Origin of the sequence: Arthrobacter crystallopoietes, from assembly GCF_017603825.1 — a bacterium.
Lineage (GTDB): Bacteria > Actinomycetota > Actinomycetes > Actinomycetales > Micrococcaceae > Crystallibacter > Crystallibacter crystallopoietes_B.
In genome coordinates this window covers 2051559-2107633 of the sequence record NZ_CP072014.1, presented here as the reverse complement: position 1 = coordinate 2107633, position 56075 = coordinate 2051559, and the positions used below count along the sequence as shown (strand labels likewise).

Genomic DNA, 56075 nt, shown 5'->3' with positions numbered 1-56075 from the left:
GGCCGTTGCCCCCAGGAAAAGGCGGTTGTTCCGGGCCAGCCGGCTGGAGCCGATCATCATCAGCTCGCCCTCGTCCCAGTCCAGTCCTTCGATGGCATCCTCGATCGTCTTGCCGGGGGCAACGGTCCGGGTTACCTTGCCCGGGAGCTGTGCTGCAGCCGCGGCAAAGCGCTCGGCCATGTTCGCTTCCGCTGCCCGGACGGCTTCCGGGTTATCCGGGTCCAAGGCCACCAGGGACACCAGCCGCAACGGCAGGGACCGCCAGGACGCCGCCCCTAACGCTGCCTGCAGAACGTCGTCGGCGCCGGGCCTGGTGCCGATCCCGCAGGTCAGGCGCGTGATGGACTCCTGCCGCTGCCGCTGGTAACCCTTGGGCGCCAACGCCACGGGCACGTCGGCGGCGTGCAGCGCCCACCACGATCACCGCGGCGGAGAACTCGCGCGCGGCTTCGATCAGGCCCTCGGCGGTTGACTCCGCCTGAAGTATATGGGCCTTCGCTGTCACGTCATGGGGCACCAGCGCCAGGCCCTCGGCCAGCCACTGATCGAGCTGCTCCGCAAGTATCCGTTCGTAGCCCCGGTCCGAGGGAGGGTAGGTTCCGGCATAGGGCGAGTCCGGCGAATGGACCACGACCAGGTCCAGCGAGGCCTGCTGGCTCCGGGCCAGGGCCACGGCCAGATTGACCGCGCCCCGGCCGTTCTCGGTGGCCGTGTACCCGACGACGTACCTGCGCATGCTGCTCACGCCCCGTGGCGCGCGGTCCCGGCAGGCTCCCCGGCACCGGTGCTGGCAGATGCCGAGGCCGTGACAGTGCCTGCGGTTTCAGCAGCACCGAGAATCCGGGCGGCGGTTTGCTGTCCCATCCGGACGGCCCCGTCCACATGCTGGTAGCCCTCGGCCGCCAAATCCGAGCAGGACCAGTAGATCGGACCGACCGGCGTGAGCTGGTCCTTGCCGTAGCGGTGCAGCCCGCCCAAGTCGTAGCTGGCCGCATAGGCGCCGCGGGTCCATTCCTCCGAACCCCAGTCGGATTCGTAGTAGACCACGGGCTCCAGCGCCTTCGGACCAAGGTACTCCGCCACTGCCTCCAGGACAGCGGCCTTGCGGTCCTCCGCGCTGAGCTCGAACATGGCATCGGCCTTTTCATCGGAGATGAAGCCGACCAACGTACCGCGCGGATCCTGGTAGTTCGTGTTGTCGTAAACCTCCTGCACCACGGAGGTCGGGCTGAAACAGGTGCCGGAAAGGCCGTCTTCACGCCAGAATGGAGTCTCGTAGACGGCGTGGACCTTGATCACCAGGCCCAGCGACTGGTGCTGGTGCATCTGGTGCTGGCGGCGCGGCAGCGGCGGCTCAAAGGAGACCCGCGAATACAGGTTCGGCGGCACGGCCATAATTGCGAAGCGGGCACGCACGGTGACGGAATCCGAAATGGCGGTCACGCCGTCGTGCGTTGAACCCGCGGCAGCGGTAGCGGCATCCGGTGCCTGACCCACCCACCGCAGCGTGCGCACCGGGCTGTTGAGTACGACGTCGTCCCCCAGCTTTGCGGCGAGGCGTTCAGACACCTGCTGCATTCCGCCGATGACGCGCTTGTCCAGGATGAAGTTGTCATCGACCAGGTTGCTGAAGGATCCGGCGGAGGCGGCCATCAGCACGGCCTGCAGCGCGGAGAAGGAGTGCGCGGGCTTGGTCAGCATGCCGCCGGCAATGAAGAGGCCGATGTTGTTGCAGGCGTCCTCGTCGCTGGACTGCTTGCGGAGCCAGTGGTGGAAGGAAATGGTGTCCAGTTCACGCGCCATCGGATGGGTCCACGGTGCCTCGGGACCGGCCTCCGCGGCCAGCGCGTCCAGGATGCCGATCAGGCGGTTCATCTCGTCCTGCGTCCGCTCGGTGACGGGGAACAGCTCGCCGGTGTAGCGCTTCCGCTTAGCGTCCGGACCGATGTAGATGGATTCACCGTGGCGGTAGCGCGGGAACGTGTCCAAGCCGAGTTCGTCCAGCAGCCCCAGCAGCGCAGTCTGGTCCGGCGAGACCCACTGGCCGCCGATTTCCAACATGGCGCCGTCGACGGTGTCCGTCCAGGTGCGGCCACCGACGCGGTCGCGGGCTTCCAGCACGGCAACGCTCAGGCCGGCCTTCTCCAGCTCCCAGGCAGCCGTCAGCCCGGAGGGTCCTGCGCCGATAATGACGACGTCGCGTTCCATGGTATTCACTCTTTCACTCCCGTATGTGTTCGACGTAAATGAATAACGTTCATTTACTCAAACTGTAGCCGTTGGCCGGACGAATGGGAAGCGGAACGTAGGATATTTTTAGCGGCCCGCCACGGGGCCGCTGAGGAAACGAGCCACAAGGAGGCCCGCCATCGCGGTTTCAGCATCGGGGACGCACCGCTCTGCCGGACGCCCGGCACAGAAGGTCCTGTCCAAGGAGCTCATCACGTCGGCGGCCCTGAAGCTGATCGAGGCCAGCGGCTATGACGCACTGACCATGTCAGCCCTGGCCAGGCGCCTGGGCGTTGCGCCGTCCGCGCTGTACAACCATGTGAAGTCCAAGCACGATGTCCTCCTGCTCTTGCAGGACCATCTGATGAACCGGGTGGACGTCAGCGGTTTCGGCACACTCCCCTGGCCCGAGGCAGTGCGGAATTGGGCCTGGTCCTACCGCGACGTGTTCACCCAGCACTCCCCGCTGATTCCAGTCATCGCCGTGCTGCCCGTGACCGGCGCGCCTCGCACCCTGCAGATGTACGAGGAACTCACCCGCGGTTTTCTCGACGCCGGCTGGCCCGAGCCATTGGTGGTCCCTGCAATCGTTGCACTGGAGTCCTTCATCTTCGGCTCCGCCTTTGACGTGGCCGCCCCGGAGGACATTTTCGAAACCGGAGAACTGGCCGATTCCAGCCCGCACTTCACCTCGGCTGTGCGGGCGCGCCAACTGCCGGCGGACGGGGCCCCCGCCGACGCGGCCTTCCGGCTGGGGCTCGACGGGCTCATCTCCGGGCTGGACGCCCAGCGGCGGGAATGGGCTGACGCCGCCAGCACTGCCGGGTAACTCAGCGCGCGGCCAGCATCTTCGCCCTTCGGTTGGACAGGATCTGCCCGCCGATCACAATCAGCAGCGCGATGATGAACATGGCCGAACCGATCACATTGGCCTGCGCCGGAATGCCACGGGTTGCGGCGACGTAGATGAACTTCGGGAACGTGTCCACGTTGCCTGAGTTGAAGTTGGTAATGATGAAGTCGTCGAAACTCATGGCGAAAGCCAGCAGCGCGGCCGCCACGATGCCAGGCAGCAGCAGCGGGAAGGTGACCCGCCAGAAGGCTTGGATCGGCGATGCGTACAGGTCCGCTGCGGCCTCTTCCAGCTTGGGGTCAAGACTGGCCACGCGGGCTTTCACTGCAACCACCACAAAGGAAATACAGAACATGCTGTGGGCGATGATGATCGTCCCCACCCCCAGGTCCACACCGACGTTCAGGAACTGGGCCAGCAGTGACGCGCCGAGCACCACCTCCGGCGTCGCCAGCGGCAGGAAGATCAGCATATTGGCCGTGGCGTTGAACCTGAACCGGTAACGCACCAGGCCAATGGCGATGGCCGTGCCCAGGATGGTCGCAATGACGGTGACGATCGAGCTGATCTGCAGGCTGTTGGCCAGCGCCTCGCACACCGCCGGTGCGCCGCAGGGGTTGCGCCAGTTATCCAGCGTGAAGCCGCGCCAGGTGAGATTGGTCCGGCCGGCGTCATTGAACGAAAAGGCGAACACGTAGGCAATGGGGACCAGCAGGAACAGGAAGGCCAATCCGCCGAAAACCGGTACCAGCCATGGGCCGATTCTTCTTCTCATGAGGCCTCCTTAGAGCAGCTCTTTGGTACCGAAACGGCGGACGTACAGGATCACCAGGAACAGGATGGCCAGCATCAGCACGAAGGACAGGGCCGAGGCGCCCGGGTAGTCCACCACGCGGAAGAACCTCGAATCGATGACCTGCCCAATCATGGTGGTGTTCTGGTTATTGCCCAGCAGCGCCGCGTTGATGTAGTCGCCCGAGGCCGGGATGAAGGTCAGCAGCGTGCCGGCGATGACACCCGGCATGGACAGCGGAAGCGTGACCGTGCGGAACGTGGTGAAGGAGTTGGCATACAGATCACCGCCCGCTTCGATCAACCGGGTATCCAGCCGCTCCAGGTTGGCGTAGATCGGCAGCGTCATGAACGGCAGGAAGTTGTAGGTCAGGCCGCAGACGACGGCGAAGGCCGTGGCGGTCAGCCGCCCGTCCTCGGGCAGCAGGGCCACTGCCCGCAGCACCCCGACCACTGGACCTTCGTCGGCCAGGATCTGCTTCCACGCCTGCGTTCGCAGGATGAAGCTGGTAAAGAACGGCGCGATTATGAGAACGAGCAGGATGCCTTGGAGCAGTTTCCTGCCGCGGAGCCGCACTGCCACCAGGTACGCCATAGGGTACCCGATCGCCAGCGCTGCCACCGTGGCGATCAGCGCAAACGCGAAGGACCGGACCAGTTCGGGCCAGTAGCTGCTTAGCACTGTGGTGTAGTTGCTGAACTGCAGCGCCGGCATAAACTGCCCGATATCCGCGCCGGGCGGCTTGGTGTAGAGCGAGGTGGCCAGCAGGGAGAAAACCGGCAGCACAAAGAAGAGCAGCATGAAGACGAAGCCGGGCAGGATCAGCAGATAGCCCACTCGTCCGCGGCGTTTGTCCGCGCGGATCTCCGATGAACTGCGCGTCTCCTCCGGCTTCACCTTGCTGCTGCGCGGGGCCGTCAGCAGGCTCATGTCGCCGCCGCTTCCGTTTCCCTGGCCCCGGCCTGCGTGTCTTCATCGCCGTCCAGGCCGAAGGCATGCGCCGTATCCCAAGTCAGCACAACCTCATCGCCGGGAGCCGCCAATTGCTGGCCGTGATTCTGGCTGAACACTCCTACCGCCCCGATCCCGGCCACCTCCACCAGGTACTCGGTGCTGACCCCGGTGAAGGAAGAGTCGAGCACGCGGCCCCACAGGATGTTCGACCCATCGTCGGGAGCATCGGCGGGCCACATCATCCGCAGCTTCTCCGGCCGGATCCCGATCAGCGCCTTGCCGTGGTGCGTGGTAGAGCGGTCCTTGCGCACAGCCAACCGGTTTCCGCCCGCATTAATAACGACGGCGTCGCCGCGGTCCTCGACAATTTCACCCGCTACCAGGTTGGACTTGCCGAGGAAGTTGGCGACAAAAGCGGTCCGCGGCAGTTCGTACAGCTCGCGCGGCGCGCCCAGCTGCTCTACCTGGCCCTGGTTCATGACGGCCACGGTGTCCGCCATGGTCATGGCCTCTTCCTGGTCATGGGTGACATGCACAAAGGTCAGGCCGACATCGGTCTGGATCCGCTTCAGCTCCACCTGCATCTGCCGGCGCAGTTTCATGTCCAGCGCCCCCAGCGGTTCATCCAGCAGGAGCAGCGCGGGCTCGTTCACGATCGCTCGGGCCAGAGCCACCCGTTGCTGCTGCCCGCCCGACAGCTGCGCAGGCCGCCGCGCCGAAAGATGGGCCAGTTCGACCAGTTCCAATGCCTGCTTGGCCCTGGCCTGGTGATCCCTGATTTTCCGCCGCTTGAGCCCGAAGGCCACGTTGTCCAGCACACTCATGTGCGGAAAGAGCGCATAATTCTGGAACACGGTGTTGACCGGCCGCTCGTGGGCACTGGTTCCGGTGATGTCTTTGCCGCCGATGCTGAGGCTTCCCGACGTCGGCTGCTCCAGGCCCGCGATCATCCGCAGAGTGGTGGTCTTTCCGCAGCCGGAGGGACCCAGCAGCGCGAAGAACGATCCGGCCGGGATTTTCAGATCCAGGTTGTCGACGGCCAGGAAGCCGCCGAACCGCTTGGTGATGGCAGCGAGCCGCAGGTCGGCGCCCCGGTTCTCGGCGCCGGCGTCGTGCTTTTGCGGATTGGTCTGAACCATCGTCATTAGTTGCCGATCGCTTTCTGGAACCGGTTGGTGAAGTCGGTTTCCTCGTCTGCGCTGAGCGAGCGGAAGACATGGGCCTTCGCCAGATAGTCCTCGCTAGGGAAGATCAGGGGATTCTCCACCAGTTCCGGATCGATCTTCTCCATCGCTTCCCTGGCGCCTTGGACCGGGCAGATGTAGTTCACGTAGGCTGCCACCGTCGCCGCGTTCTTCGGATCGTAATAGAAGTCCATCAGGGCTTCCGCATTCGCTTTGTGCGGCGCCCCGATAGGTACCATCAGGTTGTCCGACCACAGCGTCCCGCCAGCATCGGGGAGGGCGAACTCCCACTTGTCGCCGTTCTCAAAATTCAGCTGTGTGATGTCGCCGGACCAGCAGATCACGGCAAGGGCGTCGCCGGAGATCAGATCCTCCTTGTAGGAGTTGCCCTTCACCTGGCGGATCTGGCCGTCCGAGATCTGCTTCGTCAGGTCATCCAGCGCGTTCGAGAATTCATCCGCACTCCAATCACCTGAAATGTCGGTGCCGTTTTCCAGCATCATCAGGCCCATCGTGTCGCGCATCTCATCCAGCACCTCCACGCGGCCTTTGAGCTCCGGCTTCCACAGGTCGGAGACAGTCTTGAGGCCACCGGGTACGGCTTCCTTGTTCCAGGCGATGCCAGCGAATCCGGACTGCCAGGTCAGCGAGTTCTTCCGGCCGGGGTCGAAGTCGACGTTCTTCAAGGTCTGGAGCAAGTTAGCAGCGTTCGGAATTTTGGCGTGATCCAGTTCCTGCGTGTAGCCGAGGCGGATCAACCGCGCCGCCATCCAGTCCGTCAGCGTAATGATGTCCTGCCCGATATCCTGGCCGGCTGCCAACTGCGCCTGGACCTTCCCGAAGTAAGTGTCATTTCCGTCAATGTCTTCGGAGTAGTTCGCCGCGATGCCCGTCGCGGCGGTAAAGGCTTCCAGCGACGGATAGCTCTGGGACTTGTCGTCGTAGTCGAGGTAGAGGGTCCAGTTGGCCCAATTGACCTCCTTTTCCGACGCCGAGAGATCTTCCGCCGCCGCCGCTTCTCCGGCTTGGCCATTCGACGTTGTACCGGTACCCCCGGTGCCGCACGCGGCCAGCAGTCCGGCGAGGCTTAAACCACCCGCGCCCATTAGGATGTTCCGGCGGGACAGCTGTGCCCCTATCAAGCGGCGGAGTCGGGGATCGTCGGGCAGGCGATTTGGCATGTGAGGCTCCCTGAGGCGATAGACACTGTGACGAAGATCATGCCAGACCGCGCGCCGCTCGACAAGGGATTCAGTTGTAAATTTTTCGTTACCCGACGGATCCCTGCCTCAAATCCGAGTTTCACAACTTATTTCGTAGCGAAGGGGCTTGCGCGCCGACAGACCAGCGGCTTCAATGGCATAAACATTCACGCGGCCGGTCCCCACCCGGCGCATCCCCCCGCCTGGAGGTGGTGATATTTTGACGGCCCAGCCCGAGAGCACTGCGAACAACAACGGATTGACCCACACGGGCAGCGGGCACGCCCACGGCCCGGTGGACACGGTGTCCAAGGCCATCATCGAACAACTGCAGGAAGACGGCCGACGCTCCTACGCTGCCATCGGCAAAGCTGTTGGACTCTCGGAAGCTGCGGTCCGCCAGCGGGTACAAAAACTGATGGACAGCGGCATCGTCCAGATTGTCGCTGTCACGGACCCCATGCAGATGGGGTTTTCCCGCCAAGCCATGCTGGGCATCAAGGCCAATAATGACGTGCTGAAGGTGTCCGACCAGGTGGCCGCCCTGGACAAAGTGGACTATTGCGTGGCTACCGCCGGCACCTTCGACATCCTCGCCGAAATCATCTGCGAAAACGACAACGATCTGCTGCTGCTGGTCAACCAGATCCGCAGCATTCCCGGTGTCCTGAGCACCGAAACACTGATGTATCTGTCCCTGCGGAAGCAGGCCTACAACTGGGGAACACGATGACTCAAACATCCACCACCCGCTCCTATACAACGCCCCGCGGCACCGACCGCCAGCAAGCCGCGCGCGACCACCTCTGGATGCACATGGCCCGCCACTCCAACCTGGCCGGCGGCGGCTCGGTCCCGGTGATCAGCCGGGGCGAGGGGCACCTGATTTTCGACGACCAGGGCAACGAATACATCGACGGCTTGTCCGGCCTCTTCGTGGTCCAGGTCGGCCACGGCCGTGAAGAACTGGCGCAGGCCGCGGCCCGGCAAGCGAAGGAACTGGCCTTCATGCCGCTGTGGTCCTACGCCCACCCGGCGGCCATCGATCTCTCGGAACGCCTGGCGCACTACGCTCCGGGCGACCTGAACCGGGTCTTCTTCACCACCGGCGGCGGCGAGGCTGTTGAAACGGCGTGGAAGCTGGCCAAGCAGTACTTCAAACTCAAGGGCAAGCCGAACAAAACCAAGGTCATCTCCCGCGCCGTCGCCTACCACGGCACCCCGCAGGGCGCGCTGTCCATCACCGGCATCCCCGATATGAAGGCCCCCTTCGAACCATTGGTGCCCGGCGCCTTCCGGGTGCCGAACACCAATCAGTACCGCGCGCCGTCGGGCTTGGAAGATCCGGAGGCCTTCGGCCGCTGGGCCGCGGACCGGATCGGCGAGGCCATCGAATTCGAAGGCCCGGACACAGTGGCCGCGGTCTTCCTGGAGCCGGTGCAGAATTCCGGCGGTTGCTTCCCGCCCCCGCCGGGCTACTTCCAGCGGGTGCGCGAAATCTGCGACGAGTACGATGTCCTGCTGGTCTCGGACGAGGTCATCTGCGCGTTCGGCCGGATCGGTTCGATGTTCGCCTGCGATGACTTCGGCTACGTTCCGGACATGATCACCTGCGCCAAGGGCCTAACCAGCGGGTACTCCCCCATCGGCGCGATGATCGCCTCGGACAAGCTGTTCGAACCGTTCAAGCACGGCGACACCACGTTCTACCACGGCTACACCTTCGGCGGGCACCCGGTCTCCGCCGCCGTGGCCATAGCCAACCTGGACATCTTCGAACGCGAGGGACTCAACGCACATGTGAAGCAGAACGCACGGGCCTTCCGCGCCACGCTTGAGAAGCTGCTGGACCTGCCGATTGTCGGCGACGTCCGCGGCGAGGGCTACTTCTACGGCATCGAGCTGGTCAAGGACAAGGCCACCAAGGAGACGTTCAACGCCGAGGAATCCGAACATCTGCTGCGCGGCTTCCTGTCCAATGCGCTGCTCGATGCCGGCCTCTACTGCCGCGCCGATGACCGCGGCGACCCCGTGGTCCAGCTCGCCCCGCCGCTGACCATCGGGCAGGCCGAGTTCGACCAGATCGAGCAGATCCTGCGCTCCGTCCTGGTCGAAGGGCTGAACCACCTCTAGCCCAAGGACCCGAACATCGACGGCGGCGCGCGGCAACCTTTGCCGCCCGCCGGCGTCGTTGGCCAGGTCAATCGGAGGTGCTAGGTCAGTCGGAGGTGGTCGCCTCCGGACGGTCCAGGCCCTCGAACGGTGAAAGCGCCGCCAGGAACTGCTCCCGGTCTGTCTTCCGGACGGTGGTAGCGCCGTAGGGAATGGTGATGGAACGCGGATTCCAGCCATACTCGATGCTGCCCTTCATCTCCTACCCATGCGGCCATCGTAGCCGTGGCCGGACTGGCCTAACGCCCGGTCACTTTATCTGCCGTCTTGGCGATTAACGACGTCGGCCCTTGCCTGCGGTTCTCCGCCTTGTCGGCGGCGTGGTACGCCTTGTACATGGCTTGGACGGCGATCCAGCGCAACGGTTCGATTTCCCAGCGCCGGACCTTGCGGTTGACCCAGGGCATGGTGGTCAGCTCGCTTCCCGGTTCCAGGATCAGGTCGCGCAGGGTGCGGGCGGCGAGGTTGGTGGCCGCGACGCCGGTGCCCACGTAGCCGCCGGCCCACCCGAGTCCGGTCGCCGGGTCCAGTCCCACGGTGGCTTTCCAGTCCCGCGGCACGCCCAGCACACCGGCCCAGGCATGGTCGACGGCGGCATCGCGGGCGGCCGGAAACATATCATGCAGGATCGCGGTCAGCAGTTCGGTGGTCCGTTGCTGGGTGGCGCCGTCGGTGTCCGTCCGGGAACCGAAGCGGTACGGCACTCCCCTGCCGCCGAGCGCGATCCGGCCGTCCGCAGTGCGCTGGGCATACATGTAGGCGTGGGCCATGTCGCCCACGGTGTCCCGGTGCTCCCAGCCGATTTCTGCCCAGACCGCCGCGGGCAGGGGCTCGGAGGCGATCATGGATGAGTTCATCGGCAGCCAGTCCCGGTGCGAGCCCTTCAGGTTTGCGGTGAAGCCTTCGGTAGCGCGAAGCACGTATCTGGCCGTGACGTCGCCGTGCATGCTCCGGGCCAGACCCGGCGCTATTTCCGTCACGGTGGTGCCTTCGTAGAGCCTGACGCCCAAACGCTCGACGGCGGCCGCCAGTCCGCGCACGAGCTTCGCCGGGTGGATCCGGGCGCAGTGCGGCTGCCACAGCCCGCCGAGGGCACCGGTAATGTGCACCCGCTCCGCGGTCCCGCCGGCAGAGAGCAGCTGCGTCCCGGCCTCCGGCCAGAGCGCTTCCTCCTTGGCCCAGGCCCGCAGGCGTTCAAGCTGGGCGTGGTTGCGAGCCACGGTGAGTTCGCCGCCCTTGTGGAAGTCCGCATCAATCCCCTCGGCTCCGGCCACGGCTATGACCTCTTCCACGGTCTCGTTGAGCAGTTGCTGGAAGCGCCCGACGACGGCGCGGCCATGGGTCTTGACGTACTGGTCCCGGCCGCCGGTGATGCTGTTGGTCAGCCAGCCGCCGTTCCGTCCGGACGCGCCGAAGCCGGCGAAGCGGCTCTCCAGTACCACCACGTCCAGCTCCGGGCGCGCTTGCTTCAGATAGTAGGCGGTCCATAACCCGGTGTAGCCGGCACCCACGATGGCGACGTCCGCCGTCGTGCTTTGAGCCAAGGCGGGGCGCGGCGAGGGAATGCCGTCCGCGGCGTACCAGAACGAGATGCTCCCGTTGACGGTCATGGTTGCGGTTCCTTTCGATGAGCAGGCGGAGCAACCGGCCGGGCAGCGGCGCAAGCGTGGAGCCGGGCCTCGATGCCGTCGAGCAGCAGTTCGAGCGCGAAGTCGAAGTTGTCCTCGTCGCTGATGCCGGCCATCGCCGCCGCCGATGCCGTTGCGTTCGGAAAGCGCTCCGGCGAAGCCTGCGCATAGGCTTCTGCCCAAGCCCGGTTGTCCGCCTCGGACTTCTCGCCGAGAGACCTCAGTGCGGCGTCGAATCCGGTCCAGGCGAGCATGAAGTCGGCGCACGCCCGGTAGGTCCGCACGGCATCCACCGCGCCGAAGCCGGCCCGCCGGAATGTGGCGAGCATGGTCTCGACGAACTGCATCTCGGACTCCTGCCGGGTCACACGTACGGCCGCGAGCGCCGCCACCTGCGGGTGGGCCAGGTACGCCCGCCGCCCGCGCACCACGAGCTCCTTGATGGTGGCCCGCCAGGACGGCTCCGGTTCGAAGTCCTTCAGCGCCTCGCCGATCAGCCGGTCCGCGAGGGCCAGCAGCAGCTCGTCCTTGTCCTTGAAATGCCGGTAAAGCGCCGTCGGATCCGCGCCGAGCAGCCGCCCGATGCGGCGGAAGGTCAATGCCGAGCTGCCATGCTCGTCGGCCAGCCGGAGGCAGGCGTCGACGATGACCTCGCGCGAGAGCCCCTTGGCACGCTCCCGCTGGATCCCGATTTCTGCCGGTGCCATCCCTTCACCTTTCGCCGGCCGGTTTTGACTCCACTCTAATTGTGAAGTCAACACCGTTGACAATTCGGCCCGCATTCAGTTCGATAAGAGACACCCCTCAACAGCAGCAACAGGAAAGCAGGCATTGTGAGTGCAGACTGGATCTTCCATTCCGGTCGGATCTTTGACGGGCAGCAGGTCCACCCGACGGCGACGGCAGTAGCTGTCACCGATGGCCGGATCACCGCCGTCGGCACCGACGCCCAGGTGCGTGAAGCTGCAGGAACCTCAGCGGAAACGGTGAACCTGGCCGGCCGGCTCCTCACGCCCGGCTTCACGGACGCCCATGTCCACGCCGTCTATGGCGGCGTCGAGCGGCGCGGCTGCGACCTCTCCGACAGCTCCGGGCTGGACGCCGTTTTGACGTGCATCGACGCCTATGCGGCATTGAAGCCAGAGTCCTGGATCACCGGCGGCGGCTGGCACAAGGCGGACTTCCCCGGCGGCTACCCCACGCGCGAGCTGCTCGACAAAATTGTGCCGGACCGTCCGGTGTACCTCATCAACGCGGACCATCACAGTGCCTGGGTCAATACCCGCGCGCTGGAACTCGCCGGGGTGGATGCGGCAACGCCGGACCCAGCGGACGGGTGGATTGAACGCGGCACGGACGGCTTCCCCACCGGCACGCTGCACGAGGGCGCGATGGACCTGGTCAACAAGTTCCTGCCGCCGCTGACGGACGAGGATCTCTGCGGCGGACTGCTCGAGGCCCAGCGCTACCTGCATTCGGTGGGCGTGACCGGCTGGCAGGAAGCGATCCTCGGCAGCTACGCGGGCTATCCGGACGCCAGCGGCGCCTACCGCACTTTGGCCGGTCGCGGCCTGCTTACCGGCAGGGCCACCGGCGCGCTCTGGGTGCCGCGCAGCACCACCTCGGACAACATCGCCGAACTGGTCACCGATTTCGAAGAACGACGACGGGCCAACAGCGCCGGTGGATTCGTCACCACGAGTGCCAAGATTATGGTGGACGGCGTGCCCGAGAACCGTACCGCGGCGATGCTGGATCCCTACCTGCGCCCCTGCCGCTGCGGAAACCCGGACGGCAGGGACGGCAGAGCCGACAGCGCCGGACACGCCGTCGCGGACCAGGACGCGGACGGGAACGACCGGGGGCTGCTGTACCTGCCCAAGGAGGTGCTGACCCAGACAGCGGTTGCCCTGGATGCTGCCGGATTCGACCTGCACCTGCACGTGATCGGCGACCGCGCCGTCCGGGACGGACTGGACGCCGTCGAGCACGCACGCCGCAGCAACCCCCGCACCCGCGGACGCCATCACATGGCGCACCTGCAGATCATCCACCCGCAGGACATCGCCCGCTTCGCGGCCCTCGACGTGACGGTAAACGCACAGGCGCTCTGGGCCTGCAACGACGACCAGATGCTGCAGCTGACCGTGCCGCTCATCGGTCAGGAACGCGCGGCCTGGCAGTATCCCTTCGGCTCCCTGCTGGCTGCCGGGGCCACCATGGCCATGGGCTCGGACTGGCCGGTGTCCACGCCCGATCCCTGGCAGGCCACCCACGTGGCAGTCAACCGCACCTACCCCGCCTACCCGGAGGCTCCGCCCCTGCTGCCGGAACAGGCCATTTCACTGCAAACCGCCCTCTCGTCCTACACAGCCGGCTCGGCGTGGCTGAACCGCAACGACGACGGCGGTGCCGTCTCGGTGGGCAAAGCCGCCGATCTCGTGGTGCTGAATGCCGATCCCTTCCGGCTGGACCCGGGTGAACTGCACACCGTCGGCACGGACTTCACCATGGTCGCGGGCGTCCCGGTCTATACCGGACAGCCGCAGGAGGCGAAGGCGTGAGCCGGACCACTACGTACGACGACGCCGACCGCCGCATCCCGCAGTCCCGAGTCCACGCTGCGCTGGCCGATGCGTCCACCACGCCGTACTGGCTCGACGATCCGGCCCGGCCGGACTCGCTCGCGCCGCTGGACTGGGATACCACTACGGATCTGGCCGTGGTCGGCGGCGGATACACGGGGTTGTGGACGGCACTGATGGCCAAGGAACGCGATCCGGACCGGCGCGTGGTGCTGCTGGAAGGCAAACGGATCGGCTGGGCGGCCTCCGGGCGCAACGGCGGTTTCTGCGAGGCCAGCCTGACCCACGGCGAGGCCAACGGCAAGAAGCACCTGCCACAGGAAGCCGCGCGCCTGCAGGAGCTGGGCCATGAGAACCTGGAGCAGATCGCTGACACCGTGGAGAAGTACGGGATCGACTGCGGCTTCGAATGGACGGGCACGCTCAGCGTCGCCACCGAGGACCATCAGGTGGAGTGGCTGCGCGAGGACGAGGGCAAGGATCCGAACGTGGTGTTCCTGGACCGGGACGCCGTCCGCAAGGAGCTGAACTCCCCGGTCTACCGGGCCGGCCTCTGGGACAAGAAGAGCACGGCCATGCTCCACCCGGCCCGCCTCGCGTGGGGACTGCAGCGCGCCTGCCTGGCCTCCGGCGTCGAAATTTACGAGCACACGCCGGTCCGCGGGATCAGAGCCACGAAAGGTGGCAGCGGTCCGGTCCGGATAACTACCGACGGCGGCACGGTCACCGCGGCGAAGGTCGCGCTGGCCACCAATGTGTTCCCCTCCCTGCTCAAGCGCACGCGGCTGCACACCGTGCCGGTCTACGACTACGTCCTGATGACCGAACCGCTGACGCCCGAACAGCTGCGGGCCATCGGCTGGCACAACCGGCAGGGACTGAGCGATCTGAACAACCGCTTCCACTACTACCGGCTGGCCACCGATCCGCAGGGGCACCAGCGCATCCTCTTCGGCGGCTACGACGCGGTCTACCACTACGGCCGGCGGGTGAAGGCCGAATACGACCAGCGCGAGGAGACCTTCGCCCGCTTGGCCGCCCACTTCTACGCCACGTTCCCGCAGCTGGAGTCGGTGAAATTCACCCACAAGTGGGGCGGCGCCATCGACACGTGCAGCCGTTTCTTCTCCTTCTTTACGACGGCGTACGGCGGCCGCGTTGCCTACGCCGCCGGTTACACGGGGTTGGGTGTGGGCGCCACCCGTTTCGGCGCCAACGTCCTGCTGGACCTGCTCGCCGGCACGCCGACAGAACGCACCCGACTGCAGTTGGTAACGAAGAAGCCGCTCCCGTTTCCGCCCGAGCCGCTGGCCTGGCTCGGCGTCAAAATCACCGCGGCCGCGATGATCCGCGCGGACCGCCGCCAGGGCAGGCGCGGACCCTGGCTCAAACTAATGGATGCCATCGGAATGGGCTTCGACTCCTGACCGGCGCCACCGCAACGCCCCACGCTCACCCGCTCCACCGCTTAGCCCCTACCCCACCAGCTTCCCCGCACTAGGAGGACCATTGCACCAGTTTATTGACGGCCGGTACCGCGAAGGCCGCGGCGACGAGGCCAAACGGACCAATCCCGTCACCGGCGAGCCCGCCGAGATCATCCGCTATGCCAGTACGGACGACGTCGACGACGCGGTCGCCGCGGCCAAGCGGGCCTTCGGCACGTGGTCGCGGCACACCCCGGCCGAGCGCTCCGATGCCCTGCTCGCCCTCGCCGCGGAACTGGGCCGCCGCGCGCAGGAGATAGCGGCCGTCGAAACCGCCCAGACCGGCAAGGCCATCCGCCTGGCCACGGAATTCGATGTCCCTGGAACCGTCGACAACGTCTCCTTCTTCGCCGGCGCCGCCCGGCAGCTGCAGGGCCTGGCCGCCGGCGAATACGGCGCCGGCGGTACGTCGATGATCCGCCGCGAACCCATCGGCGTGGTCGGCTCCATCGCCCCCTGGAACTACCCGTTCCAAATGGCCGGCTGGAAAATCCTGCCCGCCATCGCCGCCGGCAACACCATTGTGCTCAAACCCTCCGAACTCACCCCCGGCACCTCCCTCATCTTTGCCGAAGCCGCCACCGCCGCCGGCATCCCGGACGGCGTAATCAACATCGTCACCGGCACCGGCACCGTCGCCGGCGAACACCTCGTCAGGCACCCCGACGTGGCCATGACCTCCTTCACCGGCTCCACCGCCGTCGGACGCAAAATCATGGCCCTCGCCAGCGAAACCGCCAAACGCGCGCATCTGGAACTCGGCGGCAAAGCACCCTTCGTGGTCTTCGACGACGCCGACGTCGAAGCCGCCGCCCACGGCGCAGTCGCCGGGTCCATCATCAACGCCGGCCAGGATTGCACCGCCGCCACCCGCGCCTACATCCAGCGCCCGCTCTTCGACGCCTTCACCGCCCGCGTCGCCGAACTCATGGACCAGGTCATCGTCGGCGACCCCACCGAGGAGGCCACGGACCTCGGCTCGCTGATCAGCCATAATCACCGCGACAAGGTCGCCGGTTTCGTCGACCGCGCCCGTGCCAACGGCGCCGCCATCCTCGCCGGCGGCCACGCACCCGGCGGCGACCTCGCCGCCGGCGCCTACTACCGCCCCACCCTCGTGGCCGGCGCCGCGCAGGACTCCGAGATCGTGCAGGAGGAAGTCTTCGGGCCCGTACTCACCGCGCTGCCCTTCGACACCGACGACGAAGCCCTCACCCTGGCCAACGACACCCCCTACGGGCTAGCCGCCTCCGCCTGGACCAACGACCTCAACCGCTCCCTGCGCGCCAGCGCCGAAATCCAGGCCGGCTGCGTCTGGATCAACGACCACATCCCGATCGTCTCCGAAATGCCCCACGGCGGCTACAAAGCCTCCGGCTTCGGCAAAGACATGTCCGCCTACTCGCTCGAGGACTACACCAACACCAAACACGTCATGCTCAGCCGCGACAAAACACCTCACAAGGACTGGCAAAACACCATCTTCCGTGCCAGGGGCTGAGCTGCGCTGTTTGTCCGGACCAAGCGAATAAAGAACGGGATTCATTTTGCTCTTGTGTTGGGCGGCTCACACCTGCATAATAAATGAATCAAATTCATTTGATGTGACCCGCATCCCACGGAAGTGTTTTCTCCCAATGATTGAACTGACTCAACTGGATCCGCCTGTGTCGTTTGCCCGTACCGAGCGCAGCGACCGCGCACCGCTGCGCGTCGGCTTGGTCCAGCACCGCTGGTACGCCGATGCAGCGGAAACCAAAGCCGAACTCGCCGAAGGGATCGCACGTGCGGCAGCCCTCGGCGCCGCCGTCGTCTTCCTGCCGGAACTCACGCTGTCCAAGTACCCTGCGGACAAGCTGCCCGAAGGCCGTGCCGAGGAACTGGCCGAAGACCTCCTGACCGGCCCCACCTTCACCTTCGCCGCCGAGGCCGCGCGCGCCAACAATGTGTGCGTGCACGCCTCGCTGTACCAGCGCACTGATGACCCGGCCGACGAACTCGGCCTGAACACCGCCATTCTGGTGTCGCCGCAGGGCGACCTGCTGGCCACCACCCACAAACTCCACATTCCGGTCACCGCCGGCTACTACGAAGACAAGTACTTCCGCCAGGGCCCCGCCGGCGAGGACGCCTACCAGGTGCACGCGCCGGCAGAACTGGGCGGTCTCCGGCTGGGTATGCCGACCTGCTGGGACGAGTGGTTCCCCGAACTCGCGCGGATGTATTCCCTCGGCGGTGCGGAACTCTTGGTCTACCCCACGGCCATTGGCTCCGAGCCGGACCACCCGGACTTCGACACGCAGCCCCTCTGGCAGCAAGTCATCGTGGGCAACGGCATCGCCAACGGCCTGTTCATGGTGGCCCCGAACCGCTGGGGCAACGAGGGCACCAACACCTTCTACGGCTCCTCCTTCATCTCCGATCCGTACGGCCGCATCCTGGTGCAGGCTCCGCGGGACGAGTCGGCGGTACTGGTTGCGGACCTCGACCTGGACCAGCGCAAGGACTGGCTGACGCTCTTCCCCTTCCTGACCACCCGCCGCCCGGACACCTACGCCCGGCTGACCGAACCGGTCCGTGCGGACCAGCCCTTCGGCTCGACTGGATCGGTGCAGCCGGCAGTCTCGGGCACAGTTGCCTCGGCAGCGAAGGTGGTAACAGCCGCCGCAGGAACGGTGGCCTGACCATGGCGTGGAAGATGCCCGCCGAAACGGCCGAACAGTCCCGTATCTGGATGGCTTTCCCGCCCGGCGGCTACACGCTCGGCGACACCGAGGAGCAGGCCCATGCCGCCCGCTCCACCTGGGCGTCCGTTGCCAACGCCGTCGCCGAATTCGAACCCGTCACCATGGTGGTGGATCCGGCCGACACCGCCACCGCGCGCGACTACCTCTCCCCCGCCGTCGAAACGGTCACCGCACCGCTGAACGATGCATGGATGCGCGACATCGGCCCCACCTTCGTCACGAACGACGACGGCGGGCTGGCTGCGGTCGACTGGGTGTTCAATGGCTGGGGCCAGCAGGACTGGGCGAGCTGGGACAAGGACGAAAAGATCGCCACCCGCGTGGCCGAGCTGGCCGGCGTCGAACGCATTGCCTCCGCGCTGGTCAACGAGGGCGGCGGGATCCAGGTGGACGGCGAGGGTACTGTCCTGGTCACCGAGACCGTTCAGCTGGACCCGGGCCGGAATCCCGGGGCCACCAAGGCGCAGATCGAGGCCGAGCTGGCCCGTACCATCGGCGCCACCAAGATCATCTGGCTGCCGCGCGGGTTGACCCGCGACTCCCAGCGCTACGGCACGCGGGGGCATGTGGACATTGTGGCTGCAATCCCTTCCCCGGGGACCCTGCTGGTGCACGCGCAGAACAACCCGGAGCATCCGGACTACGAGGTCAGCCGCGAGCTCATTGCGTTCCTCCACGGCACTACCGATGCCGCCGGCCGGAGCTGGAACATCGTTGAGGTACCGGCGCCGGAAACGCTGCGGGACGACGAGGGCTTCGTGGACTACAGCTACATCAACCATCTGGTGGTCAACGGCGGCGTCATCGCCTGCACCTTCGCTGACCCGGCGGATGAAAAGGCGCTCGCCATTCTCGCCGACGTCTATCCCGGCCGCCGCGTTGCCGGCCTGGATGCCCGCGAACTCTTTGCCCGCGGCGGCGGCATCCACTGCATCACGCAGCAGCAGCCCCGCACTTCCCGAAAGGCCATGACATGAGCCAGACAACACGCACCGCCCCGGCGGCGGCCCGGACCGGCAAGGGGCTCGCCAGCGGACAGCTCGGCCTGCTCGCCGTCGTCGTTATTGGTATTTCCACCATCGCACCGGCCTACGTGCTGACCTCCACGCTGGGTCCCACCGTGCAGGCCATCGGCACCTACCTGCCGGCGATCTTCATAGTTGGCTTCGTGCCGATGTTCCTGGTGGCGCTGGGTTACCGCGAGCTGAATGCGGACTCGCCGGACAGCGGCACCACGTTCACGTGGGTGACCAAGGCGTTCGGGCCGTTTGTGGGCTGGATGGGCGGTTGGGGGCTGCTCGCCGCGAACATTATTGTGCTCTCCAACCTGGCCGGCGTGGCGGTGGACTTCTTCTACCTCTTCCTCTCCCAGCTCACCGGCTCGCAGGCCATTGCCGACCTGGCCGCGAACAAGGTAGTCAACGTGCTGACCTGCCTGGTGTTTGTGGCGCTGGCGGTCTGGGTTTCCTGCCGCGGCGTGAAGACCACCAAGACCGTGCAGTACGTGCTGGTGATCTTCCAGCTGGGCGTGCTGGCCTGGTTTGTGCTCGGCGCGCTGGCCAAGATCGGTACCGTGCCGGACGCGCAGCCGCTGGCGTTCGACTGGGAGTGGTTCAACCCCTTCGGCATCGAGAGCTTCTCCGCCTTCGCCGCCGGTTTGTCGCTATCCATCTTCGCCTTCTGGGGCTGGGATGTCTGCCTGACCATGAACGAAGAAACCACCAACGGCAAGCGGACCTCCGGCATCGCCGCCGCGGTTACCGCCGTCGCTGTTCTGGTCATCTACCTGCTGGGCTCCGTTGCGACCATCATGTTCGCCGGCGTCGGCGACACGGGATTGGGGCTGAATAATCCGGACATTTCCGAGAACGTCTTCACGGCCATCGCCGGCCCGGTCATGGGCCCCTTTGCCATCCTGCTCTCGCTGGCCGTGCTGTCCAGCTGCGCGTCCTCGCTGCAGTCCACCATGATCTCGCCTGCCCGCAGCCTGCTGGCCATGGGCTACTACAAGGCGCTGCCGGAGCGCTTCGCGAGGATCAACCCGCGGTTCCAGTCGCCGGTGTACGCCACGGTGGTGGCCGGTGCCGTATCGGCCGGCTTCTACACGCTGATGCGCTTTGTCAGCGACAACGTCCTCAACGACACGATCATGGCGCTGGGCCTGATGATCTGCTTCTACTACGGACTGACCGCGCTGGCCTGCGTCTGGTATTTCCGCCGGACCGCGTTCGTGAACGCGCGCAGCTTCCTGTTCCGGTTCCTGTTCCCGCTGCTCGGCGGTCTGGCCCTGGTGGTCGTCTTCCTCCAGACGGCGGTAGACAGCTGGGATCCGGCATTCGGCAGCGGCTCGGAGGTCTTCGGGATCGGGCTGGTGTTCATCATCGGCGTGGGCATCATCGCGCTGGGCCTGGTGGCAATGCTGCTGTTCTACCGGCGCAACCCGGAGTTCTTCCGCGGGCAAACGCTTGAGCAGGATTCGCCGGCTCTGGTGGTGCCGGAATAGTCCCTGCACAGCCACCTCGACAAAAGGGTGCTGCCGCAATCTGCGGCAGCACCCTTTGCTGTACCTGGCTAGGCCCAGGGCCTACGTACCGGGCTTAGGGGTAGAGGCCGCGGGTGAGGTGGGCTTCCGCCACGCGCTCGACAGCCGTCACGGTTGCTGCCTCGCGCAGGCTCAGGCCACGCCGGGCAGCAACGGCCAGCACGTTCTCCCACGCTGCGAGCATGCGTTGTTCCAGCCGCTCCTCGACCTCGGCGGCGGTCCACCAGTAGGCCTGGTTGCCCTGCACCCACTCGAAGTAGGACACGATCACGCCACCGGCGTTGGCGAGGATATCGGGCACCACCAGCACGCCGTTCTCACGGAAAACAGCATCAGCGGCAGCCGTGGTGGGTCCGTTGGCGCCTTCCACGATGACCTTTGCCCGGACCCGCCCGGCATTCCCGCCATGCAGGACACCTTCGACGGCGGCCGGCACCAGCAGGTCGACCTCCAGTTCGAGCAGCTCCTCGGAGCCGATGGCGTCGGAGCCCTTGAATCCGACCACGCTGCCCGTTTCGCGGACATGCTCGGTCAGTGCCTTGATCTCCAGTCCGGCTGCGTTGTATATCGCGCCGTACTGGTCCCCCACAGCGACGACGGCGACGCCGGCCTCGGCGAGGAATTCCGCGGCACCGGCGCCAACCTTGCCGAAACCCTGCACGGCGGCGGTGCTCCCGGCCGGGGCGATGCCAGCCTGCCGGAGAGCGGCCAAGGCCACGTGGACGACACCGCGGGAGGTCGCGCTGGCCCGGCCGAGGGAGCCGCCCACGCTGACGGGCTTGCCGGTCACCACGCCGGGCACCGTGTAGCCGACATTGACGGAGTAGGTATCCATCATCCACGCCATGGTCTGTTCGTCGGTGCCGATGTCCGGAGCCGGGATGTCCTTTTCGGGGCCGATCACCGGCAGGATTTCGCTGGTGTACCGGCGCGTTACGCGCTCAAGTTCCTGCTGCGAGTAGTTGCGCGGATCGATTGTGATCCCGCCCTTGGCCCCGCCGTAGGGCACATCGAGAAGGGCACATTTCCAGGTCATCCACATCGCCAGCGCCCGCACTTCGTCGAGCGAAACCTCCGGGCTGTAGCGCAGTCCGCCCTTGGCCGGCCCGCGCGAGAAGTTGTGCTGGACGCGGTAGCCGGTGAGGATTTCCACTGTGCCATCGTCCCTGCGCAGCGGAATGCTCACGGAGAGCTCGCGGCGTGGCCGGGCCAGCATCTGGTGCAGCCCGGAGCTGTAGCCGAGGGTGCGGACGGCCGAGGCCAGCTGGCTTTGTGCACTCTCCCACGGGCCCGCGTCGGTGCCGGCGGCGGCCGGGTCCTGGCCGGATTTGCCTGAGGGGTGCGGTGATAAAACAGTTGTCGTCATTGACGTTCGTTCCTTATTTAGCTGTATGCCGGATAGCTGCCTTCCTGAGGCTATAAGGACGAGCGGGGAACGTCAGTGGGCGAGTGCACAGCAGCCCGTTGGGTTGTTGTGGCCAACTACAGCGGATCTGAATAGGCCCCTTGCAGCCACCGGTAGGGCTTCATAGGGTGGAAAAGACCCCACGCGAAGAACACTCCGCTAACCTCGACGACATCATCGACCCGTAGGAAGACATGCTGCCCAGTCGATTCGGACCGGCCATGGCAAAATGCCCGAAACCGTGGACGAGGCCGACCGCGCCCAGCGCGGCCTGAGGGACATTCCCGGCACTGACGTATACATAAGCCCTAGCGTGGCGGCGGTCTTTACCGCCGTCGGGCGCTGGCGCATTGCACGCAGAACCGCGCTTCCGGCCGGACTTCGAGCCGCTCTCGCGGTATCTCGCGCCCGCAGTTCTCGCATGTGCCGTAGGTGCCCTTCTCGAGGCGGTCCTCGGCTTCCAGCAGTTCGGCAAGCGACTTTTCGGTGCCGTCGAGCAGCGCGACCTCGCGGGCGCGTTCGAGCGTGAGTGTGGAACCCTCCGGGTCGTGCTCGTCGTCGGCGGGAATATCGTGCGCGGCCAGTGTCGCCTCGTGAATGTCCGCCGTCAGCCGTTCGATCTGCAGGCGGGCCTCGGCGATCTTCTCCTCCAGCAACTGCCGGTACATTCCTTTATCCGCCGTGGCTGCCGTGGACCCTACATCCAGCGCATCGCTCATGACGCCACCATCCTCTCGGAGTTATGAGAGCATCATAGTCCCCTCCGACGTCGTTATATCCGTCTTGCGACACCTCTGTTATGCGATCGTTCCGCAAACGTCACCGGCCTCTCCCCTTGACCGCTTCCGGCTCAGTAACGCACGCTGAGGTGAGGACCCGGCGGCGCCGCTGACCGGGCAAAAATCGCTAGATTACGGGGTGCGGACTGACATGGCGGAGCGGGAGATCCAGACCGATGTCCTGGTGGTCGGCGCGGGACCGACCGGACTGATGCTGGCCAATTGGCTGACCAAGCTCGGCGTGCCCATGCTGGTGGCCGACGGCAAATCGGAGCCGACGCGGGAGTCCCGGGCCCTGGGCCTGCAGGCCAGAAGCATGGAGATCTACGATCAGCTTGGCGTGATCGACAAGGTTCTCGCTGAGAGCACCGTGGCGCAGAAGCTGGTCTTCGGCTACGAAGCGCGCGAGCTGGGACGGGTTCCCATCGGGCGGCTGGGCCGCGGCGTGACACCGTATCCGGGCATCACTTTCCTGGAGCAAAGCCGGAACGAGCAACTCCTGGTGGACAACCTCAAGGCACTCGGCTCCGATGTGTTCTGGCAGCACCGGCTGACCGCCTTGGACGTGGATCTGCCCGATCCTCAGCCGGTGACGGCAACGCTGGCGACCGACGACGGCGGAGTGCGGGTCCGCGCACGGTACTGCGTGGGTGCCGACGGCGGTTCCTCGACGGTGCGTTCGGCGCGCGGCATTGCGTTCGAAGGAATTACCAACGCACACACTTTCTACGTCTCGGATGCGACAGAGGTCCGGGGGCTGGCCCTTGACGCCGTCAACGTCCGGCCTGGCACCGAGGATTTCCTGCTCGGTTTTCCGATGGGCGGTGACTCAGACGTGCGGCTGATCGGCACGGTGCGGAACTCCGATATCGGCGGTGACGAGCTTTCCGAGGACACCGTGCGCCGGCGCCTGCAACGGATTTACTCCATCTCCTACGGGCCGTCGCGCTGGTATTCCACCTACAAGGTGCACCACCGCACTGCGGCGGTCTTCCGCGACGGGCCGGTGTTCCTGGCCGGCGATGCCGCGCACGTACACTCCCCCGTTGGCGCCCAGGGCATGAACACCGGGTTGCAGGATGCGCACAACCTTGCCTTCAAACTCGCGGACGTATTGCAGGGCCGGGCCTCGGAACGCTACCTCGACCGCTACGAGGCCGAACGGCGTCCCGTTGCACGCCGGCTGATCTCGACCACGGACCGGTTGTTCGGCATCATCACCTCGGCCCGTCCGGTGCCCCGGACCCTCCGGAGGCTGATTCTTCCCGTGCTCGCACCGGTGGCGACGAATATTTTGCCCCGGCTCAGGGGTGCTCCGCGCCTGTTCGAGTACGTGTCCCAGGTGCGGATCCACTACTGGATGAGTGATGAAGCAAAGCAAGCTGCCAGAGGCCGCCGCAGCAAGGTGGTCGGACGCAGACTGCCGTACACCGGTTCAAACTTCGAGACGCTCCGCTCGCTCACCTGGCAGGTCCACGCCTACGGCGGGATCGACGACGTCGCCGTCCACCACGTCCGCTCCGCGCTGGGTCTGGACGTCCAGGTCCTGCCCCTGAACGGCAACACGAAACTGCAGCCGGGGTACTTCTATCTGATCCGGCCCGACGGATTTGTCGCGGCCGAATCCCTGCCGGTCGGCGCCGTCTCAACGTTCACTGCCGCGATGGCGCGATAAGCCCGGTTGCTGCGGCGCCCCTTACTGCCCTCGGTTCAGGAGCTGGCAGGTCGGACGGGATGCTCGCTGATGATGGAGAGCCGGTTGAAGGCATTCATGGTCAGCGTGATCCAGCTGATGGCGGAGAGCTGGTCTTCCGTGAGGCATTTGCGGGCAAAGGCGTAGGCCTGGTCCTGCCTCTCGTGGTCCGGCAGTTCGGTCAGGGATTCGGCGAGGGCCAGGGCGCCCTGTTCCTGGGCGGTGAACAGCTGGGTATCCCGCCAAGCCGGCAGGACTGCGATCCGCTGCACTGTTTCCCCAAGGGCCAACGCATCCGTGACATGCATGTTCAGACAGTACGCACACCCGTTAATCTGGGACACCCGGATGTTGATCAGCTCGGTGAGCATGCGGTCGATCCCGGCGGCATCCGCGGCTTCGCGGGCCTTGAGCCCCAGACCGTTCAGCGCCCGATAGGCCGCCGGGTGCTGCTTGTCGATGAAAATCCGCTCCCGCGTCACTTGCTCCACCGGGCCTCCTCGGTCTCGGCCTCGCCCTGCGCGGGGACGTCCATGACGTCGTCGTACTCATGGTGCTTACGAACGAACGCGGCGATGTAGGGGCAGAGCGGGAGGATCCGGCGGCCGCTGGCTTTCACATCGTCGAGGGCGAAGCGTGCCAGCTTCGAGGCCAGCCCCTGTCCAGCATAGGCATCGTCGACTTCGGTGTGGACGAACACCACCTGGTCCTGTCCGGGCTGCAGCCGCCGGTAGATGGTAAAGCCGATGGTGGCGCCGCCGTCGCGCAGTTCATAGCGGTGGCGCTCCGGCGCATGGACCACGGTGATCTCCCGGGCCTCGGCGGCAGTTTCGTTGGACATGGTATTCCTCTCCTCGATGGATGTGACGCCAATCCTGGCCCGGAGGGCGGGCTGGCGTTGCTGCTAGCGGCGCGGGCGGATACGTGCATTGGGCAGTGTCGGGGCGGGCAGTGGCTCCAGAGTGTTGCCCACCACGGTGCCGAACTGGTTGGTCGCCGTGGTGGCGGCCTGATGCGGTTCGGCGCCGATCTCGGCCTGCCAGTTGGCGCGGAATTCAACAACCTCGTCGTGGTCGCGTCCGACGAAGTTCCACCACATGACGATCGCTTCGCCCATCGGCTCGCCGCCAATCAGCAGCAGCCGGACGGGCTCGTCCGTCTCCGAGGTCAGCTCGATTTCCCGGTGCCCGGTGGGCAGGTAGGCCAGCTGGTCTGCGGTGGCCGTGGCACCGTTGAAGCGGACGGTACCGCTGTCCACCAGGACGCCGTATTCGAAGGATTCCTCGACGTCGAAGACGGCGCTCTGCCCCGGTTTCAGCAGAAGTTCCGCTCCGAGCAGCGGCGAATGCAGCGCAACCGGGGATACGCTGCCAGCGAGCGAACCCATAAAGACGCGCAGTTCGTAGGCATCGGTGACAACCGGCTCCGGCGTGTAGTGGTCGAAGCCTGGATCGTTGAAACGGGCATGATCCGGCAGCGCGACCCACAGCTGGGCACCGTGCAGGACCGTTGATTCGGCGGTGGAAACCTCGGAGTGGCAGATGCCGCGGCCCGCCGTCATCAGGTTCAGCTCGCCGGGCCGGACAAAAGCGTGGAATCCTGCGCTGTCGCGGTGTTCGATCTCGCCGGTGAACAGCCAGCTCACCGTCTGCAGGCCGGTGTGCGGGTGCGGCGGAACGCGCATGCCGCCGGTTTCGGACACCTCATCCGGACCGTAGTGGTCCACAAAGCACCAGGCGCCGATCAGGGAGCGTTGCCGCTGCGGCAAAGTGCGCCGGACGTTCATGGCCCGCGGGCCGCCGAGCGGCACGTCGCGCGGCTCCAGCAGTTCCACCCGTGACGGGGCTACGCCCACTTCCGCTTCATTCCCGCAGAGCATTTCCTGCGGATGCGGCTCCAGGTTACTCATTGCCCAACGCCCTCTCCCTCCACGCAATTCATGCAAACACATGTATAGCGTACACGCTACGGCCGCCGCGGCACGCCTAATGCTGCTACGACTGCTGCCTCGACCTGGGCACAACCATCATGGGCGAAGCACCGTGCTGAAGGACGGCCTGGCTGACGGACCCCAGCAGAAGCCCGGGAAAGCCGCCGTGTCCGCGGGTTCCGAGCACCAGCAGATCCGCGGTCTGTGTGGCTTGGACCAGGATCTCGGCAGGCTTGGCGATGTAGAACTGCCAGCTGGCCTTGACCTCGGGATACCGGGAGCGGACATCGGCCAGAATGGTGTCCAGGTCGTGGGCGACTTCCTGCCGGAACCGGCTGGCGCCTTCGGCATGGTCCAGCCAGACCGAGTCCCGGTAGTACGGAGCTCGGGTGGAAACCAGGGTCAGCGCCTTGGCATGGAACTGCGCCGCTTCCGCTGCTGCCCAGAGGGCCGGATTCTTCGATCCGAGGGCATCCATGGCCATGACAATCTGGCCAGCATAGCTCCAGGACTGGCTCTCGTCGTCGGGGTGCACGCCCTCGGCGCTCATGCCATCCGGGGCCGAAACCAGCCAAGGAACCGGTGCTGTGTCCGTCCTGCGGGCAGGCACTTCGCTGCGCCCCGCTTCCGTGCCGCCGGCATTCCGGCCCGGAGCGGTCACTTCGGGAATCACCACGGTCGGGCACTTCGAGTGCGCCGCCAGTCCCGCGGAGACACTGCCCATCAGACGGCCGGCGAATCCGCCGCGGCCCCGCTTGCCGACCACGGCCAGCGCGGCCGACTTCGAGAGGTCCACGAGCACGCCGCCAGGATTGCCCGCCACCACGCGGGACTCCACCGTCACGCCGTGGTTCTTGGCACGCTCGAGGGCTTCCTGCAGCATGGACTCGCCCCGGCGCGTCTCCAGCTCGACGTATTTGCCCTCCACCATAGGGTCGGCAATGTTCTGGGCCGGCGAGAACGCGGTCACGAGCCGCAGCGGCCAGCCGCGGAGCCGGGCCTCGTCAATGGCCCAGTCCAAGGCGCGGCTGCTGGCCGGCGATCCGTCATAACCCACAAGTACAACGTCTTCCATGACTCAACCCTAGGCGTCCTCACGCTGGCTGAGTAGACCAGGCGGCAGGAGAAGCCTTAGTGGCCGGCGATCTCCATGCCTTTCCAGCCGGTCCCCACGGTGACCCGACCGGCCCACCCGGAATCATTCGCCTGGTAGTAATACAGGACGCCGGCATCGGAGCGGGCCAGCAGCCCCTGGGTTCCTGCCCCGCTATAGCCGCGGATCGAAGTCAGAGCGTTCATCGAGTTCCACCCGCTGTTGCCGATGATCCTGCGGCTCTCCGAAACAAACTTCCCGTTGCCGTTGGTGCGGTAGAGCTTCAGCTGTCCGGCCGAGGTGCGGGCGACAATGTCGGTGTTCCCGTCCTTGTCCCAGTCGAGCTGGTTGATGGTCAAGGATTTCCAGCCGGTGTCCACTTGGGTCCGCGCCGAGAGCTTACCGCCGGAGAGGTTCGGGTACTGGTACAAGATGCCCGAGCCGCTCTTGGCAACCACAGAGGGGTAGCGGTCCGTTTTCTTCCACTTCCCGACCGTGACTTCGTAGCCGGCCCAGCCGCTCGCGCCGATGGTGATGGCGCTGGAGAAACCGCCGCCGGGCTTGCCCGGGTAGACGCTGAGCTTGCCGCTCTCCCACTGTGCCACGATGTCCATCGTCTCATCCGCGTTCCAATCCGCGACGTGGACTTCCTTCGCGTTGCCGAAGCCGGAACCGACCTTCCATGCGGATGAATTCGCGTTGCTCTTGCCGGTGCCGTAGTTCCACAGCGCGCCGGCCTGGTCCACTGCCAGGATGTCTCCGGCGGACTGGATGGACGGTCCCGCAGGAGCAGAAACAACGGCAGGAGCCGGGGCGGGCGCCGGCGAGGGAGCCGTGGAGCCGAAGAACGCCGATGCCGTGTTGTACTGCCCGGTCGGAGGCGTACGGAACTTGAAGAAGTTCACCGTGCCGTACATCTTCACGCGCCCGTTCGCGTCCTTCTTGATGGAAATGCCGACGCCGATCGTGTCGTACGCCGGATCGCTCATGATCCGGTTATGGCCGGGCGAGCCGATCCACTGGTCCACCAGCCCTTGTCCGCGGGTATCCGTCCGGTAGGCGATGATTTCGCCGGCATTGGACCAGCGGTCGACAACGCGGGGATCTTGGGTGTAGCCGGGGTTGTGCTTGAAGTCGCCAGTACTGGCCATCTTGTCCGACCAGTCCTCGGACAGCTCGGAGACGGTGGCGTTGAACTTGACCGGATTGAGGCCCTTGCTCGCCCGGAACTTGTTGATCCCGTTGAACACGTCGATGATCTGCTGCTTATTCGCGGTGTTGAGCCTGTCGCCCGCGGCCTGCGGAACAACGACGGCGGCACCCTGGTTCGGCTGCACAGCGGCCAGGGCGGCCGGTGCGGGTCCCACAACGGCTGCGGCCGCCACGGAGGCGCCGAGAGCGAGGGACATTAATGCTTTAAGTTTTGACACTGTCTTTTTCCTGTTTTCATCTGGGAGGGTCACAACGACGGCTGCCAGCGCCCGTCATCTGATAGCTGCCGAACCGGCGGGATACTGCCTGCGGACCTATTTGAAGATGTCGGCCCGGACACCCATCACAACCCGGTCGCCCTTATCGGCCGTTTTCAGATACCGAGTCACGTTGGGCAGATCCAGCGCGATGCAGCCGTAAGTGGGGACCGCATTCGCGTGCAGGAAGATGGCGAAGCCGGCCCCTTGCGTGATCTTCTGCCCCGGGCCCCGGTTGTAGTCGATCACCGCACCTTGGCGGTAGTCCCCGGTGGGAGCGCGCATAATCTGCCACATCTGCTCGTCCGGCCAGCGGTTGAAGGACGACTCAAAGTACTTGTTGTACCCGCTGCCTGGCGTGCCGGACCACTGCGACCGAGGGTTCAGCTTCTGGTAGTTGAGCCCGGTGCCCGGGTTGCCTTCGCCGAAGGCATCGGTGACGGTGAAGCTGCCCTGCGGCGACCAGCGGTACATCGTGTGGCCCGAAGCGACGCCGGGTTCCTTGAAGCCCTTGAGCCCCACGGTTGCCCTGGAGGTTTTCCATTCCTGCTTGTAGACGGAACCGATCCGCACGCAGTTGATGAAGCTGGCCTTGTACGTGCCGTACTTCTCCGAGATGGTGAAGGAGACGCGGTCGGCCCAGCCGTGGTAGTAGCGGGTCTTGTGCGCGCCGATGGCCCAGCACTCGTTCTTTGGCAGGTAGCTCGCGCCGACATTCGCGGCGATCAGCGAGCCGCCCTGGAAGACCTGCGTGGTTTTGCCGCTGCGCGTCACCGCGTCCTGCAGTGGGTAGCCCAGCGTCCCGTTCTGGCTGCTGCGTGCCTTCCAGCTGTAGTTGATCTGGGCGGTCAACGACCGGGCGCCGGTCGCCGGCGAGTAGGCGATCTGCCCCTTCTGGAACACCTGCACGCAGCCCTTGGATTTCAACCCGCATTTCATGTCCCCCGTGGGGTAACCGAGAACGCCGCGCTCGTATCTGGCCGCCGTGAACTTCTTACCGACGGCGTGGGTCAGTTCCACGGTGCGGGCACCGGTCTTGGCCGTCCAGTAGATGGCCATGCGCCGCTTGCTCGAGAGCGAGGGCTTGTAGGTGCGCACGCAACCGTTGTCGGCCAGGCGGCAGTTGTAGTCGTTGACCGCGGTGTACCTCAGTTCTTTGGCCCGGGCATCCAGGGCCTTCCAGCCGGCGGTCACATGCGGCGGCGTGTGGACAATCTTGCCCTCCTGGAAACTCTGCGTTGCCACCAGGGTTCTCGAATTCACGCTCAGGTCCGAGGTCGGGTAGCCGTACTTGCCCTTCTCGTAGCCGGACAACTTGTACGCTTTTCCGACGGCGTGGGTCAGTTCCACTGTCCGCGCGCCAGTGGCCTGGGTCCAGTAGATCGCGATCCGCTTGCTGCTGCCGGCCGGTTTGTACGTGCGCACGCAGCCGTAGTCGCGCAACTCGCAGGTGTAGCCGTTGACGGCGGTGAGCTTCAGTTTGGAGGCCGGGTCTGCCAAAGCCTTCCTGCCAGCGGCATAGTGGGCCGATGTGTCCACAATCTTGCCGTGCTCGAAGGACTGCACCGAAACCTTCGTGTTCGGCACGCCGGACATGTCCGACGTCGGATAGCCGTACTTGCCCTCTTCCCACCCGGCGTTTCGGTAAGCCTTGCCGACGGCGTGGGCCAGGTCCACAGCGTGTGCGCCGGTGGCGGTGGTCCAGTAAATAGCGATGAGTTTCGCGTCCGACTTGTACGTACGCACGCAGCCATCGCTCGTCAGCAGGCAATTAAAGTCGTTTGTGGCCTGCGTGTAGCCCATCGCCGTCGCCTTGGCCGTGATGGCAGCCTGACCGCTGGCGACATAGGAATTGTCGATCGTCCCGTGCTCGAACGTCTGGGAAACCGTTCCGGCTGCCGCCGTATCTGGCGCGTCCGAAGTGGGGTAACCGTACTTGCCGGCTTCGTACTTTTCACTCCGGTACTTCTTGCCAATGTAGTGCAGCAGATCGACGCTGTGCGCCCCTGTTTGCGGGCTCCAGAAGATGGCAATGCGCTCCGTGGGACGCTCGGCGGACGTGAAGGTCTGCACGCAGCCCTCACCGACCAGGGTGCAATTAAGATCGTTGTGCGGCACGAGTTTCAGCTCATCGGCCTTCGCGGAGATAGCCTCCTCCGCCGTCGCTTCGGCCTCGACTGACTCCTCCGTTGTCGGTTCGGTTTCGGGTGCTTCCTCCGTAGATTCCGTCTGGGCCGTTTCGCCGAGATCGGGAGTAAACTGCCCTTCAGGCGCCTGTATTTCAGCCGGGGCGGAAGTCTCCGCTGCCGTGGACGGCTCGACCGGGACGTTGGTTGCCGCTGGTGCCGGAGTTTCAGCAGGCGCAGTCGGTCCCGCGGGCGCTTTGGCCCCGCCCGTTGCCGTCTGCGTTGGCGCTTCAGTCCCAGCCGTCGTCCCTGCATCGTCCGACGTTTTAATCGTGGGATCGGCCGAGGCGTCTGACGGCACCCCGGAGGAGGATCCATCCGGTTCCGGTGCTGACGACGGAGACCCCGTCGACCGCGTAGCGGTGTCCGTCGCTTTCACGTCGCCGGCCGGCCGTTGCGTCGCCGACGCGCCGTACACTTCCGGCAGGTCTGCGGCGTGCGCCGGCAAGCCGGAGGCCAGCAGCGCCAAAGATGCAAGTGTTGCTACGGCAACTCGTCCCGCCAGACGTGAGCGGAAAACGCTGAGACCCTTAATGATGTACCCCCGAGATTCGTTCCGAATGGGGTCAACGACGTCGCTGCCACTCCCCCAAACGCCATTATGGGGCCAAATCTGTTTAAACGTTAGACCCGGGGCGCCCCTTTCTATCCGCAACGGCAAAAGGAGCCCTCATTCTGCTTATGCAATGATTCTTATTCCGCCGCGAGATTACGCGCAACGAGCAGTGCCCCGGCGTGCACGGCGAGGCAACGGCGTCAGAAGAAGCGGTCACCGTTGGGTGCGAAAATGGGGCCTTGGTCTACCGGGAAGGCAAGATCACCAAGGTGGACAGTCCGGACACCTACTGCCGGATGGGGAACCAGAAGGGCTCGGAAGAGTCGACCGTCGTACTTGCGGATTACAAAACGGACCCGGACGCTGAGCTGGAAAGGCCCGAGCGGATCGCCCTGATCGACACCAGCAACAGCACCGTGAACCTGGTCGAACTGGGCACGAGCTACTCCTTCAGATCGCTTGGCCGGGGGCTACACGGTGAAGCTTTAGTACTGGGTACGGATGGATCACTCCACGTTATCGATCCCGCTAGCGGAGCCGTCACTGCCAGCATCCCGGTGATCGATGAATGGGAGGAGCCCGTGGAATGGCAACAGCCGCGGCCTACTCTGGCAGTCCAGGGCCATACCGCGTATGTGACGGATCCGGGCAGTTCGTCCATCCACGCAGTCGACCTGGAATCCGGCGACGTGATTGAGAGCGCAGAGCTACCGCATGTTCCGAATGAGTTGACTGGCGCCGGCGACTGATGCCGTTCCTTACCTGGCAAGCAGCTGGGTCAACACCTTTACCTTGGTAGATGCGGACGTCACGACTATCAGGCGGCGGGGCGGTAGAGGAAGTCGATGCGGCCGAGTGCCTGTTCGAAGGTTGACAGCGGCTTCGGCAGTTCGTCCGGCTGCTCTGTTGCTGTTGCCGGTGGTGTGCCGGGTAGTGCTGGTGCGGTGGATTGGTAGGTGTGCCCGGTGGGGGTGGTGGTTTCCACGGTGTGCCGTGGCCCGGGGACGGTTTGGGCGTGCCAGCCGTCGGCTTCTTTTGCGAGGTTGCATGCTTCGCATAGGCCTTGCCCGTTGACCTCGCTGGTGTCCCCGGCGTTGCGCCAGGGCACGACGTGGTCGTGGTGGCGGATCGGCGCGTCGCACCAGGGGGTGCGGCAGAGCTGGTCCCGGGCCTGGATGATCCGCTGCATTCCGGCCGGCATCAGCCGTGCCCGCGAATCCATTCCGAGCAATTGCCCGGTACCGGGCGCCGTGTAAAGCCGGCGGACCCACACTTCCACCTCGGGCGCATCGGCGGAGGCTCTTCGCTTGAAGCCAGGCGGCCCGGTTGCCGTACCGGCCTCTCCGGTAGTTCCGGTGTCTCCGGTGCCGGCATCCGCGGGGCCGGCTACGGTTTTTTCTTCCCCAGCCGCGCTATTTATCAACCTGCCGACGGTATGTTCCTCGCCGCGGTTTGCGTTCTCGTGGTCGGTGTTCTCGGTGCGGAGGAGGTCGCGGGCCCAGTGGGCGGGGACGATGCCGTACCCGGTGAGGTGGGCGGGCTCGGAGTCGCCTTGGAACAGGGTGCGGTCGGTCATGACCAGTTGCACCTCGATTTTTGCCGGGTTCTGGGCGGGCTGGCCGGTGACGCGTTCGACGAGGATGTCGGCCATGAGCTGGCCCCGGCCGCGTTCATCGCCCTGTGCCTTCAACCGGTCGGCCGCCTTGACCAGCGCGGCGGTAACGGCCACGCCCTGCACCACCGGGAGCAGGGCGCTCACGTAGGCCATGGTGTCCGGCGCCGGACGGCAGGAGACATGGCGTCCGGTTTCGGCTTTCGCGGCCCGGCGGACCACCGCGTGCGGGTCCAGCTGCAGCGCGGCCTGCTTGGCCAGCGCCCCGATCCGTTTGTCCCCGCACCCTTGCAGCGTCGTCGGATCAGCACACAGTTCCCGGTCCACCGCGGCCCGGTCTTCCACGGTTAGGCAGGCGGTTTCGCGGACCAGGATGGTCGCCCGCCATTCATTCAGCCGGCCCTGGGCCAGCGCCTGATAGGTGTACGGCATTTCCCTGACCAACGTGGTCGCCATGCCCAGATGCTTACCGCCCCGGTTCGGGGAGTCCTTCCGGGCCAGGCCGATCTCCTTCGCCAGTCCCCGGCCCCGTTTCTCCGCGGAGATTCCGGCCGCGGCCCGGGCCTCCCGGCGGGAGGCAACAAACGCTTCCGTCTCCCGGGCCTGCGCGGCAGCCAGGGCGGCCTTGAGTTCCTCCATCGCGGTGATCCGGTCAATCCGCACCCCCTCGGAAACCTCCTGATCCAGGTCCGGGAGCCCGGCGGCCCAGCCGCGGACCAGCACCGCACCCGGATCGCCGGGAACCGGCGTCACCGGCCCCATTTCAGCTGGAACGATTGACTCGAACATACATTCGATTCTACCGGAGCGTGACGCAGCACACAACAGGGGGCAATGCCGTGGTGGATAACCTTCCGCCCCTCTGTCGCCACAGGAAACGACCGCGCATCAGGAGTTCAGGGAGTAGTGGCGGGCCTACGAAGCATCAGCGTCCCGCTGGTAAACATCAGGAACGCCGTCGTGGTCGGCGTCGATTTTTTCCTCTGCTTCGATCCTGCGGTAGTGCCGGTTGCGTGCACGCAGGACAACCGTTGCCAACAGCGCCGCAAGCAGCGAAGCGACGAGGATGGCGACCTTGGCATGGTCGTTCGCCGCAGAGCCGAGCCCGAAACTAAGTTCGGCAACGAGCAGCGAGACGGTAAACCCGATTCCTGCCAGCAGGCTGATGCCAAGCAGGTCGATCCACCTCAGCGACGGATCAAGCTCGGCGCGAGTGAACTTACTCATCAGCCACGTGGTCGCCACGATACCGATCGGCTTACCTAGGACCAGGCCCGCGATGATGCCGATGGCCACGGTGTCGGTAAGCGAGGCGGTCAGGCCATCGAAGCCACCGATCTCAACTCCTGCCGAGAAGAACGCGAAGACCGGAACCGCGAAGCCGGCAGAGACGGGACGGAAACGGTGCTCGAAAATCTCCGAGAGGCCGGGTCCCGCCGTGGGTCCACCGCTGGTCTTGCCGCGCAGTACAGGGATGGCAAAACCGAGCAGGACGCCTGCAACTGTGGCGTGAATACCGGAGGCGTGGAGCAGCGCCCAAGCCACGATGCCGATCGGTAGCAGGATCAGCCACGCGGCCGCTGGCTTGAGGCCGAAGAACCGCCGGTATTTCTGCGCCAGAAGGGTATAAACAGCAAGCGGGACAAGCGTCAGCAGCAGCGGGGCAACGTGGATCTCACTGGTGTAGAAGAACGCGATGATGGCGATCGCAATCAGATCGTCGACTACTGCCAGAGTCAGCAGGAAAATCCGTAAAGCAGTAGGCAGATGGGAACCAATGACAGCAAGAACCGCGACGGCGAAGGCAATGTCCGTGGCGGTCGGAATGGCCCATCCGCGGATGGTATCCGTGCTGCCCCAGTTCACCGCTGCATAGATCACTGCCGGCACGACGACGCCACCAACGGCCGCCGCCACCGGCACCGCCGCCTTCCGGGCATCGCGCAGATCTCCGGCAACAAACTCACGCTTAAGTTCCAGGCCTACCAGGAAAAAGAAAACCGCGAGCAGACCATCGGCCGCCCAAGCACCGAGACTCAGATCGAGATGCCATGGCTCGTAGCCGATCTTGAAGTCCCGCAAGGCGAAGTAACTCTCGGACGCGGGCGAGTTGGCCCAAATCAGGGCGATCAACGCCGTCGCGACGAGCAAAGCGCCGCCGACGGTCTCCTTTCGGAGGATTTCACCGATCCGCAGGGCTTCGGCGTAACTACCCCTGCCGAGAACGCGCGGCTTTCGGGGACGGTCGGGGGGACTTTGGGCCATGCGGGGCTCCTAAGGGAAGGGTCGACGAAATCTCATGCCGACCAGACTTCCCGGCTCACCAGAATCCACCCTATCGTCCCCAAGCCCTCGCCGCGAAACAACAGCGCCCAGGGGTATAGGCCACGGGGGTATAGGTCATTACAGATGAAGGGGCGGACGGCAAGACACCTTTTGCCGCTGTTTAGCCGAGCGCTCCCAACAATTCAGCACAGGCCTGCTCGCATCGACGGCAGGCTTCGGCACACACGCGGCAATGCTCGTGCATCTGCGCATGGTTTTCGCACTCGTCTGCACAGGCTTTGCTTGTGACTCGGCATGCCTCCAGCACAGCCCGGGTAACGTGTGCGTCATAACCGGTATGGCGGGAGAGGATCTTGCCGGTCACGACGCAGATGTCCGCACAATCGAGATTGGTTCTGATGCACTTCGTCAGCTCAGCCACCATATCCTCGCTGAGGCACGCATCCCCGCAGGCCGTACAGGTCTGCGCACATTCAAAACATGCCGCGATACAGTCCGTCAGCTTCTGTCTGTCGATTCCGCCCAAATCCTTCGGGTAGGTCTCAAGCATGGACTTGATGTGACTCATTGTTCTGCTCCTTCTGCAATGGCTATGGAACGAACCGGCAGCCCGGCTGCCTCACAAATCCACAGTAGCCTTACCATTCGGATGGGGAAACCTTGCTGTACGCCCATGCAGGAGAGGTTCAGGACGATGGGACAACTGCCCCTTGCCCAGCAAGTGATCATAAGCACCCTTGACTTATACCCCCAGGGGGTATATCTTGATGATTACCGAATACAGCGTCGGATCCTCGTGATCCCTACGCCCCTAACGGTCCACACAACGGCTCAAGCGCGTGCCTTCCTGATGGAAGGTCCTGGCAGAGGCCAATCTCGAAACCTTTTGGAGGAGATCATTATGTGTGGCACATCCAGCCATAACCTGCCGCTTATTCAAGCTTCAGCAGGCTGCGCCTGCTGTTCCCCGCGAGGAAACAACGCAGCAGAACCAGCGGTTGCGGTAGACGCAGCCGACACCCGCCACCGGTCGACGCAGTTCAAAGTCGCCGGCATGACCTGCGGACATTGCGTTGCCGGTGTCTCCGAGAAGCTGGGCAGGCTCGAGGGCATCGCCGATGTGGCAGTGGACCTCGTCTCAAACGGCGATTCCACCGTCACGGTTTACGGCACCGAAAACATCAGCCTTGTCGCTCTTCGCGCTGCCGTCTCTGAAGCAGGATACGAATTCGCCGGCACGGTTTGATCGGCCGGATTTGGAGGGGAGTAAGACCATGAACCACGAAGACCACCGACGGCACACATCCGGAGACCAATCCGCTCGTGCGACAGTTTCCGAAGCCGAGCACATGGACCACAGCACCCACGGACAGGCGATGCCTAAAGGCCATGCGCACTCCGCCGTCGACGAGGAACACGCCGTCCACCAGCACGGCCAGCACGCCGGACACAGCACGGCAATGTTCAAGAACAAGTTCTGGCTCAGCCTCCTGCTGTCCGTTCCGGTGGTTTATTTCAGCCCGATGTTTGCCCACCTGCTCGGCTACCACATTCCGGAATTCCCGGGCTCAGCATGGATCCCGCCGGTCCTGGGATCGCTGATCTTCTTCTACGGCGGTACACCGTTCCTCAAGGGCGGCTGGACGGAACTGCGCAGTCGGCAACCGGGCATGATGCTGCTCATTGCGATGGCGATCACCGTTGCGTTCGTCGCATCCTGGATCACCACGCTGGGCATCGGCAACTTTAATCTGGACTTCTGGTGGGAGCTGGCCCTGCTCATAGTCATCATGCTGCTGGGTCACTGGATCGAAATGCGTGCCCTCGGTTCGGCACGCGGCGCTCTGGATGCCCTCGCCGAGTTGCTGCCCGATGAAGCCGAACGCATCACTGAACACGGCACGGAAACGGTAAGCATCAGCGAGCTCTCCGTTAACGACGTCGTCCTGGTCCGCTCCGGTGCGCGCCTGCCCGCCGACGGTGAAATTATCGAAGGCCGGGCCGAGCTCGACGAATCAATGATCACGGGTGAGTCCAAGACAGTACCGCGTGGCCCCGGCGATACCGTAGTGGCCGGAACGGTGGCAACTGACAGTGCAGTGCGCATCAGAGTTGGCGCGGTCGGCACCGACACGGCGCTGGCAGGCATCCAACGGCTGGTCGCCGAAGCACAGGCGTCCTCCTCCAAAGCGCAGGCTCTGGCGGATAAGGCTGCGGCGTTCCTGTTCTACTTCGCCCTCGGCGCCGGCATCATCACCTTCATCGCTTGGGTACTCCTGGGCAGCCCCGACGAGGCCGTGATCCGTACGGTTACCGTCCTCGTCATCGCCTGCCCGCACGCCCTGGGCCTGGCGATCCCGCTGGTCATCGCGATCTCCACGGAGCAGGCCGCCCGCGCCGGTGTCCTGATCAAGAACCGCATGGCGCTGGAGCGGATGCGCACTATCGACGTCGTACTCTTCGACAAGACGGGAACGCTGACGAAAGGACAGCCTGGCCTGACCGGCATTGCAGCAATAGAGGGAATGAACGACGACGACGTTCTGGCGCTGGCCGCGGCAGTGGAATCTGACAGCGAACATCCCTCCGCCCGGGCAATCGTCACCGCAGCCCGGAATCGCGGTCTCCGCGTACCGGCCGCCAGCGCGTTTGCCTCGCTGACCGGCCGCGGCGTCAAGGCAGACGTCGGTGCCTCCGCCGTCATGGTCGGCGGACCGAATCTGATCGCGGCCGAAGGCCTGCAGGTTCCACCGGAATTGCAGGAACAGACCCGTCCCTGGGTTGGACGCGGCGCTTCCGTGCTTCACGTGATCCGCGACGGACAGGTTGTCGGGGCCGTCAGCCTGGAGGACGAGGTCCGCGAGGAATCCCGCCAGGCGATCGCCGCCCTGCAGAGGCGCGGCGTCAGGGTCGCCATGATCACTGGGGACGCGCAGCAGGTCGCCGACGCGGTGGCAGCTGAGCTGAACATCGATGAAGTCTTTGCCCAGGTCCTGCCACAGGACAAGGACAAGAAGGTCGGCGAACTGCAGTCCCGTGGTCTGAAGGTGGCCATGGTCGGCGATGGTGTGAACGACTCCCCCGCCCTTGCCAGGGCCGAGGTCGGCATCGCCATTGGAGCGGGAACCGACGTGGCGATGGAATCGGCCGGCGTCGTCCTGGCCGGCAACGATCCGCGGGCAGTACTGTCCATGGTAGATCTGTCCCGGGCCAGCTACCGCAAGATGATCCAGAACCTCATCTGGGCCACCGGCTACAACGTCATCGCCGTTCCCCTGGCCGCGGGTGTGCTGGCCTTTGCCGGCGTCGCAATCTCCCCGGCCGTAGCAGCGGTACTGATGTCGGTGTCCACCATCGTCGTGGCTCTGAACGCCCAGTTGCTGCGCCGTATCAAACTGGACCCGGCCGCGGTTCAATGACCGGTCGGCCGGCGGGTGCGGGTCTCGGCGGTTTCGCCCGGGCCCGCACCCTTCGATATCGTTGACGGCGGCCCGCAGATGCAGCCCGAGGGAAAGGCCGGGAACGATGAGCTACGGCGCGGCACCCCGTCTCGGTCTGCATCTACGCCCCACCCCGGCATTGTTTCTGGGACTGGCCGCGATCATCTTCGGCATCATCGGGATGCACATCCTGAATGTCTCGCACCATGCTTCCGTACCGGCCACGTCCGGTCACTTCACGTCGGCTCCGGCCGCTAGTGCCCATGCCATGCATCATGCGCCGGCCACGGACAAGGCCATCCCCTCGGCAGACACGGCGGCTGGCATACTTCCCGCCGATGGGTGCGCCGGCGGCCCTTGTGCCGGAGACCAGTATCTGATGGCTGCAATCTGCGTGCTGATGACGCTCGTTGCCGGATTCGTCCTGCTCTTCGTCCTCCTTCACTCGTTCAGCTCTCGATCAGCCGCACCTAAAACCCCTGCGCCTTCCCGCATAAGCGGAAGGCAGCGCCGCACTCCCCCGCAACTTCTGCCGGCGCGAATGAAAGTCAAGCAGTTTGAGATTACTTTCGAAGGAACCCCATCATGAAACGCTTTACCGCCATTTCGGCAACCGCTGTCGCCGCTGCCCTCTTCCTGGCCGGCTGCGGCTCGGACACCGGCTCGAATACCACCGAAGAATCAACGGGTATGGACCACAGCATCATGTCCCACTCCCCCGCCCCTGCCGCGTCTGACGCTGGCGGCACCCACAACAGCGCCGACGCGATGTTCGCGCAGATGATGATCCCCCACCACGAGCAGGCCGCGCAGATGAGCGACATCATGCTCGCCAAGGACGATCTCGACCCGCAGATCACCCGACTGGCCGAAAACATCAAGGCCGCACAAGCCCCGGAAATCGAGAAAATGACCGGCTGGCTACAAACCTGGGACGAACAGATGGAGATGTCCGGCGACCACGTCATGGAAGGCATGCTGAGTTCCGATGACCTGGCGGAGCTGGAGGCATCCCTAGGCGCTGAGGCGTCCCGGCTGTTCCTGACCCAGATGATCGAGCACCACGAGGGCGCCATCGCCATGGCCGAAGAGGAAGCCGCCAACGGGCAAGACCCGGACGCCGTCGCCCTTGCGGAAACTATTGTGGCGGATCAGAAAGCGGAAATTGAGAAGATGAACAACCTTCTCGCGGCCATCTAGCATCTGCCGTCAGCGCTGCCGAGCGCGGGAACACGAGCCGCCGCTCGGCAGCGCACTTCCGCTTATGCCGCTTCGTCGGGACCAGTCAGAGCATCAGCATGACGATGAGCCCCGCCACGAAAGCCGCGACGCCGACGGCGGTGAGGATCTTGCCCAACAGCAGCAGTACCGTGCCGCGCTCCGGCGGCGGCGTGGTCCGGTAAGTCATCGGCCGGTGGGCGTCGTAATAGATCAGCACGTCGGATCCGGGCACCACGCTGCGCTCCTGTTCGACGGGTAACCTGGCCTGCAGAAAGCCGTGGTGCTTGTCGAACCAGCGGAATCCGGTCCCCTCGCCATCCATGAAAACCACGCCGTCCGCGCTGCGCCACTTCACGCCCGAATGCCGGACAATCCAGCCAGCCAGCAGGAGCAACAGTCCCGGTACCAGCCCTACCCAGGTCAAAATCTCAGTGATCAGACCGATGGACTCCAAAGCGCTGGGCATACTTCCGATGTTATTCCAAAGTACGACGGCGGGAGACCGGCTCCGTCACAAATCTCCCCTTGGCGGTGGGCTACTCAGAGCGTAGGACCCTGGTCCATCCGGTCGAGTTGGCCCGCGACGAAGCTCAGGTGTTTCCAACCGCGCCCGGCGGCAGCAGCGGTCTGGCGGTCCACAGCAGCCCGCTTGTTCTGCAGCACGGCCAGCAGGGTGGCATCGACCACGTCCTGCCGCAATTCCTTGACCCAGCCTGCTCGGACGGGAGGATGCACCGGCAGCCGCAGCCACTCCGTCACCACGCCGCCGAGGTACATTGCCGTCAGGATCGAGGCCACGCCGATGAGCACCAGGACCAGCAGCGGAACGTTGAAGCTGACCGCAAGCACGGCCGGGCCGATCAGCAGCACGATCAGGAACAGCCGAAGGAACATAGCTTTGGCCAGCATGCCCGCGGTCTGTCTGCGGGCGGCCACCGGGGCGAGGCGCCGGCTATAGATGGTGCGGGCCTTGTGCAGCCACTGCTTCGTGCTGCCCAGCTTCTCGTTGACGATCTTCTCGGCCACGGCAAGTTCCAGCGGATTCTCGTTCCGAAGCGACACCAGCAGCGCATCATCCTCGTCTGCCCAGGACTGGTTCAGCCGGTGCTCCGCACCCGCAGCCAGATGGTGCAGTCCCAGTTGCGACGCCTCCCGGGCAATCGTTTCCGGGCTCCCGCCCCTCGGGAGCGCGTCTTGCTGCAGTGCCTGGTCATGATGGTCGGTGCGGATGCCGTAACGCGGCGATCCGTCCTTGAGCTGGTACACAGCCGTACCTCGATCCGGTAAGTATTGGGGGCAGGTCCTGGGGGTGCTGCGCCGACCGGCTGGCCCCTACTGCTATCGATGGACTACCAAGGATACTCTCCGAAACTGGGTGGTTGAAGGTTGATCGATCAAACCCTCTACCACTATTACCCGCCGTGGCATGGCAGACTTGCCGCTAGACTCGGTCACATCACGCACCGACAGCCAGGAGGAGACCATGCCGCAGACCGACCGCAGGTTCGGCGTCCTGTTCGATGTGGACGGCACCCTGGTTGATTCGAACTACCTGCACACCATCTCGTGGTGGCACGCTTTCCGCCAGCTGGGCCGGAATGTTCCCATGGCCGCCATCCACCGCGCGGTGGGCATGGGCGCGGATAAGCTGATCGCGCACCTGCTGGGCGAGGACCGGGACAAGGACCAGGACAGCCAGGCCGAAGATGCCCACGGCGCCGTTTTCTCCACCTACTGGCCGGCGCTGCGGGCGTTCGACGGTGCCAAGGACCTGCTGGAGCGCTGCTCCGGAACGGGCCTCACCGTGGTGCTGGCATCCTCGTCCAAACGGCGGGAACTGGACGTCCTCACCGCGGCTATCGGAACCAACGAGGCGGTCGCGGGGACAACCAGCTCCTCGGATGCCCAGGAGAGCAAGCCGGCGCCGGATATCCTGGCCGCGGCCCTCGATACGGGCGGACTGCAGGCGGCGGATGCGCTCTTCGTCGGCGACGCCGTGTGGGATGTAATGGCCGCCAGCGAACTGGGCATCCCCACCATCGGCCTGACTTGCGGCGGCACCGGCGAGGCCGAACTGCGGGACGCAGGCGCCATCGAAATCCATGAAGATCCGGCCGCCTTGCTCGCGGGCTTCGAAGCGAGCGCCCTGGGACAGCTGGCCGCGCGTGCTGCGGATGCAGGCCAACCGGTAAAACCAGACCAAAACCGGTAAAACAACGACGGCGGCGCCCGGCTACTCGAGTCCCAGCAACCTTATGTGCGCGTCCACATGCTGCTCGAACAGTCCGGCCGGGTCAGAGAAAGTGTTTTCCCCGTACTGCCCGAAAACCTCGAAGCTGACGGCACCGAAAAGCGCGGACCAGACCATGACGCCGCGGATGACCACCGGCTCAGGGGCAGATAGATCCAGCTCAGCACGGATCCGGGCCACATCATCGGCGAGAAAGTTCGAACAGCCGTTCGTCATGGACTCGTCCTCCACACAGGCGCTGCTGGGGCTGGCTCCTACGCCGCTCGCGGCGGCAGCGGACGAGACGGTGCGGTGGTGGCAGGGCGAACATGCCGCTGCTCGGCGGTAAAACCGGCTGTACCTGCCCCGAAACGGCAACCGGTACGTATACTGATGGTCCGCCGCCGAAGAGCGGAAACCGTCCCGCTGACATCATCCAGTTTGAGGAGCCGTCCATGCCCCTGTCCGAGGAGGAGAGAAGGCGGCTGGCCGAACTGGAACAGCAGCTGGAGTCGGAAGACCCCAGGCTCGCCGCCTCGCTGTCGGGCAAGGGCCGGCAGCCAGGATCCGGTTGGAAACTGAGCTTCGGCGCCAAGCTCATGCTGGTCGGCGCCGTTCTCCTGCTGTTCAGCATTTCGACGAACATCTCGGTGCTGTCCGTCATTGGCCTGGTCACCCTGCTTGCGGGGATGTTCCGGATGGCCACGGACTGGATCCGGCGGAACTGAACCGCTATCTGGACGTCCGCCGGGTGGATGAAGCGGCCGGGACTGCGCAACCTGGAGGCGGAGGACCCGCGGCTCGCCGCCAAGCTGTGGCAGGCACTCACGCATTATGCCTACGTCCGGGAGGACCAGTACCTGCGTGAGACTGCGGTGCGTTTCAGGAACTGAAAGCGCACCGCAGTCCCAGCGGATGGCAACGGAGTTGGACCCGCCGGACCTGATACCGCTAGACGCGGCTGACGTCCCGGGTCTTGTGGTCGTAGTGGAAGGTCAGGGCGCCGCCGTCGTGGTGGAACTCGTGGTTGGCCCCGTCACGGACGCCGAACGCGCCGTAGTTCTCTTCCCAGGACCGGTCCAGCGCGACCTTGTAGGTGTAGAAGCCCGCGGGCAGTTCCGCGGTTAGCTTCCAGAGCGAATCCGTCTGATCCAGTTCCATCTGGACCTCGTCAAAGTGCGGCTGCCAGTTCTCCGGTGCACCGAGCTTGGTGCTGAAGTCACCGGCGATGGCCACGGCTGCGGGCTGCCCAGCGGTGTCCACGGCGGCGGGCGCTGCGGGCTCGGTGGAAACTGCGGGCTCGGTTGCGGCCGGCCCTGCAGGAACAGCCGCTGCGGCAACAGCCTTCTTCGCGCGAGGCTTGCGGCTCCCCGCCTGCTTGGATTCCTCAACCTGCGCCACCGCGGACTTCGGTCCGGAGGTATTGGCGGCCGCCGCTGCGACAGCCGGAACCGGCGAGCCGTTTTGCAGCGCCTCGGTCAGGGATTCGGCATCCGGGAAAGCGGCCGCGGCGCGCAGCCCCTCGTCCGTCAGCACCCAGCCGCCGCGCTTCTTGACCAACCAGCCGGCCTTGACCAGCTTGCTGGTGGCAGTGGTCAGGGACTTGTGCCCGCGCGGGACTCCCCCGGCGAGCAGCTCGCTTTCGGCATCGTTCAAGGGCAACTGCGTAATGGCCTGCGCCAGGACTGCACTGCCGCCCATGGCAGCCTCGCCGGAGGCAGCCGCCTCGGCCAGTGTGTCCAGGACAATTTTCAGCCGCAGGTTAGTACGGTCGGCAGGATTTGTGCTCATTATGGTTTTCCCCATCGTCGATCGCTTACTTGCAGTTTGGCATGACGGTGATGCCGAAAGGATAAGTTAAAGGTTAATTCCTCATGACTTAACGGTTTGTGACACCGCTCTCCCCAATCCGCAATGATGTTACCTGTGTCCTGCCGGGATTCGGAACACGGCGCGCCGGTTCAGCTTCGTCTCGGAAGCGCCGGACGGGCTTAAGGACCGAGCCTCCTTTGGCGCCTGCGCAGCGGTGATGTCCGCCTGTCACCGATCAAATCGTGCACCGCCTGTACCGGTTCACCATCAGCGAATCCCCCGCTGCCACGCGGCTTGCGGGTGTTCGATGGGAGCCATGAAGTTCCTGGTGCTCGGCGGTACGGCATGGCTCGGCGGAGAAATAACGACGGCGGCGCTGCGGCGCGGTCACGATGTCACCGCCTTGGCGCGGGGCGAGTCGGGGACGGTGCCGGACGGAGCTGCCTTCCTCCGCGCCGACAGGGACTCGCCGGGCGCCTACGATGCCGTCGCGCGACAGTCTTGGGACGCCGTCGTCGATGTGTCGCGCCAGCCCGGCCACGTGCGGCGGGCGGTGACTGCCCTTTCCGGGTGTGCGGACCGGTACATCTTCGTCTCCTCCTGCAGCGTCTATGCGGATCATCATGTCCCCGGCGCCGATGAATCTGCCCCGCTGCTTCCGGCGCTGGAAGCGGACGTCATGGAGTCGATGGAGACTTATGGAGAAGCCAAGGCCGCCTGCGAGCAGCACGTGCTGGACGCCTTTGGCCACGGCAGGGAGCTCATCGCGCGGTCCGGCCTGATCGGCGGCCCCGGTGATGTCTCCGACCGCACCGGCTACTGGCCGCTGCGCTTCGCCCGACCGGCAGCCGGTGACGGCAGTGTGCTGGTGCCCGATGCGCCGGAGCTGGCTACGCAAGTAATCGATGTCCGCGACCTCGCAGCCTGGCTCGTCCGGGCGGCAGAGCGCAAGGTCAGCGGCAAGTTCAATGCCGCCGGGGAGTCGATAATGCTGCCGGCGCATCTGGAGCTTGCCCGCGAGGCCGCAGGCCACACGGGCCCGGTGGTTCCCGTCGCGCCGCAATGGCTGGCCGATGCGGGCGTCAACTACTGGTCCGGCGAGCACTCCCTGCCGCTGTGGCTGCCGCTGCCCGAGTACGCCGGCTTCGCGTCCCGGGACAACCGCGCCGCAGTGGCAGCAGGGCTGGAACTACGTCCGCTGTCGGAAACGCTGGCGGATGTGCTGGCCTGGGAGCAGGCAGCCGGCCCGGACCGTCCGCGCAAGGCCGGACTGACCGTCCTGGAAGAGCGTGAGCTCCTCGCCACGATCTAACGGTCCCATTGTGGCCTTCGGATCGCGGTTGTACGCTGGCAGCACGCCGCGCAGAAGGGGCATCGTCATGACTATTCCACAGCCGCCGCCGGAACCGGATCCGGATCCCACCTCGCCGCACCCGTCAGAGCCCGGCAAGCCGAATGAGCCGGGTGAGCCGGATCCGATGACGCCGGATCCGTTCCCGAACCCATTGCCCGGCCCCGAGCCGGACAACCCGCCGGAACCGCCGCCGCCGGGCCCCGGCCCGCTGCCGATTCCGGAACCCGGACCGGTCATCCCGCCGCGCGGACCCTAAACCGGGCTAGCTCGAAGGCCCGCTGGCTGGATGTGATGCCACGCGGCCGGTTGTTCTTAGGCGGCTGCACGCTGCCGGGGGACACCGGTTGTCCTGACGGCCGTGCCCGATTCCGCCGGCGGATAGACGTGCACGCGCTTGATCACGGGCTTGACCACGTCCCCGGCGCGCGGCACCCAGTCGGATACATGGGCGCGCAGGGGAACGCCGTTCCAATCCGCGAGCACGTCGAAGCCGTGCGCCCCGTACAGCGCGGAGGTGATCACGGCGCCGTCGTTAGTTGATGAGGACAGCTTCTCCAGCCGCACGTCGGAGGGACAGACTGCCGCTTCGGCCCGCCGGTTCACCGCGGACAGCGCGTGGGCCGCAGAGAATCCGACCAGCCGGAGCCTGTCCGCCGGGATCGCCGCACCCACTGCCTGCAACACCAGGAAACTGCTGCCCAGGGTCGCCTCGAACACGGTGGCGTCGGAGACAAAGGAGGCGACGAACGCCGTGCTGGGCCGCCGCAGCAGCTGGGCCGGCGTGTCCACCTGCTCGATCCGGCCGGCGTTGAGCACCGCCACCTTGTCCGCGAGCGCCAGCGCCTCGGCCCGGTCATGCGTGACGTGGATGGCGGTCAGGGACTGCTCCCGGACCAGCGACTTTAGCTCCAGCCGGAGCCGGGCGCGCAGCGGCTCATCGAGCGAGGACAGTGCCTCGTCCAGCAGCAGCGCCCGCGGGGCCGCAACGATGGCGCGGGCCAGGGCCACCCGTTGGCGCTGCCCGCCGGAGAGGGCGACGGGATTGCGCGCGCCCAGCTCCCCCAGCCCCACCTGGTCCAGCACGGCCTGCACCCGCTGGGCGGTCTCGGCCCGCGGGACCCCGGCCAGCTTCAGCGGATACCCCACGTTGCGGGCCACGGACCAGTGCGGCCAGATGGCATGGTTCTGGAACACCATGCCCAGCTTCCGCCGCTCCGGCGGCAGCCACGCGCCATCGCCCGCCACGGTCTCCCCGCCGATCCGCAGCGATCCTGCCTCGGGCCGCAGGAAGCCGGCGATGCTGCGCAGCAGGGTGGTTTTCCCGGAACCGGACGGACCCAGCAGAGCCAGGAACTCGCCGTCGTTCGCCTGGAGGTCGATGTCGGCCAAGGCCACGTGGCCGTTGGCGTAGACGTGGCGCAAGCCGGAAATCTCGATCGCTGGCATTTAGGTCCTCTTACTCGTTGCGGTTGTGTTGGGCAGCCGGCGCGCGCCGGTGAGGCCGGCGGCCAGGGACAGGCCGGCCACGCCGACCAGGGTCACGAGCAGCGCCAGTGCGGACGCCGAGTTGTAGTCGCCGGCCTGCTGCAGGTTGAAGATCACCACGCCCAGCGTCTGCGTGCCCGGGGCCACCAGCAGGATCGAGATGGTCAGCTCGCGCACGGCGGTCAGGAGAACGACGACGACGCCGGTCAGCGCCGCGGGGGCGGCGAGCCTCCCGGCAACATCGGCCAGCGCCCGCACCGGTGAGGCGCCCGAGATGCGCGCTGCCTCTTCCAGTGCGGCGGGCACGGACTGCAGCGGCGCGCGCACGGACTGGACCACGATGGCCAGGAACGCCATCACGTAGGCGCCGAGAATGACCCACGGCGTATTGAAGATGCCCAGCGCCGGGGCGATGAGCAGCCAGGCCACGGCGATGACCAACCCGGGCAGCGCCTGCGGCAGCATGGCGGTCACATCCAGCGCCGTGTTGCTTCGGTGCCTGGTCCGCACCAGCAGCGCGCCGACGGCCAGGCCGAGTACGCCGCAGATCAGTGCGGCGCCTCCAGCCAGCAGCACCGAGTTGGCGATCCCGGCGGCGGCACCGCGCGAGGTGACCGCGTTGGCGACGTTTGCCAGCGTGATGTTCTCCCAAGTCAGCGGAACGCCCGGAGCTGGCAGCAGCGCCTGGGACGCCAGTGCGAGCAGCGGCAGCACGCAGATGGCCAGCGCCGCGAGCCACAACCCGGCGGCGGCCGCGCTGCGGAACCGGCCGAGCTCCAGCGGCAGTGTAGCCGGCGAGCCGGTTTCGAGTTCCGAACCGGAGGGCAGCCGGCGCTGGAGCAGCACCGTCACCAGTGCCAGCAGCAACAGCACGACGCCGATCGCCGCGACCGCGGGCAGTGGGTTGCCGATGGTGCCGGAAGCCAGGTAGCGGTAGATCAGCGTGGTTAAGGTGGTGTAGCGCTCGGGCAGGCCGATCAGCGCGGGGATGCCGAAGTCGGACAGGTTGGCCACGAAGGTCAGCACGAAGGCGGCCAGCAGGCCCGGGCGCAGCAGCGGCAGCGTCACGTGCAGCAGCGACCTGGTTTGGCAGGCCCCGCCGATCCGCGCGGCTTCCTCCAGGCTGCCGGGCACCCTCTTGAGCGCCGCGGCGATGACCAGGTAGGCCATCGGATAGGAATGGACGGCCAGCAGGAACACCACACCCCAGCCACCGAAAACGCTGACCACCGGCCCGCTGCTGCCCGTAGCGCCCTGGAGGAACAGGTTGACCGGGCCGCCGGGAGCCAGCAGCGCCATCCACGCCATCGCACCGATGAACGGCGGAATCAGGAACGGCAGCAGGAACACCCAGCGCAGCGCGGTCCGACCCGGGACATTGCTGCGTTCCAGCACAATGGCCAGCAGGGCGCCGAATCCCGTGGCCAGCGCCGCGGATCCGGCTGCGGAGGCCACCGAATTCACCGCCGCCTCAAGGACATCCGGGCCGCCCAGGACGGCCAGGTTCTCTGCACGCAGCCCCATCACGGCCACGGCGCCCAGTGGCAGCAGCACCAGAAGGGTCAGCACGCTCCACACCATGAGCCGGAGCGCGCCCAGACCGTCCGGCCTCTTCGGTCCCCGCCGGCCGGCGCCGGCACAACGTTGCCGTTGGCCGGCCGCCGGACGGGACATCGGTACAGCCGGAGAGGTCGGGAGTGCAGCCGGATGAGCCGACGGCGCAGGCTGGGTGCCGCCGTCGTGCGTGGGATGTGGAACGGGCGCGGCCGCGGACTCGGCCGGAGCCTGGCGGGTTCGTTCGGACAGATGGTTGCTCAAAGACGGTGCGGACCTTCCCGATCCCGCTGCTGCCGGATCACTGGCTATCGATCTAAGCCGGGCCAGTTGTCGGGAAAGTGAACGGCGGCCAGCCGCCGAGCCAATTCGGTGCAAGCATCGTTCGTCGCACAGGTTGTGAAGCGGACTTACCTGTCACGGTTCGGCAACGTCCCGCCGTCGTTATCCTGGCCCGGATCCGACCGGATAACGATTGAGTGCGATCCGGATCCTCGAGGCACAGATCCTGCCTCTTTCCAGCCAACAGCGGTAAATTTGTAGTACGTCGGCACGGTCTCGAGGAGGCGCGAAATGTCATTATCCGATGAGGAACGACAACGGCTGGACAAGCTTGGACACGAGCTGGAAGAAGATGATCCACGCCTGGCTAAATCCCTCTCCGGCAAGGGGGTCCTCGTCTTCGGGCACCGAGTCGGCACCGGGGCGTTGATGGCACTGGCCGGGGCGCTGCTGCTGCTCGCCGGTATCGCCGGCAACTCCTTGCTGCTGGCGATGGTGGGCGTCATCGCGTTCGCGGGCGGGCTGCTGGTCTCCGGCACGGACTGGTTCCGGGGGCACGTGCATCACGGCCCCCAGCACTAGTTCAGTCCAGCAATGAGTTGAACTTTTCCACCGCGGCGTCCTGACCGCCGGCGATCTTTTCCAGGTCCGGGTTGATCAGCTTCAGCTCGGACAGTTCCGGCGCGCCCTCGGGCACGCCGACATCCCCGCGCACCGGGACGTAGGACTGCTCGACGGCCAGCTTTTGCCCTTCCTGCGAGATCAGGAAGTCGATGAAGTCATTGGCAGCCGCGGGATTTCCGGCGTCGGTGAAAATACCGGCAGGCTGGGAGACATAGGGAACGCCGTCGGTGGGATAGTTCAGTGCGACGGGCGAACCCCTCTCGGCCAGTTCGCGCGCCACATAATCAACGACGACGCCGATAGATACCGTTCCGCCGGCCACCGCTTGGCCGACCGGGCCGTTGGATTCGAGCACGGTCGGCTCGTTGGCCATCAGCTGGGTCAGCCACTTCCCGCCCAGGGCCTCTTCTTCGAGCCAGACCGCAGTGTTGAAGGCCGCGGCTCCGGAGACGTCCGGGTTGGGCATGGCGAGCTTGCCCTTGAACGCCGGATCGGCCAGCTCCGCCCAGCTTTCCGGCGCGGCATCGAGGAGTCCGGTGTTGTAGGCGATGACCGTGGGAATGATGCGCGTGCCCACGTAGAAGCCCTCGGCGTCGACCACGTCCTGGTTCAGCTCCCCGGCATTCTCGAGGTCCAGTTCCTGCAGATCGCCTTCGGCCACGTAGCCCTCAAACGTCGGCACGTCCGCGGCCAGGATGACGTCGGCCTGGATATCGCCGGTCTGCTTCTCGGTGGCGATGCGGGTCTTCAGCTCGCCGGTGCCGGCACGGAAAACCTCTACCTCAACGTTAGGGTTCACCTCGTTGTAGGCGGCAATGACCTCGTCGATCTTGGCCTGCGGCTCCGAGGTGTAGACGGTCAGCGTGCCGGACGGCCCGTCCGCCGTGGCGCCGCCGCTTTGGCCGGTCTGGCCTTCGGCGGAGCCGCCGCACGCGGTAAGCAGGGCCAGCGGCGCCAGGGCCAGGGCGAGGTACTTAGAACGGTGACGCAATGGGTTCTCCTTGAACGGGCGGCAGGCCGAACGCCTGCGCTGACGGGTTGCCGGCCATTCCGCCCGGCATTCCAGCGGCCACCAACACGGGGGCAGCGCTGAAAGAATCGGGGCCCAGCCGGATCACCGAGATCCAGCTCGAATCACCGGCATCCGCGGATCCGGGCGGCGGCGGGTTGTACGACACGGCAGGCCCGACCCACACCGGAACCGAACCGAGCAGGCCGGATTGGGCGTGGTGGTAGTGGCCGCAGAGGATCCCGCGGACATCGGTACCGGCGATCACCGAGCGCAGCAGCGCAGGCGACGCGAGCCCGCGGCCGGCCAGCAGCGGCTGTGTCGATTCGACCGGCGGGTGGTGCAGCGCCAGCACGGTTCCCTGTGTTGCCGGCGTGGCAAGTTCGTCCCGCAGCCAGTCCAACTGCTCCGCTGAGAGAAGGCCGGCGGGACGGCCCGGATCGTCCGAATCCAGTGTGATGATCCGCAGCCCGCCCAGGAAATGCACCGTTTCGGCTGGTCCCGGTCCGTTGGCAGCCCGGCCGCGGTTGAACAGCCCGGCCTGGCGCACCGGCACGTCATGGTTGCCCGGCAGCGTGATCACGGGGCAGCCCAGTTTCGCCGCGGCGTGCTCCAGCAGGCGCGCGGCGTCGTCGTAAATATCGCTGCAGCAATCCGCAAGGTCACCGGTCACGACGACGGCGTCCGGCCGGAACCGATGGGCCTCCTTGAGCGCTGCCAGAGTCAGGGTCCAGGTGTCGATCCGCCCGAACAGCAGCTCCGGATCCGGCCGCAGGTGGGTGTCCGTCAACTGCACCAGGGTGAAGCTGCTTTGCGCGGGCGGCAGCTCGCGCCAAGCGGGTTGTTCCACGCACTCCCCCGGTCTGCCTCGTTTGAATCCATTCGTTCCGCCAGTCACGGAAAATTCCAGCAACCACGATCAAACACGCACCCGTTTACACAACGGTGAACGCGTGGAGTCCGGCAGGCCAACGCAGTTCCAACCCGGCGCCCCCGGCAGCGGCAACTCGGCTATATTGGCCGGAACAGGTAACACCCTCCAACGTTCAGGAGCGTTCCGCCATGGCCCAGGAAGTCGCAGCCCAGCTCATCGACCAGCTCCGCGCCGCGGGGGTCCGACGGATCTACGGGATTGTGGGAGACAGCCTCAACCCGGTTGTGGACGCGGTCCGGCAGACCGGCGGGGCGACCAAGGGCGGCATCGACTGGATCCATGTCCGCCATGAGGAAGCCGCAGCCTTCGCGGCTGCGGCCGAAGCCCAGCTGACCGGGCAGCTGGCGGTCTGTGCCGGCTCCTGCGGACCGGGCAACCTCCACCTCATTAACGGGCTCTACGACGCCAACCGCTCCGGCGCCCCGGTGCTGGCGATCGCCTCGCACATTCCCAGCAAGCAGATCGGCACCGGCTACTTCCAGGAAACCCATCCGGACCGGCTCTTCAACGAATGCTCCGTCTACTCGGAAATGGTCAGCACCGCCGAGCAGGCCCCGCGCGTCACGCAGAGCGCCATCCGGCACGCCATCGGCAAGCGTGGCGTCGCCGTCGTAACTCTGCCCGGTGACATCGCCAGCCTGGAGGCGGTGGCCCCGACGCCGCTGTGCACACCGTTCCTGCCCGCCACCGTGGTGCCGGCCGCCGAAAGCGTCAAACAGCTCGCGGACGCGATTAACGACGTCGGCAAGGTCGCCATTTTCGCCGGCGCCGGCGTGGAGGGCGCGCACGATGAGGTGGTTGCCCTGGCCGAGCTGATCGGCGCGCCGATCGGGCATTCGCTGCGCGGGAAGGACTTCATCCAGTACGACAATCCGTACGATATCGGGATGACCGGCCTGCTGGGCTATGGCGCCGTGGCGGAAGGCATCGAGGATGCGGACCTGCTGATCCTGCTGGGCACCGACTTCCCGTACGACCAGTTCCTGCCGGACACCCGTACCGCCCAGGTGGACCGGGCGCCGGAGCATCTGGGCCGGAGGACGGATGTGGACATCGCGGTTCACGGCGACGTGCTGCCCACGCTCGCGGCCCTGATGCCGCTGCTCAAACGCAAGAAGAGCCGCCGCTTCCTGGACCAGATGCTCAAGAAGCATGACAAGCTGATGAACAAGGCCGTCGGCGCCTACACCCGCCGCGCCGACAAGATCAAACCCATCCACCCCGAATATGCTGCCTCGCTGCTGGACCAGGTCGCCGCCGAGGACGCGATCTTCACCGCTGACACAGGCATGTGCAATGTCTGGACCGCCCGCTACATCACCCCGCGCGGCACCCGGCGGCTGATCGGCTCTTACCTGCACGGGTCCATGGCCAACGCCCTCCCCCACGCCATCGGCGCGCAGCTGGCCTTCCCCGAACGTCAGGTCATCTCCGTGTCCGGCGACGGCGGCCTCTCCATGCTGCTGGGCGAATTGGTCACCGCTGCGGCTTACCGGCTGCCGCTGAACGTCGTCGTCTTCAACAATTCCACCCTCGGCATGGTGAAGCTGGAGATGCTGGTGGACGGGCTCCCGGACTTCGGCGTCGACGTTCCGGACACCAATTACGCGGCCATCGCCCAGGCCATGGGCTTTCACGCGGTCCGCGTTGCCGATCCGGCCGGCATCGAGCAGGCCTACCGCGACTCCTTCGCCCACCCCGGCCCGTCGCTGGTGGAACTCATTACCGATCCGAAGGCGCTGTCCCTGCCGCCGAAGATCACCGGAACCCAGGTCTTCGGCTTCGCCACCGCGATGTCCAAGATCGTGCTGAACAAAGGAGCCGGCGAAGCGGTCAGCATGGCACGGAGCAACCTGCGCAACATCCCCCGCGGCTGACGGCGGCGTACGGTGTGTATATGGAGGACATCGTCGAATTCCTGCTGGCGAGGATTGCCGAGGACGAGTCCAATCTGCACTCCTGGTGGAACACCGCATCCGTCCCGGTGCTGGACCGGGCCTTGGCCGAGTGCCAGGCGAAGCGCCGGATGATCGATCAGCTGCAGCGCCTCGACACTGGCCACCGCCGCCCGATGCTACTGATTATGGCTGTGCCTTATGCTGGGCACCCCGCCTACCGCGACGAGTGGCGGCTTTAGCGCAGGCAACCCAGCCCGACGGCGGCCGGTCACGGATGGTGACCGGCCGCCGTCGTCGTTCGCGCCGCAGGGGTGGTGCGGCGCTGCAGCTAGTTCCGCTTGAGGAAGATGCTGACGTCGTCGTTGTTAATCAGATCGGGCACGGTCCAGCCGTCCAGGTCGTACTCGCTCATGCATTGGTCGGCGAAGCCGGTCATCATGTCGGTGTGGCCCTGTGCTTGGGCGGCGAAGAGGATCTCGGCTTTCACATTTTCGTGGTTGCCGGAGTAGTTGCGCTCGTAGAGTTCGTGCCGGCCGCCGAACTCGGTACCGATCGCGTCCCAGAGCAGCTTCATCAGCTTCACGCGGTCCACGGCCTGGATGCCGTCCGAGCCACGGACGTACTTGTCCAAGTATGGGCGGATCTCCGGGGTCTTGAAGTCCAGCGCGGATGAGTTGAGGTAGATCAGCCCGGAAGCCACGTCCTGTTCGATGATTTCCTTGATCCGCGGGTAGCCGGTGGACATGAACATCCGGTACGCCAGTCCGTAGTCGAGCTTGGGCAGCACGGTGCCGTCGGGTCCGGCATCCGGGTTCAGCGCCATCGCGTCTGCGAGGGCGTAGAACATGTTGCGCCAGCCGATGACCTCGCCGGCGCGGGCTTGGACGCCGCGGAAGTCCTTGGTGCCGGCGATTTCCAGCGCCTTGAGCAGCAGGCCGGCGATGAAATCCAGTTTCACGGCCAGGCGGATTACGCCTTGGAACGTGAACCGGTTCAGGAACCCGGTCTGCGGGAAGAAGTTGTTGATCTTCTCAATGTCCCCGTACGCGAACACGTTCTCCCACGGGATGAGGACCTTGTCGAAGACGAACACCGAGTCGTTCTCATCCAGTCGGGAGGAGAGCGGGTAATCGAACGGGGTGCCCATCACGGCCGCCTGGTGCGAGTAGGAGGCACGGGAGATCAGCTTTACCCCGGGTGCGTCCATGGGAACGGTGCAGATCAGCGCGAATTCCTTCTTCTTGATCGGCAGCCCGTAGTGCGCGATGAAGTTGTACTGGGTGATGGCGGAGCCCGTGGCAACGACCTTCGCCCCGGAAACAACGAGCCCGGCGTCGGTCTCCTTTTCGACTTTCATGAACACGTCGCCGACTTGGTCCGGCGGCAGGTGCCGATCCACCGGCGGGTTGATGATGGCGTGGTTCCAATACAGGACCTTCTCCTGGGACTCGGCATACCAGCGCTTCGCGTTGTCTTGGAACGGCTCGTAGAAGTCCGGCATCCCGCCAAGGGTGCCCAGGAAAGCGCCCTTGTAATCCGGGGACCGGCCCATCCAGCCGTACGACATCCGCGCCCAGGTTTCGATCGCGGTGCGCGACGCCTTCAGGTCGTCAATGGAACGCGCGGCCTTGAAGAAGGGGTGTGTCAAGCCGCCGGATCCCGTGTCGGTGGGGACCAGGAGCTTATCCGCTGTTTCCGGTTTGTGGAAGCCGTCATAGAGGCGGGCAGCCATGCGCACGGAGTTGCGGAACGCCGGGTGCGTGGTGACGTCCTTGACTCGTTCGCCGTAGATCCAGACCTCGCGGTCGTCCCGGAGCGACTCGATGTATTCATCGCCGGTCTGGGGTTTGAGCTGGTCCGCCTGCGTGGTCCGCGCGCTCATGTCGAGAGCGTTGGCGCCTGTCGTGGTCGTGGTATCGATAGTTTCAGTCATCGTCTTGTCCTTATCAATTCAGTGGCCGTCAGGCCTGGATGAGGGGTTTGAAGGATTCGGCGCCGGAGAACCAGCCGGCCTCCAGCGAGTCTCCGCAGTGGTGCCAATGGCCGGAGCCGGACAAGGGGCCGATCTCATGGAACTTCCCGCCAAAGAAGAGCAATGGCTCCCGGCCGGTGGTCTCGAGTTTGTGGACTTCCCCGATCACGATCACGTGGTCGCCGCCGTCGTACACCTGCCAGGGCCGGCATTCCAGGGTCGCCTTGTTCTCCAGCAGGACCGGGACGTCTCCGTCCACGGTCCAGGCGGGTTCTTCCGGTAGCGGCTTACCGGCGAAATGCCATGCGACGTCCAACTGGTCCTGGGAGAGGATGTTGATTGCGAACGGCGCGCCCTCCAGGTACTGGGCCGCCTTGGAGCTGCGGGTCAGCGTGACCTGGGCCAGTGGCGGATCCAGCGACACCGCGGTAAATGCGTTCACGGTCGCACCATGCGGGGTGCCGTCCGCGGAGCGGCAGGTCACCACGGTCACGCCGGTCGCGAACTGGCCGAATGTGTTCCGCAGCTCGCGCGGATCGATGTTCGTTGCGGCGGCGGCAACGGGGGTTGTTTCAGACATCATGTCCTCCTGCTGTTGGGGCACGGCCGGCGGGGTGGGGTCGCCCGCCGGCCGCACAGCTTGCGGTTACGCCGCGTCCAGTACGAAGTTGTAGGTGACTTCGCGGCCGTTCCCATCCGCCCTTGGGCGTGGGATCGAGGATCAGTTCGGGTTTCACTGCCGAGGCGATGTCGTCGCCCACATGCTCATCCCCCTTGAAGTAGAGCTGCGAGGTGATCATCTGGTGCCCTGGAGCGGAGATCTTCAGGTGCAGGTGGGCAGGACGCCACGCGTGCCAGCCGGCCGCGGCGATCAG

Annotated in this window: 54 protein-coding genes and 1 pseudogene (2 of these 55 cut by a window edge); 23 read left to right on the top strand and 32 right to left on the bottom strand. The window is 65.7% G+C overall.

Annotated elements, in window-relative coordinates; all coding sequences use genetic code 11:
• The 3 genes in view from J5251_RS20600 to J5251_RS09760 are tightly spaced (at most 5 nt apart) and all read right to left on the bottom strand, a layout consistent with a single transcriptional unit that may run on beyond the window.
• Nucleotides 1-291: the 5' portion of a universal stress protein gene (locus J5251_RS20600; RefSeq protein ID WP_348272983.1), read on the bottom strand. The gene continues 99 nt to the left of window position 1, outside the view; 291 of the gene's 390 nt are visible here — the first part of the coding sequence; it begins with the start codon at nt 289-291; its stop codon lies beyond the left edge, outside the window.
• On the bottom strand, nt 212-736 hold the full coding sequence (locus tag J5251_RS20595) for a universal stress protein (protein WP_348272982.1): 525 nt from the start codon (nt 734-736) through the stop codon (nt 212-214). The genes J5251_RS20600 and J5251_RS20595 overlap by 80 nt, the downstream gene beginning before the upstream one ends.
• A 5-nt stretch (nt 737-741) precedes the next feature.
• Entirely contained in the window at nt 742-2208 is a 1467-nt protein-coding gene (locus J5251_RS09760) for a flavin monoamine oxidase family protein (RefSeq protein ID WP_432264423.1), read from the bottom strand.
• A 130-nt stretch (nt 2209-2338) separates the two neighbouring features.
• On the opposite strand from J5251_RS09760, the gene J5251_RS09755 reads away from it, so the two are divergent.
• Nucleotides 2339-3058: a TetR/AcrR family transcriptional regulator gene (locus J5251_RS09755; RefSeq protein ID WP_348272981.1), complete on the top strand. Its 720-nt coding sequence runs from the start codon at nt 2339-2341 to the stop codon at nt 3056-3058.
• A 1-nt stretch (nt 3059) separates the two neighbouring features.
• Here J5251_RS09755 and J5251_RS09750 read toward each other — a convergent pair whose 3' ends face one another.
• From J5251_RS09750 to J5251_RS09735, 4 genes are read right to left on the bottom strand one after another with little or no spacing between them, the layout of a single operon-like run.
• Complete coding sequence (locus tag J5251_RS09750; protein ID WP_208575948.1) at nt 3060-3857, bottom strand: ABC transporter permease; 798 nt, start codon at nt 3855-3857, stop codon at nt 3060-3062.
• Between the two features lie 9 nt (nt 3858-3866).
• A complete protein-coding gene (locus J5251_RS09745; protein ID WP_208575947.1) occupies nt 3867-4805 on the bottom strand; it encodes an ABC transporter permease in 939 nt (312 codons plus the stop codon).
• Nucleotides 4802-5968 carry an ABC transporter ATP-binding protein gene (locus J5251_RS09740; protein WP_208576106.1) on the bottom strand — a complete coding sequence of 389 codons (1167 nt, stop codon included), beginning with the start codon at nt 5966-5968 and terminating at the stop codon, nt 4802-4804. The genes J5251_RS09745 and J5251_RS09740 overlap by 4 nt, the downstream gene beginning before the upstream one ends.
• Before the next feature lie 5 nt (nt 5969-5973).
• Entirely contained in the window at nt 5974-7194 is a 1221-nt protein-coding gene (locus tag J5251_RS09735; protein ID WP_208575946.1) for an ABC transporter substrate-binding protein, read from the bottom strand.
• Nucleotides 7195-7474: 280 nt separating this feature from the next.
• Here J5251_RS09735 and J5251_RS09730 point away from each other — a divergent pair, with 280 nt between their 5' ends.
• A complete protein-coding gene (locus J5251_RS09730) occupies nt 7475-7948 on the top strand; it encodes an Lrp/AsnC family transcriptional regulator (protein WP_208576105.1) in 474 nt (157 codons plus the stop codon).
• Nucleotides 7945-9348 (top strand): aspartate aminotransferase family protein, encoded by a 1404-nt coding sequence (locus J5251_RS09725; protein WP_208575945.1) that lies wholly within the window; start codon nt 7945-7947, stop codon nt 9346-9348. The genes J5251_RS09730 and J5251_RS09725 overlap by 4 nt, the downstream gene beginning before the upstream one ends.
• 85 nt (nt 9349-9433) lie before the next feature.
• On the opposite strand, the gene J5251_RS09720 is transcribed toward J5251_RS09725, so the two are convergent.
• Genes J5251_RS09720 through J5251_RS09710 form a run of 3 tightly spaced genes read right to left on the bottom strand, consistent with a single transcriptional unit; the run spans nt 9434 to nt 11722 of the window.
• A complete protein-coding gene (locus J5251_RS09720; protein WP_171059340.1) occupies nt 9434-9586 on the bottom strand; it encodes a hypothetical protein in 153 nt (50 codons plus the stop codon).
• Between the two features lie 40 nt (nt 9587-9626).
• Nucleotides 9627-10997, bottom strand: coding sequence for an NAD(P)/FAD-dependent oxidoreductase (locus J5251_RS09715; protein ID WP_208575944.1), 1371 nt, complete (start codon nt 10995-10997; stop codon nt 9627-9629).
• A complete protein-coding gene (locus tag J5251_RS09710) occupies nt 10994-11722 on the bottom strand; it encodes a TetR/AcrR family transcriptional regulator (protein ID WP_171059339.1) in 729 nt (242 codons plus the stop codon). Before J5251_RS09710 ends, J5251_RS09715 begins: the two co-directional genes overlap by 4 nt.
• A gap of 126 nt (nt 11723-11848) precedes the next feature.
• Here J5251_RS09710 and J5251_RS09705 point away from each other — a divergent pair, with 126 nt between their 5' ends.
• From J5251_RS09705 to J5251_RS09680, 6 genes are all read left to right on the top strand, one after another.
• Complete coding sequence (locus J5251_RS09705; RefSeq protein ID WP_208575943.1) at nt 11849-13579, top strand: amidohydrolase; 1731 nt, start codon at nt 11849-11851, stop codon at nt 13577-13579.
• The gene (locus tag J5251_RS09700) at nt 13576-15027 is read left to right on the top strand and encodes an NAD(P)/FAD-dependent oxidoreductase (RefSeq protein ID WP_208575942.1); all 1452 of its coding nucleotides are present in this window, start codon (nt 13576-13578) and stop codon (nt 15025-15027) included. The genes J5251_RS09705 and J5251_RS09700 overlap by 4 nt, the downstream gene beginning before the upstream one ends.
• Nucleotides 15028-15109: 82 nt before the next feature.
• On the top strand, nt 15110-16588 hold the full coding sequence (locus tag J5251_RS09695) for a gamma-aminobutyraldehyde dehydrogenase (RefSeq protein WP_208575941.1): 1479 nt from the start codon (nt 15110-15112) through the stop codon (nt 16586-16588).
• Nucleotides 16589-16724: 136 nt separating this feature from the next.
• Nucleotides 16725-17771 carry a nitrilase-related carbon-nitrogen hydrolase gene (locus J5251_RS09690; protein WP_208575940.1) on the top strand — a complete coding sequence of 349 codons (1047 nt, stop codon included), beginning with the start codon at nt 16725-16727 and terminating at the stop codon, nt 17769-17771.
• A gap of 2 nt (nt 17772-17773) precedes the next feature.
• On the top strand, nt 17774-18811 hold the full coding sequence (locus J5251_RS09685) for an agmatine deiminase family protein (RefSeq protein WP_208575939.1): 1038 nt from the start codon (nt 17774-17776) through the stop codon (nt 18809-18811).
• A complete protein-coding gene (locus J5251_RS09680) occupies nt 18808-20337 on the top strand; it encodes an APC family permease (RefSeq protein ID WP_208575938.1) in 1530 nt (509 codons plus the stop codon). The genes J5251_RS09685 and J5251_RS09680 overlap by 4 nt, the downstream gene beginning before the upstream one ends.
• Before the next feature lie 94 nt (nt 20338-20431).
• On the opposite strand, the gene J5251_RS09675 is transcribed toward J5251_RS09680, so the two are convergent.
• A complete protein-coding gene (locus tag J5251_RS09675; RefSeq protein ID WP_208575937.1) occupies nt 20432-21742 on the bottom strand; it encodes a Glu/Leu/Phe/Val family dehydrogenase in 1311 nt (436 codons plus the stop codon).
• A gap of 365 nt (nt 21743-22107) precedes the next feature.
• On the bottom strand, nt 22108-22500 hold the full coding sequence (locus J5251_RS09670) for a TraR/DksA family transcriptional regulator (RefSeq protein ID WP_139005136.1): 393 nt from the start codon (nt 22498-22500) through the stop codon (nt 22108-22110).
• 199 nt (nt 22501-22699) lie between these two features.
• On the opposite strand from J5251_RS09670, the gene J5251_RS09665 reads away from it, so the two are divergent.
• Nucleotides 22700-24235: an FAD-dependent monooxygenase gene (locus tag J5251_RS09665; protein WP_208575936.1), complete on the top strand. Its 1536-nt coding sequence runs from the start codon at nt 22700-22702 to the stop codon at nt 24233-24235.
• A 35-nt stretch (nt 24236-24270) separates the two neighbouring features.
• On the opposite strand, the gene J5251_RS09660 is transcribed toward J5251_RS09665, so the two are convergent.
• The 6 genes from J5251_RS09660 to J5251_RS09635 form a co-directional block, all read right to left on the bottom strand.
• The gene (locus J5251_RS09660) at nt 24271-24744 is read right to left on the bottom strand and encodes a carboxymuconolactone decarboxylase family protein (RefSeq protein ID WP_205676804.1); all 474 of its coding nucleotides are present in this window, start codon (nt 24742-24744) and stop codon (nt 24271-24273) included.
• The gene (locus J5251_RS09655; protein WP_208575935.1) at nt 24732-25094 is read right to left on the bottom strand and encodes a GNAT family N-acetyltransferase; all 363 of its coding nucleotides are present in this window, start codon (nt 25092-25094) and stop codon (nt 24732-24734) included. The genes J5251_RS09660 and J5251_RS09655 overlap by 13 nt, the downstream gene beginning before the upstream one ends.
• A 63-nt stretch (nt 25095-25157) precedes the next feature.
• Entirely contained in the window at nt 25158-26162 is a 1005-nt protein-coding gene (locus tag J5251_RS09650) for a pirin family protein (RefSeq protein ID WP_208575934.1), read from the bottom strand.
• Nucleotides 26163-26247: 85 nt separating this feature from the next.
• Nucleotides 26248-27258, bottom strand: coding sequence for a universal stress protein (locus J5251_RS09645; protein WP_208575933.1), 1011 nt, complete (start codon nt 27256-27258; stop codon nt 26248-26250).
• A gap of 56 nt (nt 27259-27314) precedes the next feature.
• Nucleotides 27315-28706, bottom strand: coding sequence for a CAP domain-containing protein (locus J5251_RS09640; RefSeq protein ID WP_208575932.1), 1392 nt, complete (start codon nt 28704-28706; stop codon nt 27315-27317).
• A 96-nt stretch (nt 28707-28802) separates the two neighbouring features.
• On the bottom strand, nt 28803-31400 hold the full coding sequence (locus J5251_RS09635) for a L,D-transpeptidase family protein (protein ID WP_208575931.1): 2598 nt from the start codon (nt 31398-31400) through the stop codon (nt 28803-28805).
• Between the two features lie 326 nt (nt 31401-31726).
• Here J5251_RS09635 and J5251_RS09630 point away from each other — a divergent pair, with 326 nt between their 5' ends.
• Nucleotides 31727-32236, top strand: a complete 510-nt coding sequence (locus tag J5251_RS09630; protein WP_208575930.1) for a hypothetical protein — start codon at nt 31727-31729, stop codon at nt 32234-32236.
• 68 nt (nt 32237-32304) lie between these two features.
• Here J5251_RS09630 and J5251_RS09625 read toward each other — a convergent pair whose 3' ends face one another.
• From J5251_RS09625 to J5251_RS09615, 3 genes are all read right to left on the bottom strand, one after another.
• The gene (locus J5251_RS09625) at nt 32305-33888 is read right to left on the bottom strand and encodes an HNH endonuclease (protein WP_244250886.1); all 1584 of its coding nucleotides are present in this window, start codon (nt 33886-33888) and stop codon (nt 32305-32307) included.
• Between the two features lie 126 nt (nt 33889-34014).
• Complete coding sequence (gene nhaA, locus J5251_RS09620) at nt 34015-35364, bottom strand: Na+/H+ antiporter NhaA (RefSeq protein WP_208575929.1); 1350 nt, start codon at nt 35362-35364, stop codon at nt 34015-34017.
• 181 nt (nt 35365-35545) lie between these two features.
• Complete coding sequence (locus J5251_RS09615) at nt 35546-35953, bottom strand: four-helix bundle copper-binding protein (RefSeq protein ID WP_208575928.1); 408 nt, start codon at nt 35951-35953, stop codon at nt 35546-35548.
• A gap of 18 nt (nt 35954-35971) precedes the next feature.
• Here J5251_RS09615 and J5251_RS20590 point away from each other — a divergent pair, with 18 nt between their 5' ends.
• The 4 genes from J5251_RS20590 to J5251_RS09595 all read left to right on the top strand — a co-directional run bounded on the left by J5251_RS20590 (nt 35972) and on the right by J5251_RS09595 (nt 40025).
• Nucleotides 35972-36631 (top strand): heavy-metal-associated domain-containing protein, encoded by a 660-nt coding sequence (locus tag J5251_RS20590; RefSeq protein ID WP_348272975.1) that lies wholly within the window; start codon nt 35972-35974, stop codon nt 36629-36631.
• A gap of 28 nt (nt 36632-36659) precedes the next feature.
• Nucleotides 36660-38804 carry a copper-translocating P-type ATPase gene (locus J5251_RS09605; RefSeq protein WP_208575926.1) on the top strand — a complete coding sequence of 715 codons (2145 nt, stop codon included), beginning with the start codon at nt 36660-36662 and terminating at the stop codon, nt 38802-38804.
• A 106-nt stretch (nt 38805-38910) separates the two neighbouring features.
• A complete protein-coding gene (locus J5251_RS09600) occupies nt 38911-39414 on the top strand; it encodes a DUF6153 family protein (RefSeq protein WP_208575925.1) in 504 nt (167 codons plus the stop codon).
• A complete protein-coding gene (locus J5251_RS09595; protein WP_208575924.1) occupies nt 39411-40025 on the top strand; it encodes a DUF305 domain-containing protein in 615 nt (204 codons plus the stop codon). Before J5251_RS09600 ends, J5251_RS09595 begins: the two co-directional genes overlap by 4 nt.
• 85 nt (nt 40026-40110) lie before the next feature.
• On the opposite strand, the gene J5251_RS09590 is transcribed toward J5251_RS09595, so the two are convergent.
• Both J5251_RS09590 and J5251_RS09585 read right to left on the bottom strand, forming a co-directional pair.
• Nucleotides 40111-40512 carry a hypothetical protein gene (locus J5251_RS09590; protein WP_208575923.1) on the bottom strand — a complete coding sequence of 134 codons (402 nt, stop codon included), beginning with the start codon at nt 40510-40512 and terminating at the stop codon, nt 40111-40113.
• Nucleotides 40513-40586: 74 nt separating this feature from the next.
• A complete protein-coding gene (locus J5251_RS09585) occupies nt 40587-41312 on the bottom strand; it encodes a hypothetical protein (RefSeq protein ID WP_208575922.1) in 726 nt (241 codons plus the stop codon).
• 217 nt (nt 41313-41529) lie between these two features.
• Between J5251_RS09585 and J5251_RS09580 the strand changes: the two genes are divergently transcribed.
• Nucleotides 41530-42258: an HAD family hydrolase gene (locus tag J5251_RS09580; protein ID WP_208575921.1), complete on the top strand. Its 729-nt coding sequence runs from the start codon at nt 41530-41532 to the stop codon at nt 42256-42258.
• A gap of 21 nt (nt 42259-42279) precedes the next feature.
• On the opposite strand, the gene J5251_RS20650 is transcribed toward J5251_RS09580, so the two are convergent.
• Nucleotides 42280-42654, bottom strand: a complete 375-nt coding sequence (locus J5251_RS20650; RefSeq protein ID WP_208576103.1) for a TetR-like C-terminal domain-containing protein — start codon at nt 42652-42654, stop codon at nt 42280-42282.
• Between the two features lie 77 nt (nt 42655-42731).
• Here J5251_RS20650 and J5251_RS09570 point away from each other — a divergent pair, with 77 nt between their 5' ends.
• Nucleotides 42732-43004, top strand: coding sequence for a DUF3040 domain-containing protein (locus J5251_RS09570; protein WP_139005123.1), 273 nt, complete (start codon nt 42732-42734; stop codon nt 43002-43004).
• A gap of 27 nt (nt 43005-43031) precedes the next feature.
• Nucleotides 43032-43169 (top strand): hypothetical protein, encoded by a 138-nt coding sequence (locus J5251_RS09565; RefSeq protein WP_208575920.1) that lies wholly within the window; start codon nt 43032-43034, stop codon nt 43167-43169.
• 58 nt (nt 43170-43227) lie between these two features.
• On the opposite strand, the gene J5251_RS09560 is transcribed toward J5251_RS09565, so the two are convergent.
• Nucleotides 43228-44067 (bottom strand): glycosidase, encoded by an 840-nt coding sequence (locus tag J5251_RS09560; RefSeq protein ID WP_208575919.1) that lies wholly within the window; start codon nt 44065-44067, stop codon nt 43228-43230.
• Between the two features lie 328 nt (nt 44068-44395).
• Here J5251_RS09560 and J5251_RS09555 point away from each other — a divergent pair, with 328 nt between their 5' ends.
• Nucleotides 44396-45400: an NAD-dependent epimerase/dehydratase family protein gene (locus tag J5251_RS09555; RefSeq protein ID WP_348272973.1), complete on the top strand. Its 1005-nt coding sequence runs from the start codon at nt 44396-44398 to the stop codon at nt 45398-45400.
• 67 nt (nt 45401-45467) lie between these two features.
• Nucleotides 45468-45698: a hypothetical protein gene (locus J5251_RS09550; protein ID WP_139005121.1), complete on the top strand. Its 231-nt coding sequence runs from the start codon at nt 45468-45470 to the stop codon at nt 45696-45698.
• A gap of 56 nt (nt 45699-45754) precedes the next feature.
• Here the strand turns inward: J5251_RS09550 and J5251_RS09545 are convergent, their stop codons facing one another.
• Complete coding sequence (locus J5251_RS09545) at nt 45755-46888, bottom strand: ABC transporter ATP-binding protein (RefSeq protein ID WP_208575918.1); 1134 nt, start codon at nt 46886-46888, stop codon at nt 45755-45757.
• Nucleotides 46889-48745 (bottom strand): ABC transporter permease, encoded by a 1857-nt coding sequence (locus J5251_RS09540; RefSeq protein ID WP_244250882.1) that lies wholly within the window; start codon nt 48743-48745, stop codon nt 46889-46891.
• A 309-nt stretch (nt 48746-49054) separates the two neighbouring features.
• Between J5251_RS09540 and J5251_RS09535 the strand changes: the two genes are divergently transcribed.
• On the top strand, nt 49055-49345 hold the full coding sequence (locus J5251_RS09535) for a DUF3040 domain-containing protein (RefSeq protein WP_139005119.1): 291 nt from the start codon (nt 49055-49057) through the stop codon (nt 49343-49345).
• Nucleotide 49346: 1 nt separating this feature from the next.
• Here J5251_RS09535 and J5251_RS09530 read toward each other — a convergent pair whose 3' ends face one another.
• Nucleotides 49347-50378 carry an ABC transporter substrate-binding protein gene (locus tag J5251_RS09530; protein ID WP_208575917.1) on the bottom strand — a complete coding sequence of 344 codons (1032 nt, stop codon included), beginning with the start codon at nt 50376-50378 and terminating at the stop codon, nt 49347-49349.
• The gene (locus tag J5251_RS09525; RefSeq protein ID WP_208575916.1) at nt 50362-51246 is read right to left on the bottom strand and encodes a metallophosphoesterase family protein; all 885 of its coding nucleotides are present in this window, start codon (nt 51244-51246) and stop codon (nt 50362-50364) included. The genes J5251_RS09530 and J5251_RS09525 overlap by 17 nt, the downstream gene beginning before the upstream one ends.
• A gap of 212 nt (nt 51247-51458) precedes the next feature.
• Between J5251_RS09525 and J5251_RS09520 the strand changes: the two genes are divergently transcribed.
• On the top strand, nt 51459-53207 hold the full coding sequence (locus J5251_RS09520; protein ID WP_208575915.1) for a pyruvate dehydrogenase: 1749 nt from the start codon (nt 51459-51461) through the stop codon (nt 53205-53207).
• A gap of 20 nt (nt 53208-53227) precedes the next feature.
• Nucleotides 53228-53467 (top strand): DUF6221 family protein, encoded by a 240-nt coding sequence (locus J5251_RS09515; protein WP_139005116.1) that lies wholly within the window; start codon nt 53228-53230, stop codon nt 53465-53467.
• A gap of 89 nt (nt 53468-53556) precedes the next feature.
• Here the strand turns inward: J5251_RS09515 and J5251_RS09510 are convergent, their stop codons facing one another.
• The 3 genes and pseudogenes from J5251_RS09510 to catA all read right to left on the bottom strand — a co-directional run.
• Nucleotides 53557-55161, bottom strand: a complete 1605-nt coding sequence (locus tag J5251_RS09510) for a 4-hydroxyphenylacetate 3-hydroxylase family protein (RefSeq protein ID WP_139005115.1) — start codon at nt 55159-55161, stop codon at nt 53557-53559.
• Between the two features lie 28 nt (nt 55162-55189).
• A complete protein-coding gene (locus tag J5251_RS09505; RefSeq protein WP_139005114.1) occupies nt 55190-55780 on the bottom strand; it encodes a flavin reductase family protein in 591 nt (196 codons plus the stop codon).
• Between the two features lie 66 nt (nt 55781-55846).
• A pseudogene (gene catA, locus J5251_RS09500) lies at nt 55847-56075 on the bottom strand (catechol 1,2-dioxygenase) (it continues 618 nt past the right edge of the window).

What these genes read in the sequence shown, in the direction of transcription:
- J5251_RS20595 (WP_348272982.1), bottom strand. Translation starts at nt 736, where the DNA reads ATGCGCAGGTACGTCGTCGGGTACACGGCCACCGAGAACGGCCGGGGC.
- J5251_RS09760 (WP_432264423.1), bottom strand. Translation starts at nt 2,208, where the DNA reads ATGGAACGCGACGTCGTCATTATCGGCGCAGGACCCTCCGGGCTGACG.
- J5251_RS09750 (WP_208575948.1), bottom strand. Translation starts at nt 3,857, where the DNA reads ATGAGAAGAAGAATCGGCCCATGGCTGGTACCGGTTTTCGGCGGATTG.
- J5251_RS09745 (WP_208575947.1), bottom strand. Translation starts at nt 4,805, where the DNA reads ATGAGCCTGCTGACGGCCCCGCGCAGCAGCAAGGTGAAGCCGGAGGAG.
- J5251_RS09740 (WP_208576106.1), bottom strand. Translation starts at nt 5,968, where the DNA reads ATGGTTCAGACCAATCCGCAAAAGCACGACGCCGGCGCCGAGAACCGG.
- J5251_RS09735 (WP_208575946.1), bottom strand. Translation starts at nt 7,194, where the DNA reads ATGCCAAATCGCCTGCCCGACGATCCCCGACTCCGCCGCTTGATAGGG.
- J5251_RS09725 (WP_208575945.1), top strand. Translation starts at nt 7,945, where the DNA reads ATGACTCAAACATCCACCACCCGCTCCTATACAACGCCCCGCGGCACC.
- J5251_RS09720 (WP_171059340.1), bottom strand. Translation starts at nt 9,586, where the DNA reads ATGAAGGGCAGCATCGAGTATGGCTGGAATCCGCGTTCCATCACCATT.
- J5251_RS09715 (WP_208575944.1), bottom strand. Translation starts at nt 10,997, where the DNA reads ATGACCGTCAACGGGAGCATCTCGTTCTGGTACGCCGCGGACGGCATT.
- J5251_RS09710 (WP_171059339.1), bottom strand. Translation starts at nt 11,722, where the DNA reads ATGGCACCGGCAGAAATCGGGATCCAGCGGGAGCGTGCCAAGGGGCTC.
- J5251_RS09690 (WP_208575940.1), top strand. Translation starts at nt 16,725, where the DNA reads ATGATTGAACTGACTCAACTGGATCCGCCTGTGTCGTTTGCCCGTACC.
- J5251_RS09685 (WP_208575939.1), top strand. Translation starts at nt 17,774, where the DNA reads ATGGCGTGGAAGATGCCCGCCGAAACGGCCGAACAGTCCCGTATCTGG.
- J5251_RS09680 (WP_208575938.1), top strand. Translation starts at nt 18,808, where the DNA reads ATGAGCCAGACAACACGCACCGCCCCGGCGGCGGCCCGGACCGGCAAG.
- J5251_RS09675 (WP_208575937.1), bottom strand. Translation starts at nt 21,742, where the DNA reads ATGACGACAACTGTTTTATCACCGCACCCCTCAGGCAAATCCGGCCAG.
- J5251_RS09670 (WP_139005136.1), bottom strand. Translation starts at nt 22,500, where the DNA reads ATGAGCGATGCGCTGGATGTAGGGTCCACGGCAGCCACGGCGGATAAA.
- J5251_RS09655 (WP_208575935.1), bottom strand. Translation starts at nt 25,094, where the DNA reads ATGTCCAACGAAACTGCCGCCGAGGCCCGGGAGATCACCGTGGTCCAT.
- J5251_RS09650 (WP_208575934.1), bottom strand. Translation starts at nt 26,162, where the DNA reads ATGAGTAACCTGGAGCCGCATCCGCAGGAAATGCTCTGCGGGAATGAA.
- J5251_RS09645 (WP_208575933.1), bottom strand. Translation starts at nt 27,258, where the DNA reads ATGGAAGACGTTGTACTTGTGGGTTATGACGGATCGCCGGCCAGCAGC.
- J5251_RS09625 (WP_244250886.1), bottom strand. Translation starts at nt 33,888, where the DNA reads ATGTTCGAGTCAATCGTTCCAGCTGAAATGGGGCCGGTGACGCCGGTT.
- nhaA (WP_208575929.1), bottom strand. Translation starts at nt 35,364, where the DNA reads ATGGCCCAAAGTCCCCCCGACCGTCCCCGAAAGCCGCGCGTTCTCGGC.
- J5251_RS09615 (WP_208575928.1), bottom strand. Translation starts at nt 35,953, where the DNA reads ATGAGTCACATCAAGTCCATGCTTGAGACCTACCCGAAGGATTTGGGC.
- J5251_RS20590 (WP_348272975.1), top strand. Translation starts at nt 35,972, where the DNA reads ATGGCTATGGAACGAACCGGCAGCCCGGCTGCCTCACAAATCCACAGT.
- J5251_RS09605 (WP_208575926.1), top strand. Translation starts at nt 36,660, where the DNA reads ATGAACCACGAAGACCACCGACGGCACACATCCGGAGACCAATCCGCT.
- J5251_RS09600 (WP_208575925.1), top strand. Translation starts at nt 38,911, where the DNA reads ATGAGCTACGGCGCGGCACCCCGTCTCGGTCTGCATCTACGCCCCACC.
- J5251_RS09595 (WP_208575924.1), top strand. Translation starts at nt 39,411, where the DNA reads ATGAAACGCTTTACCGCCATTTCGGCAACCGCTGTCGCCGCTGCCCTC.
- J5251_RS09590 (WP_208575923.1), bottom strand. Translation starts at nt 40,512, where the DNA reads ATGCCCAGCGCTTTGGAGTCCATCGGTCTGATCACTGAGATTTTGACC.
- J5251_RS09580 (WP_208575921.1), top strand. Translation starts at nt 41,530, where the DNA reads ATGCCGCAGACCGACCGCAGGTTCGGCGTCCTGTTCGATGTGGACGGC.
- J5251_RS09570 (WP_139005123.1), top strand. Translation starts at nt 42,732, where the DNA reads ATGCCCCTGTCCGAGGAGGAGAGAAGGCGGCTGGCCGAACTGGAACAG.
- J5251_RS09565 (WP_208575920.1), top strand. Translation starts at nt 43,032, where the DNA reads ATGAAGCGGCCGGGACTGCGCAACCTGGAGGCGGAGGACCCGCGGCTC.
- J5251_RS09560 (WP_208575919.1), bottom strand. Translation starts at nt 44,067, where the DNA reads ATGAGCACAAATCCTGCCGACCGTACTAACCTGCGGCTGAAAATTGTC.
- J5251_RS09555 (WP_348272973.1), top strand. Translation starts at nt 44,396, where the DNA reads ATGGGAGCCATGAAGTTCCTGGTGCTCGGCGGTACGGCATGGCTCGGC.
- J5251_RS09550 (WP_139005121.1), top strand. Translation starts at nt 45,468, where the DNA reads ATGACTATTCCACAGCCGCCGCCGGAACCGGATCCGGATCCCACCTCG.
- J5251_RS09545 (WP_208575918.1), bottom strand. Translation starts at nt 46,888, where the DNA reads ATGCCAGCGATCGAGATTTCCGGCTTGCGCCACGTCTACGCCAACGGC.
- J5251_RS09535 (WP_139005119.1), top strand. Translation starts at nt 49,055, where the DNA reads ATGTCATTATCCGATGAGGAACGACAACGGCTGGACAAGCTTGGACAC.
- J5251_RS09520 (WP_208575915.1), top strand. Translation starts at nt 51,459, where the DNA reads ATGGCCCAGGAAGTCGCAGCCCAGCTCATCGACCAGCTCCGCGCCGCG.
- J5251_RS09515 (WP_139005116.1), top strand. Translation starts at nt 53,228, where the DNA reads ATGGAGGACATCGTCGAATTCCTGCTGGCGAGGATTGCCGAGGACGAG.
- J5251_RS09510 (WP_139005115.1), bottom strand. Translation starts at nt 55,161, where the DNA reads ATGACTGAAACTATCGATACCACGACCACGACAGGCGCCAACGCTCTC.
- J5251_RS09505 (WP_139005114.1), bottom strand. Translation starts at nt 55,780, where the DNA reads ATGTCTGAAACAACCCCCGTTGCCGCCGCCGCAACGAACATCGATCCG.